The organism is Pseudomonas sp. NFACC14 (assembly GCF_900106885.1).
GTDB lineage: Bacteria > Pseudomonadota > Gammaproteobacteria > Pseudomonadales > Pseudomonadaceae > Aquipseudomonas > Aquipseudomonas fluorescens_AA.
In genome coordinates this window covers 1-57,671 of sequence record NZ_FNOA01000014.1, presented here as the reverse complement: position 1 = coordinate 57,671, position 57,671 = coordinate 1, and the positions used below count along the sequence as shown (strand labels likewise).

47 protein-coding genes, 1 tRNA gene and 1 pseudogene (1 of these 49 running past the window's edge) are annotated in these 57,671 nt (G+C 61.1%); 20 read left to right on the top strand and 29 right to left on the bottom strand.

The genetic code is table 11. The features are described 5' to 3' along the window. From BLU85_RS19980 to BLU85_RS19945, 8 genes are all read left to right on the top strand, one after another. Positions 1–60 carry the end of a pyrroloquinoline quinone biosynthesis protein PqqE gene (locus BLU85_RS19980; RefSeq protein WP_092202717.1) on the top strand. The gene continues 237 nt to the left of window position 1, outside the view, so 60 of the gene's 297 nt are visible here — the last part of the coding sequence; its start codon lies off the left edge, out of view; its stop codon occupies positions 58–60. Between the two features lie 276 nt (positions 61–336). Further along, on the top strand, positions 337–2,142 hold the full coding sequence (locus BLU85_RS19975; RefSeq protein ID WP_092202715.1) for a phenylacyl-CoA dehydrogenase: 1,806 nt from the start codon (positions 337–339) through the stop codon (positions 2,140–2,142). 479 nt (positions 2,143–2,621) lie between these two features. Continuing rightward, positions 2,622–3,113, top strand: coding sequence for a DUF1097 domain-containing protein (locus tag BLU85_RS19970; protein WP_092202713.1), 492 nt, complete (start codon positions 2,622–2,624; stop codon positions 3,111–3,113). 86 nt (positions 3,114–3,199) lie between these two features. Continuing rightward, on the top strand, positions 3,200–3,712 hold the full coding sequence (locus tag BLU85_RS19965; protein ID WP_256326592.1) for a DoxX family protein: 513 nt from the start codon (positions 3,200–3,202) through the stop codon (positions 3,710–3,712). 180 nt (positions 3,713–3,892) lie between these two features. After that, positions 3,893–5,179 (top strand): GGDEF domain-containing protein, encoded by a 1,287-nt coding sequence (locus BLU85_RS19960; protein ID WP_092202711.1) that lies wholly within the window; start codon positions 3,893–3,895, stop codon positions 5,177–5,179. Positions 5,180–5,270: 91 nt separating this feature from the next. Further along, complete coding sequence (locus tag BLU85_RS19955; protein ID WP_092202709.1) at positions 5,271–7,067, top strand: acyl-CoA dehydrogenase C-terminal domain-containing protein; 1,797 nt, start codon at positions 5,271–5,273, stop codon at positions 7,065–7,067. A gap of 245 nt (positions 7,068–7,312) precedes the next feature. Further along, positions 7,313–9,091 carry an acyl-CoA dehydrogenase C-terminal domain-containing protein gene (locus BLU85_RS19950; RefSeq protein ID WP_092202707.1) on the top strand — a complete coding sequence of 593 codons (1,779 nt, stop codon included), beginning with the start codon at positions 7,313–7,315 and terminating at the stop codon, positions 9,089–9,091. Positions 9,092–9,437: 346 nt separating this feature from the next. Then, on the top strand, positions 9,438–9,596 hold the full coding sequence (locus BLU85_RS19945; protein ID WP_003177654.1) for a YqaE/Pmp3 family membrane protein: 159 nt from the start codon (positions 9,438–9,440) through the stop codon (positions 9,594–9,596). A gap of 126 nt (positions 9,597–9,722) precedes the next feature. Here BLU85_RS19945 and BLU85_RS19940 read toward each other — a convergent pair whose 3' ends face one another. The 9 genes from BLU85_RS19940 to BLU85_RS19900 form a co-directional block, all read right to left on the bottom strand. Beyond that, a complete protein-coding gene (locus BLU85_RS19940; RefSeq protein ID WP_092202705.1) occupies positions 9,723–11,552 on the bottom strand; it encodes a S9 family peptidase in 1,830 nt (609 codons plus the stop codon). Continuing rightward, positions 11,518–12,687, bottom strand: coding sequence for a pyrroloquinoline quinone biosynthesis protein PqqE (gene pqqE, locus BLU85_RS19935; RefSeq protein ID WP_092202703.1), 1,170 nt, complete (start codon positions 12,685–12,687; stop codon positions 11,518–11,520). Before pqqE ends, BLU85_RS19940 begins: the two co-directional genes overlap by 35 nt. Then, the gene (gene pqqD, locus BLU85_RS19930; RefSeq protein WP_060740339.1) at positions 12,659–12,934 is read right to left on the bottom strand and encodes a pyrroloquinoline quinone biosynthesis peptide chaperone PqqD; all 276 of its coding nucleotides are present in this window, start codon (positions 12,932–12,934) and stop codon (positions 12,659–12,661) included. The genes pqqE and pqqD overlap by 29 nt, the downstream gene beginning before the upstream one ends. Next, positions 12,931–13,683 carry a pyrroloquinoline-quinone synthase PqqC gene (gene pqqC, locus BLU85_RS19925; RefSeq protein ID WP_092202701.1) on the bottom strand — a complete coding sequence of 251 codons (753 nt, stop codon included), beginning with the start codon at positions 13,681–13,683 and terminating at the stop codon, positions 12,931–12,933. The genes pqqD and pqqC overlap by 4 nt, the downstream gene beginning before the upstream one ends. A 192-nt stretch (positions 13,684–13,875) precedes the next feature. Further along, positions 13,876–14,787: a pyrroloquinoline quinone biosynthesis protein PqqB gene (gene pqqB / locus BLU85_RS19920; protein WP_092202698.1), complete on the bottom strand. Its 912-nt coding sequence runs from the start codon at positions 14,785–14,787 to the stop codon at positions 13,876–13,878. Positions 14,788–14,867: 80 nt separating this feature from the next. Further along, a complete protein-coding gene (gene pqqA / locus BLU85_RS19915; protein WP_003177660.1) occupies positions 14,868–14,942 on the bottom strand; it encodes a pyrroloquinoline quinone precursor peptide PqqA in 75 nt (24 codons plus the stop codon). 170 nt (positions 14,943–15,112) lie between these two features. Further along, positions 15,113–17,545, bottom strand: coding sequence for a pyrroloquinoline quinone biosynthesis protein PqqF (gene pqqF, locus BLU85_RS19910; protein ID WP_092202696.1), 2,433 nt, complete (start codon positions 17,543–17,545; stop codon positions 15,113–15,115). 62 nt (positions 17,546–17,607) lie between these two features. Continuing rightward, positions 17,608–18,402 carry a carbon-nitrogen hydrolase family protein gene (locus BLU85_RS19905; RefSeq protein ID WP_092202694.1) on the bottom strand — a complete coding sequence of 265 codons (795 nt, stop codon included), beginning with the start codon at positions 18,400–18,402 and terminating at the stop codon, positions 17,608–17,610. 12 nt (positions 18,403–18,414) lie between these two features. Further along, positions 18,415–20,097, bottom strand: a complete 1,683-nt coding sequence (locus tag BLU85_RS19900; RefSeq protein ID WP_092202692.1) for a flavin monoamine oxidase family protein — start codon at positions 20,095–20,097, stop codon at positions 18,415–18,417. Between the two features lie 359 nt (positions 20,098–20,456). Between BLU85_RS19900 and BLU85_RS19895 the strand changes: the two genes are divergently transcribed. Beyond that, positions 20,457–20,822 (top strand): type II toxin-antitoxin system RelE/ParE family toxin, encoded by a 366-nt coding sequence (locus BLU85_RS19895; RefSeq protein WP_092202690.1) that lies wholly within the window; start codon positions 20,457–20,459, stop codon positions 20,820–20,822. Then, positions 20,815–21,129 (top strand): XRE family transcriptional regulator, encoded by a 315-nt coding sequence (locus tag BLU85_RS19890; RefSeq protein WP_025215812.1) that lies wholly within the window; start codon positions 20,815–20,817, stop codon positions 21,127–21,129. The genes BLU85_RS19895 and BLU85_RS19890 overlap by 8 nt, the downstream gene beginning before the upstream one ends. A 126-nt stretch (positions 21,130–21,255) precedes the next feature. Here BLU85_RS19890 and BLU85_RS19885 read toward each other — a convergent pair whose 3' ends face one another. Further along, on the bottom strand, positions 21,256–21,717 hold the full coding sequence (locus BLU85_RS19885) for an Lrp/AsnC family transcriptional regulator (protein ID WP_092202688.1): 462 nt from the start codon (positions 21,715–21,717) through the stop codon (positions 21,256–21,258). A 35-nt stretch (positions 21,718–21,752) separates the two neighbouring features. Then, entirely contained in the window at positions 21,753–24,224 is a 2,472-nt protein-coding gene (locus BLU85_RS19880) for a hypothetical protein (protein ID WP_256326593.1), read from the bottom strand. A gap of 225 nt (positions 24,225–24,449) precedes the next feature. On the opposite strand from BLU85_RS19880, the gene BLU85_RS19875 reads away from it, so the two are divergent. Next, positions 24,450–24,701, top strand: coding sequence for a helix-turn-helix transcriptional regulator (locus BLU85_RS19875; protein WP_170847605.1), 252 nt, complete (start codon positions 24,450–24,452; stop codon positions 24,699–24,701). Positions 24,702–24,883: 182 nt separating this feature from the next. Here the strand turns inward: BLU85_RS19875 and BLU85_RS19870 are convergent. The 5 genes from BLU85_RS19870 to rpsU all read right to left on the bottom strand — a co-directional run bounded on the left by BLU85_RS19870 (position 24,884) and on the right by rpsU (position 33,413). Beyond that, positions 24,884–24,960: transfer RNA gene (locus tag BLU85_RS19870), tRNA-Ile, on the bottom strand. A 15-nt stretch (positions 24,961–24,975) separates the two neighbouring features. Further along, a complete protein-coding gene (locus tag BLU85_RS19865; protein WP_092202686.1) occupies positions 24,976–28,719 on the bottom strand; it encodes a bifunctional diguanylate cyclase/phosphodiesterase in 3,744 nt (1,247 codons plus the stop codon). A gap of 126 nt (positions 28,720–28,845) precedes the next feature. Next, positions 28,846–30,693 carry an RNA polymerase sigma factor RpoD gene (gene rpoD / locus BLU85_RS19860; RefSeq protein ID WP_060740348.1) on the bottom strand — a complete coding sequence of 616 codons (1,848 nt, stop codon included), beginning with the start codon at positions 30,691–30,693 and terminating at the stop codon, positions 28,846–28,848. 67 nt (positions 30,694–30,760) lie between these two features. Then, the gene (gene dnaG, locus BLU85_RS19855; protein WP_092202684.1) at positions 30,761–32,719 is read right to left on the bottom strand and encodes a DNA primase; all 1,959 of its coding nucleotides are present in this window, start codon (positions 32,717–32,719) and stop codon (positions 30,761–30,763) included. Positions 32,720–33,197: 478 nt separating this feature from the next. Next, a complete protein-coding gene (rpsU, locus tag BLU85_RS19850) occupies positions 33,198–33,413 on the bottom strand; it encodes a 30S ribosomal protein S21 (protein ID WP_002551877.1) in 216 nt (71 codons plus the stop codon). 199 nt (positions 33,414–33,612) lie between these two features. On the opposite strand from rpsU, the gene tsaD reads away from it, so the two are divergent. Then, positions 33,613–34,638, top strand: coding sequence for a tRNA (adenosine(37)-N6)-threonylcarbamoyltransferase complex transferase subunit TsaD (gene tsaD, locus BLU85_RS19845; RefSeq protein WP_092202682.1), 1,026 nt, complete (start codon positions 33,613–33,615; stop codon positions 34,636–34,638). A gap of 8 nt (positions 34,639–34,646) precedes the next feature. Here tsaD and plsY read toward each other — a convergent pair whose 3' ends face one another. Next, complete coding sequence (plsY, locus tag BLU85_RS19840; protein WP_060740351.1) at positions 34,647–35,216, bottom strand: glycerol-3-phosphate 1-O-acyltransferase PlsY; 570 nt, start codon at positions 35,214–35,216, stop codon at positions 34,647–34,649. Between the two features lie 74 nt (positions 35,217–35,290). Here plsY and folB point away from each other — a divergent pair, with 74 nt between their 5' ends. Both folB and folK read left to right on the top strand, forming a co-directional pair. Continuing rightward, positions 35,291–35,644 carry a dihydroneopterin aldolase gene (gene folB / locus BLU85_RS19835; protein WP_039590767.1) on the top strand — a complete coding sequence of 118 codons (354 nt, stop codon included), beginning with the start codon at positions 35,291–35,293 and terminating at the stop codon, positions 35,642–35,644. Continuing rightward, positions 35,635–36,153: a 2-amino-4-hydroxy-6-hydroxymethyldihydropteridine diphosphokinase gene (gene folK, locus BLU85_RS19830; protein WP_092202680.1), complete on the top strand. Its 519-nt coding sequence runs from the start codon at positions 35,635–35,637 to the stop codon at positions 36,151–36,153. The genes folB and folK overlap by 10 nt, the downstream gene beginning before the upstream one ends. A 150-nt stretch (positions 36,154–36,303) precedes the next feature. Here the strand turns inward: folK and BLU85_RS19825 are convergent, their stop codons facing one another. The 11 genes from BLU85_RS19825 to BLU85_RS19775 all read right to left on the bottom strand — a co-directional run bounded on the left by BLU85_RS19825 (position 36,304) and on the right by BLU85_RS19775 (position 50,417). Beyond that, on the bottom strand, positions 36,304–37,530 hold the full coding sequence (locus tag BLU85_RS19825; RefSeq protein ID WP_092202678.1) for a multifunctional CCA addition/repair protein: 1,227 nt from the start codon (positions 37,528–37,530) through the stop codon (positions 36,304–36,306). Positions 37,531–37,593: 63 nt separating this feature from the next. Further along, entirely contained in the window at positions 37,594–39,159 is a 1,566-nt protein-coding gene (locus BLU85_RS19820; RefSeq protein WP_092202675.1) for a SpoVR family protein, read from the bottom strand. Next, positions 39,156–40,427 (bottom strand): YeaH/YhbH family protein, encoded by a 1,272-nt coding sequence (locus tag BLU85_RS19815; RefSeq protein WP_003206179.1) that lies wholly within the window; start codon positions 40,425–40,427, stop codon positions 39,156–39,158. Before BLU85_RS19815 ends, BLU85_RS19820 begins: the two co-directional genes overlap by 4 nt. Before the next feature lie 113 nt (positions 40,428–40,540). Beyond that, positions 40,541–42,463 carry a PrkA family serine protein kinase gene (locus BLU85_RS19810; RefSeq protein WP_053125937.1) on the bottom strand — a complete coding sequence of 641 codons (1,923 nt, stop codon included), beginning with the start codon at positions 42,461–42,463 and terminating at the stop codon, positions 40,541–40,543. Positions 42,464–42,762: 299 nt separating this feature from the next. Beyond that, on the bottom strand, positions 42,763–43,092 hold the full coding sequence (gene glpE / locus BLU85_RS19805) for a thiosulfate sulfurtransferase GlpE (RefSeq protein ID WP_092202673.1): 330 nt from the start codon (positions 43,090–43,092) through the stop codon (positions 42,763–42,765). 32 nt (positions 43,093–43,124) lie between these two features. Continuing rightward, positions 43,125–44,000, bottom strand: coding sequence for a symmetrical bis(5'-nucleosyl)-tetraphosphatase (locus BLU85_RS19800; RefSeq protein WP_092202671.1), 876 nt, complete (start codon positions 43,998–44,000; stop codon positions 43,125–43,127). After that, positions 44,000–44,380, bottom strand: a complete 381-nt coding sequence (apaG, locus tag BLU85_RS19795; RefSeq protein ID WP_053125932.1) for a Co2+/Mg2+ efflux protein ApaG — start codon at positions 44,378–44,380, stop codon at positions 44,000–44,002. The genes BLU85_RS19800 and apaG overlap by 1 nt, the downstream gene beginning before the upstream one ends. 116 nt (positions 44,381–44,496) lie before the next feature. After that, positions 44,497–45,315 (bottom strand): 16S rRNA (adenine(1518)-N(6)/adenine(1519)-N(6))-dimethyltransferase RsmA, encoded by an 819-nt coding sequence (gene rsmA, locus BLU85_RS19790; RefSeq protein ID WP_092202669.1) that lies wholly within the window; start codon positions 45,313–45,315, stop codon positions 44,497–44,499. After that, positions 45,312–46,301, bottom strand: coding sequence for a 4-hydroxythreonine-4-phosphate dehydrogenase PdxA (pdxA, locus tag BLU85_RS19785; protein WP_092202667.1), 990 nt, complete (start codon positions 46,299–46,301; stop codon positions 45,312–45,314). The genes rsmA and pdxA overlap by 4 nt, the downstream gene beginning before the upstream one ends. Beyond that, positions 46,298–47,614: a peptidylprolyl isomerase SurA gene (gene surA / locus BLU85_RS19780; RefSeq protein WP_139197104.1), complete on the bottom strand. Its 1,317-nt coding sequence runs from the start codon at positions 47,612–47,614 to the stop codon at positions 46,298–46,300. Before surA ends, pdxA begins: the two co-directional genes overlap by 4 nt. Continuing rightward, positions 47,595–50,417: an LPS-assembly protein LptD gene (locus tag BLU85_RS19775; RefSeq protein WP_092202663.1), complete on the bottom strand. Its 2,823-nt coding sequence runs from the start codon at positions 50,415–50,417 to the stop codon at positions 47,595–47,597. The genes surA and BLU85_RS19775 overlap by 20 nt, the downstream gene beginning before the upstream one ends. Before the next feature lie 130 nt (positions 50,418–50,547). Between BLU85_RS19775 and BLU85_RS19770 the strand changes: the two genes are divergently transcribed. Genes BLU85_RS19770 through BLU85_RS19760 form a run of 3 tightly spaced genes read left to right on the top strand, consistent with a single transcriptional unit; the run spans position 50,548 to position 53,010 of the window. Continuing rightward, on the top strand, positions 50,548–51,573 hold the full coding sequence (locus BLU85_RS19770; RefSeq protein WP_092202661.1) for an aminoglycoside phosphotransferase family protein: 1,026 nt from the start codon (positions 50,548–50,550) through the stop codon (positions 51,571–51,573). Further along, complete coding sequence (murU, locus tag BLU85_RS19765) at positions 51,570–52,241, top strand: N-acetylmuramate alpha-1-phosphate uridylyltransferase MurU (RefSeq protein WP_092202659.1); 672 nt, start codon at positions 51,570–51,572, stop codon at positions 52,239–52,241. The genes BLU85_RS19770 and murU overlap by 4 nt, the downstream gene beginning before the upstream one ends. Position 52,242: 1 nt before the next feature. Further along, complete coding sequence (locus BLU85_RS19760) at positions 52,243–53,010, top strand: TerB family tellurite resistance protein (RefSeq protein ID WP_092202657.1); 768 nt, start codon at positions 52,243–52,245, stop codon at positions 53,008–53,010. Positions 53,011–53,041: 31 nt separating this feature from the next. Here BLU85_RS19760 and BLU85_RS19755 read toward each other — a convergent pair whose 3' ends face one another. Continuing rightward, on the bottom strand, positions 53,042–54,034 hold the full coding sequence (locus BLU85_RS19755) for an alpha/beta hydrolase family protein (protein ID WP_092202655.1): 993 nt from the start codon (positions 54,032–54,034) through the stop codon (positions 53,042–53,044). A gap of 74 nt (positions 54,035–54,108) precedes the next feature. On the opposite strand from BLU85_RS19755, the gene BLU85_RS19750 reads away from it, so the two are divergent. The 3 genes and pseudogenes from BLU85_RS19750 to BLU85_RS31450 all read left to right on the top strand — a co-directional run. Continuing rightward, on the top strand, positions 54,109–56,505 hold the full coding sequence (locus BLU85_RS19750; RefSeq protein WP_092202653.1) for a PAS domain-containing sensor histidine kinase: 2,397 nt from the start codon (positions 54,109–54,111) through the stop codon (positions 56,503–56,505). A gap of 114 nt (positions 56,506–56,619) precedes the next feature. Further along, positions 56,620–57,249 carry a response regulator gene (locus tag BLU85_RS19745; protein WP_003177702.1) on the top strand — a complete coding sequence of 210 codons (630 nt, stop codon included), beginning with the start codon at positions 56,620–56,622 and terminating at the stop codon, positions 57,247–57,249. 304 nt (positions 57,250–57,553) lie between these two features. Further along, positions 57,554–57,671, top strand: a pseudogene (locus tag BLU85_RS31450) (IS110 family transposase); the annotation flags it as partial.

Sequence of the window (57,671 nt, the reverse complement as noted above, 5' to 3'; positions counted from 1 at the left end):
GTCAACGTCGCCAAGGCATCCGACGAAATGCTCGGGACATTGATCGATACCTTTGCCTGATCCTGCTCTTCAGATTTGCCAAGACGCCGCGATTATTCGCGGCGTTTTTGTCTCTAACGTCTTATTGCTCAACTAATCTTTTCCTACGCGCATCGCGGATTCTTCAGGGCGATGGGTTTCCTGTGTCCGACATTTTTCTCAGGCTGATGACGAACGGCAAAAGATCGGCGCTTGACAAGATTTGGGCGTAAACGTATGTTTCAAACAACTGTTTGACCGCCACAACAAATCCACGCGGTCGTTCATTCCCGGTTACATCAGCAGAGGTTTATCGCTATGCCTGACTACAAGGCCCCCTTGCGTGATATTCGCTTCGTTCGTGACGAACTGCTTGGCTACGAAGCGCATTATCAGAGCCTTCCGGCTTGCCAGGATGCAACTCCGGACATGGTTGACGCCATTCTCGAAGAAGGCGCCAAGTTTTGTGAGCAGGTGCTGGCTCCGCTGAACCGTGTGGGCGACATCGAAGGTTGCACTTGGAGCGAGTCCGGCGTGAAAACCCCGACCGGTTTCAAGGAAGCCTACAAGCAATTCGTCGAAGGCGGCTGGCCGAGCCTGGCCCACGACGTCGAGCATGGCGGTCAAGGCCTGCCGGAATCCCTGGGCCTGGCGGTCAGCGAGATGGTCGGTGAAGCCAACTGGTCGTGGGGCATGTACCCGGGCCTTTCCCATGGCGCGATGAACACGATTTCCGAGCACGGTACGCCCGAGCAGCAAGAGGCCTACCTGACCAAGCTGGTTTCCGGCGAATGGACCGGCACCATGTGCTTGACCGAACCGCACTGTGGCACCGACCTGGGCATGCTGCGCACCAAGGCCGAGCCTCAGGCCGACGGTTCCTACAAGGTTTCCGGTACGAAGATCTTCATTTCGGCCGGTGAGCACGACATGGCCGACAACATCGTCCACATCGTGCTGGCACGCCTGCCGGATGCACCGGCTGGCACCAAGGGCATTTCGCTGTTCATCGTTCCAAAATTCCTGCCTAACGCCGACGGCTCCATCGGCCAGCGCAACGCGGTGAGCTGTGGTTCCCTGGAACACAAGATGGGCATTCACGGCAACGCCACTTGCGTGATGAACTTCGACGCGGCCACCGGTTACCTGATCGGCCCGGCGAACAAAGGCCTGAACTGCATGTTCACCTTCATGAACACCGCACGCCTGGGCACTGCGCTGCAAGGCCTGGCCCATGCCGAGATCGGCTTCCAGGGCGGCCTGAAATACGCTCGCGACCGCCTGCAAATGCGTTCCCTGACGGGGCCGAAAGCGCCAGACAAGGCCGCCGACCCGATCATCGTGCACCCTGACGTGCGTCGCATGCTGCTGACCATGAAGGCCTTCGCCGAAGGTAACCGGGCAATGGTGTACTTCACCGCCAAGCAGGTCGACATCGTCAAGTACGGCGTGGACGAAGAAGAGAAGAAGAAAGCCGATGCGCTGCTGGCGTTCATGACGCCGATCGCCAAGGCTTTCATGACCGAAGTCGGTTTCGAATCGGCCAACCATGGCGTGCAGATCTACGGCGGCCACGGCTTCATCGCCGAGTGGGGCATGGAGCAGAACGTTCGCGACAGTCGTATCTCGATGTTGTACGAAGGCACCACCGGCATCCAGGCCCTCGACCTGCTGGGCCGTAAAGTGCTGATGACCCAGGGCGAGGCACTCAAGGGCTTCACCAAGATCGTCCACAAGTTCTGCCAGAGCAACGAAGGCAACGAAGCGGTCAAGGAGTTCGTCGAACCCCTGGCTGCGCTGAACAAGGAATGGGGCGAGCTGACCATGAAGGTCGGCATGGCGGCCATGAAGGATCGTGAAGAAGTGGGCGCGGCATCGGTGGACTACCTGATGTACTCCGGTTACGCCTGCCTGGCCTATTTCTGGGCCGACATGGCGCGCCTGGCGGCGGAAAAACTCGCGGCCGGCACCACCGAAGAAGCCTTCTACACCGCCAAGCTGCAGACCGCGCGCTTCTACTTCCAGCGCATCCTGCCGCGTACCCGTACTCACGTGGCAACCATGCTGTCGGGCGCGAACAACCTGATGGACATGAAAGAAGAAGACTTCGCGCTGGGTTACTAAGCCTTACGCGATTCTTTGAAAAAAGCCGCTGCTTCTTCGGGAGCAGCGGTTTTTTTTCGCCGCCGACAAACGCGCGCCTCAAGCACCAGCAGGCTTCAAGTCGCCGAATTTCTCACTGTGGAAATCCAGCCGCGTCTTCAAATTCCATCACCTGTCCCTGCAACGCGTCGAAACGGTCCATAGCGGCCCATTTGTTGTGGTTTTTGGAATAGATAAGTCAATTTCATCCCGTTTATTCACAGGCGGTCAATCGACATCATGGGGTTGTGGGCTGACAACCTTCGCCCCATGTGGGCTCGGCCGGTGCCGATCCCGTGAAACCAGCTTCATCGCACGTACCGGAAAGGAATTGACCATGAAAGTGAACATCACTCTTGCGGCCTGGTGCCTGATCGCCGCTGGCGATCGCTTCCCGCATCGTATTGCCCTGTCTGGCCTCTTGACGTCACGGTGGGTACCTGCGACCCGGGAGGTGAGTCATGGCCAATAATGCATTTTTCACTCATCTGAAGGTGGTGGTGGGTGAGTCGGTCATTGCCTCATCAGCCGCCACCCTGAGCGTGATGGCGCTGGAGGTTCCGGTGTGGGCCATGTTTGTCGGGTGGATTTCATTCTTTACCCGCGGGCTCAACCTCAAGCAAGGGGCGATCAACCTGGCCTGCGTGTTGATTGGCATCGTTCTGGGGATCGGTGCGGCCCATGCCATGGCTGCCCTGACGCCTGTTCTGGGCGGCTATGCCATCAGTGCAGTGGTGTTCGCCATCACGGTCATTGCGCTGTCTTTGGCCAAGGCGCCGGTGTTCAACAACCTGCTCGGTTTCTTCCTGGGGCTGGTGGCGTATTTCGCATCGCACCAACCCCCGTCGCTCACAACCTTCGGGATGCTGGCCCTGGCCGGGACGCTGGGAGCGACAGCGGCCCTGCTGGCGCATTCGCTGCAAAAGCGGGTTCGCCAGGGCGCTGGTCATTGACGCGAGAGGTCCAGCATCTCGCCAGCAAGTGCCGGCCGCGTTAGCGGGGTGGCCCGAAAACCTCATTCATAAAAAGGACTACCGAGATGGACACGTCACGAAGTAAATCCGGGATGACCTCCATGGGAACCACTGCCTCTCGAGAGCGCCTGCTGTTTCCGGCGCTGGATGGGCTTTACACCCGTGCGGAACCGGTTTTGTATGCAGTGCTGCGCTTTGCGTTCGGCGCTGTCATGTTCACCCACGGCCTTCCAAAAGCCCTGGGGATATCCCACGGTTCCATGGCGGACCCCATGGCGGGCTCCATCAACCTGATCCAGAACGTCATGGGCTTGCCGTTCGCCGCGCAATGGGCGGTTCTGGTCATGCTTCTTGAAACGATCGGCGCGGTCATGCTGGCTGTCGGGCTTTGGGCGCGCCCGGTCGCGTTCATGATGGCGGTGCAAATGGTGGCTATCAGCTACGCGCTTGGCCCCACTTGGCCGTGGATCGATCGCGGCATTGAATTTCCCGTATTGATGGGATTTCTTGCGCTCTATATTGCCGTTCGCGGTAGCGGCCACTTTGCGGTGGATCGCAAGCTCAGGTTTTCCATCTGAGCAGGCGCAGTTGTTTGCATGAAAATTCTGTAACAACAATTGCTCCGACAAGGCCTTAAGAAAACCTCCCGCCCTGCCGTTACAGCGATGGCAGTGTGACATCTGTCACATCTCGCGTGCCTTACTGTTCCAGTTGCAGGCACAATGCCATCTTTGATCAGCCGGGTCGGAGCTTTACCCTTGCCGCGTTCTTCCGCTGTACGTTTGAGCCATTTCCTACCGTCGTTGCTGTTGTTGGTGGCGGGGCTTGCGGCTGCCTACGTCAAGGATCTCAACGTTTTCTTCACTTCGCTGTTCAACGTGCTCCCGACGCTGGTGTTGCTGCTGGGCGGTGCGTATTGCGCGGTCTATCGTCGCCAGCGTGAACTGTTTCTGATGGTCACGGTGTATATCGCCTACTTTCTCCTGGACACCCAGACCGACTTTTATCGCGATAACGGCAAGGTGCGCGAAGACGCGGCGGTGGTGTTCCATCTCGTCTGCCTGTTGTTGCCGCTGCTGTTCGGGCTGTTCGCGGCGTGGCAGGAGCGCACCCACCTGTTCCAGGACATGGTGGCGCGGTTCGCAGTGTTGCTGGTCTTTGGCAGTGTGGCGCTGGCCTTGGAGCAGAGTTTTCCCCAGGCCTTGTTGTTGTGGCTCTCGGAGATCCGCTGGCCGGCGTTGCACGGTACCTGGATGAGCCTGATCCAATTGTCCTACCCGATGTTCGCCGCCGCGTTCCTGCTGTTGGCCTGGCAATACTGGCGCAATCCCCGGCCACTGCACGCCGCACAACTGGTGGGGTTGCTGGGGTTGTTCTGGATGCTGCCCAAGACCTTTATCCTGCCGTTCACCCTGAACATCATGTGCAGCCAGGTGATGTTGATGATCGCCGCGGCGGTTGCCCACGAGGCCTATCAAATGGCCTTCCGTGACGAACTCACCGGCCTGCCGGGCCGGCGGGCACTGAACGAACGCATGCAGCGCCTGGGGCGCAACTATGTGTTGGCGATGAGTGACGTGGACCATTTCAAGAAATTCAACGACACCCACGGCCACGACGTGGGCGACCAGGTGCTGCGCCTGGTCGCCAGTAAGTTGTCGAAGATCGGCGGTGGCGGTAGGGCATATCGCTACGGCGGTGAGGAATTTGCCCTGGTGTTCGCAGGCAAGACCATCGACGAGTGCATGCCCCATCTGGAGGTCATCCGCCAGTCCATCGAGACGTATGCCATCCAGCTGCGCAACCCCGATAGCCGTCCCCAGGACGACCAGCAAGGCCGCCAGCGTCGCTCCGGCGCGGGTGCTTCCAGCGTATCGGTGACGGTCAGCATCGGCGTCGCGGAGCGCCTTGAGCAACGCACGCCCGAAGAAGTGCTCAAGTCCGCCGACCAGGCGCTGTATAACGCCAAGGGCGCGGGGCGTAACTGTGTGGTTGCCTTCGGCCAGAACCGCCGCGGCGCGGTGCGCATGGAAGCCGCGGGTTGAGTGATGACGGCGCATTCAGCGTCTGGACTGTGATTGTGGGTCGGGGTGGCCGGCAGTAGGTTGAAACGATCTGCTACCGGAGAAAACCACCATGCCCGAGTACAAAGCCCCCCTGCGCGACATGCGCTTTCTGATCGATCACGTCTTCGATTTCCATGGCCGTTATGCCGAGCTGGGCGCCAGCGATGCCAGCCCGGACATGGTCAGCGCGATCCTCGAGGAAGGCGCCAGATTCTGTGAAAACGTGCTGGCGCCGCTCAATCGCTCCGGTGATGAAGAAGGCTGCCATTTCGACAACGGCGTAGTCACCACGCCTACAGGCTTCAAGCAGGCTTTCGCACAGTACGTGGAAGGCGGCTGGCACGGCTTGGCGGCAGATCCGGTTTATGGTGGCCAAGGCTTGCCCAGCTCCCTGGGCCTGGTCATCAGCGAGATGATCGGTTCCAGCAACACGTCCTGGGGCATGTACCCGGGCCTGACCCACGGTGCCATGTCGGCCATTCATGCCCACGGCACTGAAGAGCAGAAACAGACCTACCTGAGCAAACTCACCGCCGGCCAGTGGACCGGCACCATGTGCCTGACCGAAGCCCACTGCGGCACCGACCTGGGCATCATCAAGACCCGCGCCGTGCCCCAGGCCGACGGCAGTTACGCGATCTCCGGCAGCAAGATTTTCATCTCCGCCGGCGAACACGACATGAGCGATAACATCATCCACCTGGTGCTGGCCAAGCTGCCCGACGCCCCCGCCGGGACCAAAGGCATCTCGTTGTTCATCGTGCCCAAGTTCCTGCCCGACGCCACGGGTGAGGCCGGGGCGCGCAATGACGTTTCCTGTGGCTCGATCGAACACAAGATGGGCATCAAGGCCTCGGCCACTTGCGTGTTGAATTTCGATGGGGCCAAGGGGTTTCTGATCGGCGAGCCGAACAAGGGCCTCAACTGCATGTTCACCATGATGAACCACGCCCGGCTTGGCACCGGCATGCAGGGCCTGTGCCTGGGTGAGGCGAGCTTCCAGGGCGCGATCAAATACGCCAACGACCGTCTGCAGATGCGCGCGCTGACCGGCCCCAAGGCGCCGGAAAAAGTCGCCGACCCGATCATCGTCCATCCCGATGTGCGCAGGATGTTGCTGACCATGAAGGCCTTCAACGAAGGCAACCGGGCACTGACCTATTTCACCGCGCAACTGCTCGATACCGCCCACCTGAGCCCGGACGAAACCGCGCGCCAGGAGGCCGAGGACCTGCTGGCGTTTCTCACGCCGATCTGCAAGGCTTTCATGACCGACACCGGGCTGGAAGTCACCAACCACGGCATGCAAGTGTTTGGCGGTCACGGCTTCATCCGCGAGTGGGGCATGGAGCAGTTGGTGCGCGACTGCCGCATCGCGCCGATCTACGAGGGCACCAACGGTATCCAGGCCCTGGATCTGCTGGGGCGCAAGGTGCTGGGTAGCCAGGGTAAGTTGTTGCGTGGTTTCACCAAGATTGTCCATAAGTTCTGCGCTGCCAACGCGCAACATCCGCAGCTCAAGGCGTACGTCGCGCAACTCGATGGGCTCAATCAGCAATGGGGTGAACTGACCACCCGGGTCGGCATGGCGGCCATGAAGAATCCAGATGAAGTGGGTGCCGCCTCGGTGGACTACCTGATGTACAGCGGCTACATCATCCTGGCCTACCTGTGGTTGCGCATGGCCTTGGTGGCCCAGGCGCAACTCGACAGCGGCAATGGTGACGGCGATTTCTGCCAGGCCAAACTGGCGACCTGCGAGTTCTACTTCAAGCGGTTGCTGCCACGTACGACCGCCCATCGGGCTGCCATCGAGGCGGGGAGCGAGTGTTTGATGACGCTGCCGGCAGCGTTGTTTGCCCTCTGACTGAACCTTGGCGAGGGAGCTTGCTCCCGCTGGGCTGCGTAGCAAGCGCTCTTTTTGTGAGTGCTGCGCACTCAAGCGGGAGCAAGCGCCCTCGCCGCGATTAATCTTCAAATCCCGCTTGTGACCAAAAATAATAAAACGGTCATGGGTTGACCCTATGTGTCGCAAAAGTTGTTGAGGTACACTCAGGTCATTGCGAAACCGTCTTTTACGAACCCAACTGTTTAGATCCTGCGAGGTTTGCCATGGCTGACTACAAAGCGCCCCTGCGCGATATGCGCTTCGTCCTCAATGAAGTGTTCGAGGTCGCGAAGCTCTGGGCCCAATTGCCGGTACTGGCCGACACCGTGGACGCTGAAACGGTCGAAGCGATCCTCGAAGAAGCCGGCAAAGTCACCAGCAAAAGCATTGCCCCCCTAAGCCGTGCCGCTGATGAAGAAGGTTGCCACTGGGCCGACGGCGCCGTCACCACGCCGGCAGGTTTCCCACAGGCCTACAAGACTTACGCTGAAGGCGGTTGGGTCGGTGTCGGCGGTGATCCGGTGTACGGCGGCATGGGCATGCCCAAGGCCGTTTCGGCCCAGGTCGAGGAAATGGTCAACTCCGCCAGCCTGTCCTTCGGCCTGTACCCGATGCTGACCGCCGGCGCCTGCCTGTCGATCAATGCCCATGCCAGCGAAGAACTGAAGGCGGCGTACCTGCCGAACATGTACGCCGGCGTCTGGGCCGGTTCCATGTGCCTGACCGAACCTCACGCCGGTACGGACCTGGGGATCATCCGCACCAAGGCCGAACCTCAGGCCGACGGTTCCTACAAGGTCAGTGGCACGAAGATTTTCATCACCGGTGGCGAGCACGACCTCACCGAGAACATCATTCACCTGGTGCTGGCGAAACTGCCAGACGCACCGGCGGGCCCCAAGGGTATCTCGCTGTTCCTGGTGCCCAAGTTCATGGTCAATGCCGACGGCAGCCTGGGCGCGCGCAACGCGGCCAACTGCGGGTCGATCGAACACAAGATGGGCATCCAGGCGTCCGCCACCTGCGTAATGAACTTCGATGAAGCCGTGGGCTACCTGGTGGGCGAGCCGAACAAAGGCCTGGCGGCGATGTTCACCATGATGAACTACGAGCGTCTGGGGGTTGGTATCCAAGGCCTGGCCTCCGGCGAGCGTTCCTACCAGAACGCCGTCGAATATGCCCGTGACCGCTTGCAAAGCCGTTCGCCCACTGGTGCGCAGAACAAGGACAAGGTCGCTGACCCGATCATCGTCCACCCCGACGTGCGTCGGATGCTACTGACCATGAAGGCTTCGAACGAGGGTGGCCGGGCATTTTCCACCTACGTGGCGATGCAACTGGACACCGCCAAGTTCAGCGAAGACCCGCTCACCCGCAAGCGCGCCGAAGACCTGGTGGCATTGCTGACCCCAGTGGCCAAGGCGTTCCTGACCGACCTGGGCCTGGAAACCACGGTCCATGGCCAGCAGGTGTTCGGCGGCCATGGTTACATTCGTGAATGGGGCCAGGAGCAACTGGTGCGTGACGTGCGCATCACCCAGATCTACGAAGGTACCAACGGTATCCAGGCGCTGGACCTGGTAGGGCGCAAGATCGTCGGCAGTGGCGGCGCGTTCTACCGGTTGTTCGCCGATGAAATCCGCCATTTCACCGCCACCGCGAGCAGCGACCTGGCGGAGTTCACCAAGCCACTGAACGACGCGGTCGGTACGCTGGATGAGTTGACCGATTGGTTGCTGGAGCGGGCGAAGCACAACCCGAACGAAATCGGCGCCGCGTCGGTGGAGTACCTCCAGGCGTTCGGCTACACCGCTTACGCTTACATGTGGGCGTTGATGGCCAAGGCGGCCTTTGGCAAAGAGAACCAGGATGATTTCTACGCGAGCAAACTGGGCACGGCGCGGTTCTATTTCGCTCGCCTGCTGCCGCGTATTCATTCCCTGAGTGCTTCGGTGAAAGCTGGCAGCGAGTCGCTGTTCCTGCTGGAGCCCGGGCAGTTCTAAAAACTGACAGTGTGTAAGCAAAAGCTTACACACTGTGCTGGCGTTTTCCCTCTATCGGCAGATTGGATCCAGGGCTAATCTACTTCACATGGACGCCGCGCAGGACGCGCAAAAGTAACAACATGGACACGTAGGATTCTGCCAGGACGGCGGAGTGAAATGGATGTCAGGGAAACAGTCTGCAAAGCCCCGCTTCGGCGGGGTTTTCTTTTGCCTGCGTTTTTTGTTCCTTGGCAGCGTGCCTACACTGAGGCTGCTTCTGGTTGCGTTTCACTGAACCCTGACGAGCGGCTTGGGGTCAATGAGCTATGTGGCAATTTGGCCATCGTCGATCAGGGAGTCATCCATGGATTTCATTCGCATTATTATCGCCATCCTGCTGCCGCCACTGGGGGTATTCCTGCAAGTCGGTTTCGGCGGGGCGTTCTGGCTGAATATCCTGCTGACGCTGTTGGGTTACATCCCTGGCATCGTGCATGCGGTGTACATCATCGCCAAACGCTGAATTCATCGGTCATGAAGTCCCGTGTGGGAGCGAGCTTGCTCGCGATAACGGTGTGTCAGTCCACGGAAATATCGACTGGACCACTGCTATCGCGAGCAAGCTCGCTCCCACAGTGTGTTTGGCTTCCTATAGATCGCCCTCCATCACCTTGCGATAGAACAACCACTCATGCTCCAGCGCATGCGCCTGGTTCGCGGCCTTGCGAAAGCCATGGCGCTCATCCGGGTAGTAGTGTGCCTCGACGGCCACGCCGTTGGCCTGTAAGGCACTGACCATGTCGCGGGTCTGCTGCGGGACCACCACGGCGTCCAGTTCACCCTGGAAAAAGATCACTGGCACACGGATGTTCCCGGCGTGCAGCAATGGGGTGCGGGCGCGGTAGCGTTCGACGTCCTGTTGCGGATCGCCGATCAGCCAGTCCAGGTAATCACCTTCGAACTTGTGCGTGGCCCGGCCGAGGGCGACAGGGTCGCTCACGCCATAGAGGCTGGCGCCGGCACGGAAGACGTCATGGAACGCCAAGGCGCAGAGGGTCGTGTAGCCACCGGCACTGCCACCCCGGATGAACGCATGACGGCCGTCGATCAGGCCTTGTTCATCCAGGTAGGCAACCACCGCGCAGGCATCCTCGACATCCACCACGCCCCAGTTCAAATGCAATGCCTGCCGATAGGCCCGGCCATAGCCGCTGCTGCCGCGGTAATTGAGATCGGCAACGGCAAAGCCACGCTGGGTCCAATACTGGATACGCGGATCGAACAGGGGATAACAGGCCGAGGTGGGGCCGCCGTGAATGAACACCACCAGGGGCGGCTTCGTCTGTACATGCATGGCCGGGTAAAAGAACCCGTGGGCCTCGCCTGACCCGGATGGATAACGCAGGGTTCGAGGACGGCTGATCTGTTCGGCGGGCAATGGCGCGACGCCGCCGGCCAGCACCGCGACTTCATGGCCATGCCGCTCGATGGCAACGACCGCCGACGGGCCGGTCGGCGAGGCGGCAATGGCATAGATGAACCGCTCATCCAGCGCCAGGCTGCGAAAGCGGGTATAGGTGCCGGTAAAGTCCTCGCTGGGGTCGTCACCACGGCACAGGCCCAGGCGCCCGAAACCCGCTTCGGTCCAACTCGCCAGGTACGTGTGTTCATCCAGCGGCAGCCAGGTACAGCCACCCAGTTGCCATGGCGCCGGGGCGTGATCGGCTTCGGTGGCGGGCAGTGGTTCCAGGCCTTGGGTCGACTCCTTCCAGGGCTGCCAATAACCACCGCGATCACTCAGGCAATAAAGGCGACCGGCCGCGTCGAAGCGCGGTTGCTGAATGGACTCTTGCTGACCGTCGCCAGCCACACAGCGTGGTTCGCCCCAACCCGAAGCATTGCGTTCGGCCAACATCAACCGCGTGGCTGTCCAGGGTTGATGCGGGCGGCTCCACTCAACCCAGGCGAGCCGCTGGCCGTCCGGGCTCAGGGTCGGCGAAGCGTAGAAATCGGCGCCTTCAGCCAGTAGATGCCGTTGATGATCCGCCAACCCGATCGACACCAGGCGATGCTGGTTGGCTTGTTCTTCCACCGCCAACACCTGGCCGCCGGCGAAGCCAAGGTCCCCGTAGCGGCACTCACCGGAGGTCAGCGCCACGGGCTGCTCGTCGCTCAGCGACTGGTGGTACAGCTGCTGGTCGGTCTCATTGACGAACAGCACGCCGTCATGGCTCAGGCAGAACGATCCGCCGCCGTATTCATAGACCCGACTGCGCGCGCTGAAGCCGTCCGGTGTCAAACAGCGAGCCTCGGCTTCTTGCCAATGCCAGATCCGGCAGGCGCCGTCCGCGGGGCGGTATTCATTCCAGAACAAGCCCAAGGGCCCGACCTGCAGTTCGGCGAAGTCAGTGCCGGCGGCAACGGCCTGGGCGGCGCTGAAAGGCTCAGCCTTTGGCGATGAGGCGCGAGTTTCGTTCATTGCGAAAGGCCAACTGTTCAATGGTTTGCGTGGCGTGCTCGGCGTCTTCACGCGCCTGGAGAATCACCCCGTGGTGTTCGGACTTGCTGCACACCGGGTCGGCGTTGCTGGCATCCCCCGTGAGCATGAACGCCTGGCAGCGACAGCCGCCGAAGTCCTTTTCCTTTTCATCGCAGGAACGGCATGGCTCGGGCATCCAGTCATAGCCGCGAAAGCGGTTGAAGCCAAACGAGTCGTACCAGATGTGCTGCATGCTGTGGTCGCGTACATTGGGAAACTGCACCGGCAACTGGCGGGCACCGTGACAGGGCAATGCCGTGCCGTCCGGCGTGACGGTGAGGAAAATGCTGCCCCAGCCGTTCATGCAGCCCTTGGGCCGTTCTTCATAGTAGTCCGGTGTGACAAAGATCAACTTGCACGGATTGCCTTCCGCTTCCAGTTTGGCGCGATATTCATTGGTGATGCGCTCGGCGCGTACCAGTTGCTCCCGGGTAGGCAGCAGGCCGACGCGGTTCAATTGCGCCCAGCCGTAGAACTGGCAGGTGGCGAGTTCGACGAAGTCGGCCTCCAGGGCGATACACAGCTCGATGATACGGTCGATCTTGTCGATGTTGTGCCGGTGGGTCACGAAGTTCAGCACCATCGGATAGCCGTGGGCCTTCACCGCCCGGGCCATTTCCAGTTTTTGCGCGAAGGCTTTCTTCGAGCCGGCCAGGAGGTTGTTCACCTGCTCGTCGCTGGCCTGGAAACTGATCTGGATATGGTCCAGCCCGGCCTTCTTGAAGTCGCTGATTTTCTGTTCGGTCAAACCGATGCCGGAGGTGATCAGGTTGGTATAGAAACCCAGCCTGCGCGCCTCGCCGATCAGCTCGGCCAGGTCCTGGCGCACCAGTGGCTCGCCACCGGAAAAACCCAACTGCGCGGCGCCCATTTCCCGGGCTTCGCGAAAGACCTTGCACCACTGCTCGGTGCTCAGCTCCTTGCCCTGCTCGGCGAAGTCCAACGGGTTGGAGCAGTACGGGCATTGCAACGGGCACCGATAGGTCAGCTCCGCCAGCAGCCACAGCGGCAGGCCGACTTCCGGCCTGGGCGGCAGGGCAAGGGTGTCAGGCAAGTTCGATCCAGTGCTGTGCACGGGCGACCTCCATGAATTGCTCGATGTCGTCACCAAGTTCCGGCACGTCGGGAAACTGCTTGGCCAACTCGTCGATGATGGCCGCGACATCCCGTTCGCCGTCGATCAGGCCGCCGATCAGCGCAGCGCTGTCGTTCAACTTGATCATGCCTTCAGGATAGAGCAGCACGTGGCCTTTCTGGGCCGGTTCGTACTGGAAACGATAGCCGGGGCGCCAGCGCGGGGTTTGGCTGCGGTCGAAACTCATAAGGTAATTCCTTTGTGCCAAACCCGTTGGTCGGTCACGCTGTGATAGGGCGGGCGGTTCAATTCGTAGGCCATGCTCATGGCGTCGAGCATGCTCCAGAGAATGTCCAGCTTGAACTGGAGAATCTCCAACATGCGTTCCTGCCCTGCGCGAGTGGTGTAGTGCTGCAAGGTGATCGCCAAGCCATGCTCCACATCACGCCGGGCCTGGCCCAGGCGGGTGCGGAAGTACTCATAGCCGGCCGGGTCGATCCACGGGTAATGCTGGGGCCAACTGTCCAGGCGCGACTGGTGGATCTGCGGGGCGAACAGTTCGGTCAGCGAGCTGCTGGCGGCCTCTTGCCAACTGGCCCGGCGGGCGAAGTTGACGTAGGCGTCCACCGCGAAGCGTACCCCTGGCAATACCAGTTCCTGGGAACGCAGCTGGTCGGGGTCCAAGCCCACCGCCTGGCCCAGCCGCAGCCAGGCTTCGATGCCGCCGTCTTCGCCGGGCGCGCCGTCATGGTCGAGCAGGCGCTGGATCCACTCGCGACGGATTTCCCGGTCCGGGCAGTTGGCCAGGATCGCGGCGTCCTTGAGCGGGATGTTCACTTGATAGTAGAAACGGTTCGCGACCCAGCCCTGGATCTGCTCGCGAGTGGCACGGCCTTCATACATCGCCACGTGATAGGGGTGATGGATATGGTAATACGCGCCTTTGGCACGCAGGGCCGCTTCGAACTCGGCGGGGGACAGGAGGGTGTCAGTCATTTCGGTCTCCGGGGAATAACCGTTGGGTTCTGTGGCGTCAGGGCTGGCCCCATCGCGAGCAAGCTCGCTCCCATACGGGTTGTGCTGTGAATCAGATATCCGGACTACTGTGGGAGCGAGCTTGCTCGCGATAGCGTCCTACCAGTCGGCACGGATACACCGCAAGCACACCCCACATTGGTTCCGACCTTCCTACAACTCAATACTCATTCCGTCGTAGGCCACTTCAATCTTTCGACGTACAAGCTCGGCCCGTTCGGGCGAATCTTCATCCAGGATCGGGTTGGTGTTGTTGATATGGATAAGGACCTTGCGCTGTTCGGGCAGTTGCTCCAGCACTTCCAGCATACCGCCGGGGCCGTTCTGGGCCAGGTGGCCCATTTCCCGGCCGGTGCGGGTGCCAACGCCACGGCGCTGCATTTCATCGTCGTCCCACATCGTGCCGTCCACCAGCAAGCAATCGCTGCCGGCCATGATCGCCAACAATGACTCGTCGACCTTGCCCAGGCCCGGGGCATAGAACAGCTTGCCGCCCGTGCGCAGGTCTTCGACGATCAGCCCGATGTTGTCGCCCGGGTGCGGGTCGAAGCGATGGGGCGAGTAGGGCGGTGCGGCGCTGCGCAGGGGCAGCGGGGTGAAGCGCAGGTTCGGGCAGGCAGCAATGGTGAAGCTCTGGTCGAGCTCGATGCGATTCCAGCTCAGCCCACCGTTCCAGTGGGTCAGCATGTTGAACAGTGGAAAGCCCGTGCTCAGGTCTTCATGAACCATGTCGGTGCACCAGACTTGATGCGGGCAACCTTCGCGCAGGCTGAGCAGGCCGGTGGTGTGGTCGATCTGGCTGTCCATCAGGATGATCGCGCCAATGCCGGTGTCGCGCAGGGCCCGGCCAGGCTGCATCGGGGCGAAGCCCTGGAGCTGGGCGCGAATGTCCGGGGAGGCGTTGCACAGCACCCAGTTCACGCCGTCATCGGACAGGGCGATGGACGACTGGGTCCGCGCCTGGGCCCGCAGGCTGCCGTTGCGAAAACCTGCGCAGTTGGCGCAGTTGCAGTTCCACTGGGGGAAACCGCCACCGGCGGCGGAACCTAGAATCTGGACGAACATGGCTGCTCCATCTGCAAACCGAAATAAAAACGCCTCGGCTGGCCGAGGCGTAGTGCTGCGTGCTTAATCGCCTGCAGCAATCAGCGGCTGGCGAAGTACATGGTGACTTCGAAACCGATACGCAGGTCGATATATGCGGGTTTGGACCAGGACATGGGAATACTCCTTTGGTGGGTGGGCTTTGGTTCGATGGAACGGTGAAGACTTATACATATAGTCCACCTCCGTTCGGAGATGTTCAGATGCGTAGGCACCTATGTTACTAAATCTGACAAATTCGTTCGCCGCGATTCTCGAAGAAAGCTCGTTACAGCACCTGCAATGATCATTGCGCCGCTTGCCAGTGTCCTGGCGGGCAGGCGCCGTTGCTCAGGCAATGCCATCCCCCTTGCGCATCGAGCAAGCCCTGGGCGGCAGCCTCGAGCCGGACGCGATCCAGGCACAGGATGGCAGCAGACAACTGCTCAAGATAATCCGACGGGCGGGCGGCCAGCTTGCCCTGCCAGAGCAATTCGGCGGCTTGGGCGAAGGGCAGGGCACTGCTCTGGAGTTGGGCGGCGAGTGCCTGCTGCTGACGGGCAAGGGACGCGTCATCAAGCTGCTGGATCAGCGCCGGTAACCCGGCCAGGAATCGCTCGAGGTGGGCGATCAGTTCCGCCACCGAGAGGCTGGGCGATTGGACGCCGAACAACACCCCTGTTTGCCCATCGACCTGCTTCAAGCCGCTGAACACCGCATAACCCACCTGCAACTCGACGCGCAGGCGCTGGTAGAACGGCGTCTGGCACAACTGTGCCAGCCACCGCCAGGCGGCTTCGTCGGCCAGCGCCGAGGTGGCGGTCGGGCAAAACAGCAACACGGCCGATTCTTCACCGTGGGTCTGGAGCCTATGCCAGACGCGTTGCCCGTGCGGCGCCGTCGCCAGGCTGACGTCCTCGCCGGCAATGCCCGGCACACGGGCCAACGCCGGGCCAAGCGCCCCTTGGGTGGCGGCCGACAGACCGATGGACAGCCCGCCCCAGCGGGCCGTTGTCCAAACGCTTCGATCGCTGTCGGGCATTGGCAACGTTGATGTTTGCCGGCAATGATCCGGCAGCGCCTTCAACAGCTGTCGAATCGGCATCGACGGTGTTTCGTCACCGGCCTGGGCCATTGGCAGTGGTTGGGCAAGCTTCGCCAGAACGTGTTCGAGCACCAACGGCATCGGTGGCTGCAAGCCGACCAGTTTCAACAGCCATTGCTGGGTGGACGCTTCGAAACTGACGTCCACGCCGGCCTGCCGAGCCTCTTCGCGTACATCCTGCAGGTGCCGGTCGAGCCTGGATTGAACGTCGGGCGGCGCCTGGGTCGTCAGTTGCCAGCGCAGGTACACCGCGCCTTCACGACCGTTGTCTGGCAGCGCCTGGCTGAATTGCATGGGCGAGCGTTCCCGCCGGCCTCGGGAGCGATCCTGGGCGAAGGTTCGCAAGCCGCGGTGGGCGCTGGTCTGGCCGCGTATCAGCCCGGCGCGAGGCGCTTCGCTTGGTGTTTGCAGGAACGGATTGGGCGCGGGCAGTTGCCAGGGTTCCACGACGTTATCGGCGGGGTGCAGTTGCCTGAGGATTTCTCTGAGCCTCACGAGGTCGTTTGCCAGCAGTGGCGTGTCACGTCCTTCACAATCCCAGCGGGCCAACTGCAGGGCCGAACCTGTCTCCTGCCGTCGCTGCAACAATGCGGTGAACTCCTGGCGCAACGGCGCCCAGTCATCCTGGGCGGCAAAGAATCCCAACCAGTCGTGCAGCAACGGCTGGATTTGCGCCGCTGCCTGAGCGTTGCCGTGCTTGAATTCGATGTGCAGCAGCCCTTGTCCGGCAAACTCATACAGCGCAGTGGCCTTGAGGCTGTCCGCCAGGCCGCGCTGACGCAACGTGGCGAGCAGGCCGCCCGGTTTGCTGGAGTTCAGCCACGTACAGAGAAAGTCCAGGGCTTGAGGGGAGGCGGCGGGCAACGCTTCGAAGGCGAACAACAGGTCGAGACAACCTTCCTGGGCCTGTTGATAATGCGTCTGGGCCGATGCCATCAGCCTTGGCGGCGACGATCCAGCGACCGCTTCACCGGCCGATACATGGCTGCCGAACCGTTGCGCCAGCGCTTTCAAGGCGTCGATGCTTTGTGGGCCGACCAGGCTCAACGTCATCTGGCCGCTCTGGTAAAAGCGGCGGTAGAAGTCGTGCAATGCGCTCTGGAATTCGGCGTGTTCCACGGCGAGGCTGTCGCGATTGCCGGCGTGAAAACCCCGCAGTGGATGGGACGCTGATACGCCGTCATACAAGGCAAGCTGCCGTTGGGCGGCCGCATCCTGGGACCAGGCGATGAACTCCGCGTGCAACACTTCCCGTTCCCGCAACTGCTCGGCTTCATCCAGGCGTGGCTGGGCGAGCATGTCCCACAGCCGCTCCAACCCATCTGCGAAGGTGGCGGGAGGGAGTTCGAAGAAAAAATCCGTGGTGCGTTCACTGGTGCGCGCATTGACCTGACCGCCGTGCCGCTGCACGTAGGCCATCAGATTCTCTCCGGCGGGAAACCGTTCGGTACCGAGGAAGAACAGATGTTCGAGCAAGTGCGCCATGCCCGGCCAGGCCAGGGGGGCGTCATGGCTACCAGCGGCGACGCGCAGTACCGCGGCGCTGCGCTTGAGGTCCGGGACATGACGCAATGTCACCCGCAAGCCGTTGGCCAGGGTTTCGGTGTGGGGGCGGAGGGAATCGGGGACCGGCATGGGCGCTTCCAGAACAAGGATGCGCCCATGCTAGCGGATCAGGGCCCTTTCTCAATCCTCAATCAGTGTTTGTGCAGGTCGTCGTAAAGCTCGGGGCGGCGATCGTGCAGGTAGTTGTAGGCCGCGCGGGAGTTGTCCAGCAGTTGTCGATCCAGTTCACCGACGATCAAGGCCTCGTCCAGCCCCGCCAGCGCCGGGCGACTGCCATTCGGTGCGGCGATGCTGCTTTGGCCGCAATACTGCAATTCGGCTTCATGGCCGCAGTAATTGGCGTACGCCACGAAACACTGGTTCTCGATGGCCCGGGCGCGCACGGTGACGTCGGCGATGAACTCGTAGGGTTGCATGTTGGCGGTTGGCACCAGGATCAGCTCGGCACCGGCCAGGGCCAGGCGTCGGGCGTTTTCCGGGAATTCCAGGTCGTAGCAGATCAGCAGGCCGAGCTTCCAGCCGTTGAGTTCGACGATGGGCAGCGCTGAGTCGCCGGCGCTGAACATGGCGTGATCAAGGTCGCCGAACAGGTGGCTCTTGCGGTAGTTGGCCAGGCGCTCGCCCTGGGCGTCGATCAGTTGCACCGCGTTGTAGATCTGCCCGTCTTCGTCACGTTCCGGGTAGCCATAGACAATCGCCAGGTTGGCTGCCTTGGCGATGCGGCCGATCTGCTGCGCCCATTCGCCGTTGTAGACCTCGGCCAGCACATTCACCGCATCGACGCCGATGTTGTAGCCGGTCATGAACATCTCCGGCAGCACCAGCACATCGGCGCCCCTGGCTTCCAGCGCCACCTGGTGCAAGCGGTGCAGGTTGCCGGCCGGATCCAGTGGCAGCGGTGGGCATTGGTAAAGGGCTACGCGCATCGAAAACTCCTTTTATTCAGGCAGGGCGATCGGACCGATCTCGTGGAACACATCACCTGGACCCGGGTTCTCGGCGTGAGTTTCACCGCCGAAGTGCTTCATGATGCCCCACACGGCATTGAGTGAGGTCTGTACTGCGCCTTCGACCCAGGCGGGTGTCCATGAGACGTCATCGCCGGCGATAAAGATCCCGCGTTGTTCGGCCGGCATGTCGTCTTGCATGAAATGGGCGTACATGCGCTGGTTGTAGCGATAGTGGCCAGGCAGGGCGCCCTTGAAGGCACCGAGGAAGTGCGGGTCGGCTTCCCAGGATACGGTGATCGGATCGCCGATGATCCGTGCGGCGATGTCCACCTTGGGGTAGATCTTCTTCAGGGCATCGAGGGCCAGCTTTACGCGTTTTTCCACCGGATGCGGGAGCATTTTCAGCGCATCGCTCATCCAGGAATACGACAGGCAAATCACCCCTGGCTTGTCATCGCCGTTGTCAAACAGGTAGGTGCCACGGGTCAGGCGGTCGGTCAGGGTCATGCTCATCAGGTCGCGCCCGGTTTCCGGGTCCTTGTCCTTCCAGAACGGTCGGTCGACCATCACGAAGGTCTTCGACGATTGCATGTAGCGGGTGCGGTCCAGGGCCATCCACATTTTTTGCGAGAACAGCGCTTCTTCACACTCGATCTGGGTGGTCAACAACCAGCTCTGGCACGTGACCAGCACGGCGGCGTACTCGCGGGTGTTTTCCCACACGTCCGTCACGCTGAACCGGCCATCGGCGGCACGGGCAATGCGCTTCACGCCACTGCGTGGGGCACCCAGGTGCAGCGAATTCAGGCTGGTGCCTTCGGGCCAGTGCGCACAGCGTTCGGGCACGTGATTCCAGATGCCGTGGGGCACCTGCTCGACGCCGCCGACCACCAGGTGCTGATGGTCGTCGCAGTTGGTCATCACGACGCGGAAGATTTCCAGCATCGAATTGGGGAAGTCCGAGTCCCAGCCGCCCGTGCCGAAACCGACCTGGCCGAACACTTCGCGGTGCTGGAACGAGAGCTTGGCGAACGCCTTGGACGTGGCGACGAAGTCGTAGAAAGTGCGGTCGTCCCACAGCGGCACCAAGGTGTTCCACAATTCCTTGAGGCGTGGCACGTCGCGGTCGCGGATCGCCTGCTGGATGTCGCCGAAGCGCGAACCATCCTCCAGCGCATCGGCCCAGGCGTCGGCGACTTCCTGGAACAGTGCGGGAAGGTCCGCCAGTTTCTGTGCGTAATAGGTCTGGCCTTCCAGGTCGATGACCGTGCTGCCGGACGCCGGGGTCAGCGGGTTGGGAAAGGGTTTGGTTTCCAGGCCCAGTTTGTCGACGTAATGGTAGAACGCGGTGGATGACACTGGAAAACGCATGCCGCCCAGCTCGGCAATCACCCCTTCGGCGCCGTTGAACGCCTGTGAGCGCAGGCGTCCGCCCATTTTCGACGCCTCATAGACCACGGGCTTGAGCCCCAGCTTCATCAGCTCGTACGCCGCCACCAGGCCGGCGATCCCGGCACCGACAATCGCCACTTCCGTACCGTGGTTGTGGGCGGGAATGCTGCCCAGGCCCGCCGGGTGCTCGATCCAGTCGTCAAAGGCGAAAGGAAAGTCCGGCCCGAAAATGGTGATGGGCTTCTTACCGTCTGCTGGGTGGCGATTGCTCTTGTTCATGGCGGACCTTGATGGACGACTCGACGCGGTGCTCGCGTCTGAGTATAGGAAAGATGCCAGCCATTCTAGGGAGGGTAGAACACGTTAATAAGACACAATATGTCGTCGTTTTGAGTGTAATTCAGTCATTGTGATATTTCATGCAGTCATAATGACGAACACCGTTCCATGTGGGAGCGAGCTTGCTCGCGATAGCGCCGGTTCAGTCAGCACTTTCATGGACTGACAGACCGCTATCGCGAGCAAGCTCCCACAGACACTCTCCTTAACAATTGCTTGTGCGATCAACAGGAGCAGATACCCGCCCAAACTCCTATGATTATTCCCTTGAGGTTATATAGCCTGGGTGGCATATTTGAATGAAATGGGACGTTGAATATACCGACGAATTTGAGATGTGGTGGGACCGTCTCTGTGAGTCAGAGCAAGACTCTGTACAGGCCTCGGTAATGCTGCTCGGCGACACCGGGCCGTATCTGGGCTTTCCTCACACCAGTGATATCAAGGGTTCGCGTCATGGCAACCTTCGTGAGTTACGAGTGCAACACGCAGGTAGGCCTTATCGTGTGCTCTATGCGTTTGATCCCCGCCGCTGCGCCATCCTGCTGATCGGGGGAGACAAAACCGGCCAGGGCCGTTGGTATCAGGAATATGTGCCTTTGGCCGAACGCCTCTATGACGAGCATTTGGAAGTATTGAAGAGAGAGAGCTTTGACAATGGCTAAGAAATTTTCCGACTTGATGGCGCGTCGGTCGCCTGACTCCCAGGCTCGTGCACAGGCTTTGTACCAGACGTTGCGTGCAGAAATGCCGTTGCACGAGTTGCGCCAGGCGCAGGAGTTGAGCCAGGAGGCCTTGGCCAAGGCACTGCATATCAACCAGGCGGCAGTCTCGAAAATGGAGCGCCGGACGGATATGTACATCAGCACGTTGCGAAATTACATCCGGGCCATGGGGGGGGAATTGGAGATTATCGCGACCTTTCCAGAGGGGCAGGTCAGGATCGAAAATTTCTCCCATCCAACACCGTAACTGGCGATATTCCCTGTGGGAGCGAGCTTGCTCGCGATAGCGTCGGTTTAGTCAGCACTTTCATGGACTGACAGACCGCTATCGCGAGCAAGCTCGCTCCCACATGGTAAGTCGCATGTATAAGCGCTAGACCGGCTGCCCTCGATCGATCTTGCTGCTGAGGATGATCGAGGTGGTGGTCTTCTCCACGCCGTCCACGTTGCCGATCTGGTCCAGCAACTGGTCCAGTTGTTCCGGTGAATCGGTGCGCAGCCAGGCGACGTAGTCGAACTCACCGCTGACCGCGCACAGTTGCTGGACTTGGGCCATGGCGCTCAAGCGTCGCAGCACGTCCTTGCCGGAGCGCGGCTGGACCTTGATGCCAACGTAAGCCTGCAAGCCGCCGTCAATCACCCGTTGGCCCAGGCGCACGCCATATCCGGTAATCACCTTGGTCTTTTCCAGGCGCGCCAAGCGCGAAGTGACGGTTGTCCGGGCGATACCCAACTGCCGGGCCAGCATGGCGACGCTTTCCCGGGCATTGATTTGCAGGGCCGCGATCAGTTGGCGGTCGATTTCGTCGAGGAGGGGAGGGCGGGTGTCAGGCAAGGTAGGCTCCGGCGTGGGCATCGGTGGCGAGCATGTTACAGGCTCTCGCGTTCGAAATAGCCAATGGCGGGTAAGGCCAGCGCTCGCCAGGCGGGGGCCAGGTGCACTTGTGAAGACCTGAGCCAGAAACCGTCCTGGCACACCAGCTGTTCAGCGGGCGCTTGCAGCAAAAGGGTCAGAGGCAATGACTGTACCGAACCTGGGTCGTCATTGTCCTCAGCTTCCCAATCGCGCTCAAAACAGCGCACGCGCACTTGATCGTCGTCGAAACCTTCAAACAGGGGGCGGTTACCCAGCCATTGCGGATGCACTCGCAACGTGTGCGCCTGGACATCCAGCAACAGCAATTGCCAGCCTCGATAGCTGCCACACAGTTCAGTCACGTCGGTAGCCATGCAGGTCAGGGCCAGATAGCGACCCTCCGCCGACCAGATCATCGAGGGTGCCAGGTCGGTCAACGCGCAGCCTGATGCTGTCAGCAGGTGGCCGCCAAGCCGAGGCGTCCGCGCCCGCATCCAGCTGTCGGCATATTCCGTCTCGCTGCCGAACAACCAGGCGGCATCCCGTTGGTTGGGGGCGGGCAGGATGAAGTCTCCTTCGGCGTTGGCGACTTGCGGGCGATCCACCAAGCGCCAGGGACGCATTCTGTGCAGTTGCGAATCGCTCACCTGCAGTTCCACGGTGTCGTAGAACAGCCGGGATCGCTCGTCGGGCCGAAAGAATGAAGGGGTGCCACCGACCTGTGGCGCGGGGATGTCGAAGCGTTGCAGCGCGCTGCTCTCCAGGTCTTGATCGAGCCGGCCGGCCACCACCGCTAGGCTCAGCCGGCCCGCGCGGAAATCGAGCAGGCGGGCGACCCACATCGCGGGCCCCTGCAGCAGCTGTCGCGCCTTCAGATTGGCAACCACCCCGTGGGTCGCGACCGTCGTGGCACCGTCGAAGGGCAGCAGGGCCAGGTAACGCCCGCAATCGGAAACCCGATGATCCAACAACCAGCGGCCAGGCAATTGCCAGTCGCCGATCTGACAGCGATAACCGCCCAGCCCATCGGGATTATCGCCAAGCCAGGTCAACCGTGCGCGCACACCGTCCTGCATCGGCTGCGTTTCGATGAATGAATCGCCGCGCTGGCCTTGGCTGTTCAGCGGCATCGCGATGGTCATGCGGGTCAGCGCAAATTCGCCCACCTGCACGCGACCCTGGGCGTCGTGACCGACCTGTGTCTCGGTATCGCCGTGGATGCTGTCCAAGCGGTAGCCATAACGCCCGGAACCCGGTCGCGGGTAGTCAAGGTACGAGCCGATCTGCACATGGCTTGCGTCGAGACCCAGCAACTCGTGCCAATAGAAGGACGGTTCTGCTTCGCTCTTCACCCAAGGCGAGGGCAGGGCGCGCCAGCCCAGGTCGAGCTGCCACAGCCAATACTGGTCGCCGTCCGCATGAGGGGACTGTTCCTGGGCCAGACACACCAGGGCGCGTTGATCGCTGCTCCATACCAACGGCGCATCGGCCGCCATCAACAGGCCGGCCGGTTGCCCGTCGACGCTGATGGCGTAGCGCGGTGAAGCCAGCGGTTCCAGCGGCTGGGCCAGGTCGCGAAAAGTCGCGGGCAAGGCAATGTCGCCCCGCAGGCAGTGCTGGCCGTCTGCGGAGCGCCGCTCGAAGGTATGTTGAACCTGCTCGGGATGCCAGTCGGAGTCCAGCCAGAGGTCGGCGAAGGGGACCAAGTGGGTAACGCTGGCCGTCTGGAACAGCTCATCCAGTCGGATTTCGCGAACGCTGTCGTCCACCAGTGGGCTATGGCGCCCGCTCAACACGCCGAGATCAAAAGCGTCCAACTCCCAGAGTTCGCTGTCGGCACAGCGGTACACCTGGCGCTGTTGACGGTCGAGGACGACCAGCCCCCAGTTCTGCCGGGACGGTACGGTCGCCGCAAAATAGCGCCCGTCGCGGGAGAACAGTGACGAAGAACCAAGGCCTTGCAGGAGCACGCCGTCGGGGAACAGATAGTCGCAATAAGTGGGACCGCCCATGGCGATTTCACTGTGGTTGAACACCCGGATCGGTTCGCCTTCAGGCGTCAGTTGCGGCTCGTTTCCACCCCAGGCACTGGCGCCTTTGCCGGAAACGGGCGCCAAGCCCAGGCGCCGCTCCCAAGTGCTGACGCACGCCAGTCCGCCGCCGATGCTGGCGATAGCCGCCAGGATGCCCCACCACTCAGGCAAGGCCCGACCCACACTGAAACCCAGGCCGAACACGGCGCCGACGATCAACCTGCCACAGACTCGCCCGGCCGACAGAAAACCGAATCGTGCGGCAAGCCCCATCAGCAGGCCGAAGAACAACACCGCCAATAAAGCCAATGGAGGCGGCAATATCGTGACGAAAAAAGCCGGCACCAGCAGGATGCCGAGTTGCCAGAACAGTTCAAGAAACAGTCGGGAGAGGCTGGGGCTGGCGATGATGGGAATCTCGCTTGAGGGGGTTGAACGGGCCTCGCCCGTCATTAATTCCCCAGAGTATTACTTCCAGGTGAGTCGAGGAACAAGGAAAGGGAGCGGCCAGTGGCCAAAGTTGCTATCGCGGTCAAACAACGGCGAGCTTTTGAAGTCGATTCGGGACGGATGTTCCGGTGAAAGGTGAGCACGTTGGCTTCGAGGGCATATCTGCTTTGATTCTTTTGAAGGTTAGGTATACGTTACATATAATCTTTTTTGTCTTGTATACATAACATGGATTATTCCCTCATCATCGTGCGTCTGGGCGAGCAGGTTCGCAAGCGCCGCCTCAATCGCGGCCTGACCCAGGCCAATCTCGCTACCTTGGCAGGCGTTACTCGGCAGAAGGTCATTGCCATCGAAAAGGGTGACCCGTCGGTTGGGATGCTTGCCTATGCACGAGTCCTGGGGGCCCTGGATTGTGAGTTCGCCGTGGTACCGGCTGCGATGCCTACGCTTGAGGAAATCCAGGGAGTGTTCGACTGATGACGACCAGTTGCAAGCACTGGAACAAGTGCTGCCCCGCTCGACTGAATATTGTGAACAGGCGCCGAATGTGGTCGCAGCCATCAGGCAGTGTGCAGAGCCGTTTATGAAGACCTTCGCCTAGGGCGCAAGAGTCAGCAGGCTCAAGAACGCAAAAGCCGCGCAATGCGCGGCTTTTCATATGGTGGGCCCACACGGACTCGAACCGTGGACCAAAGGATTATGAGTCCTCTGCTCTAACCAACTGAGCTATAGGCCCTCAGTAGGCCGCGGATTATAGCGACGGTTTCTCGGCTGTGCTATCCGAAAAATCCGATACGCTCACACGAAGAAACGTTGCGGCAAACTCGTCGGCGCACAGGGGCAGGCTGACGATGTAGCCCTGGATCTGTTCGCAACCTTCTTCGGCCAGGAATTGCTGTTGGGCCAGGGTTTCGACGCCCTCGGCGATGATGCTGAACTGCATGCTGCGGCCCAGGGCGATGATTGCCCGCACGATGGCCACGTCGTGTGGGTCGTCGGGCAGGCCACGGACGAAGGATTGGTCGATCTTGAGGATGTCCAGTGGCAGGCGCTTGAGGTAGCTCAGGGAGGAATAGCCCGTGCCAAAATCGTCGATTGCCAGTTGTACGCCGAGGTTCTTCAACTGGTGCAGCACCGTCAGGGCCTCTTCGGCCTGGCTCATGATGAAGTTCTCGGTAATTTCCAGTTGCAATAAACCGGGCCGGAGCTGGTGTTCGCGCAGCAGTTGTTCGATGCGCCCCAGCAGGTTGGGCTGGCGCAGTTGGGCGCCGGCCAGGTTGACCGACAGGGGGCCGAGGCTTTCGTAGGTGCTGTTCCATTCGCACAGTTGCCGGCAGGCGCGATCCAGTACCCAGTCGCCAATTTGCAGGATCATGCCGTTTTCTTCCGCCAACGGGATGAAGTGTTCGGGGGGGACGTCGCCAAATGTCGGGTGATACCAGCGAATCAGCGCCTCGGCGCCCACCAGGCGATTGTCGGCGAGGCTGATTTTCGGTTGGAAGGAAAGTGACAACTCGTTGCGTTCAATCGCTCGCCGCAGTTCGTGTTCCAGGGCCACGCGCTCGCTGGCCTGGGCGGTGAGGTCGCGGGTATAGCTTTCCACCCGGTTACGCCCCTTGGCCTTGGAGCGGTACATCGCCGCGTCGGCATTCTTGACCAGCGTGGCGACGTCGCAGCCATCCTGGGGGTAGAGGCTGGTGCCGATACTGGCGCTGATGAAGAACTCATGCTCGCCGGCCTGGAACGGTGCGGTAAAGCAGTTCAACAGCTTCTGGGCGATATGCTCGGCATCGCTGGGCTGTTGCAGGCCCGGCAGCAGGATAATGAACTCGTCGCCGCCCAGGCGCGCCACGGTGTCGATGTCGCGCAGCTGCTCGCGCAAGCGCACGGCAATGCCCTTGAGCAGCAGGTCGCCGACCGGGTGCCCGAGGCTGTCATTGATGTGCTTGAAGCGGTCCAGGTCCAGAAACAGCACGGCACCCTGGCCGCCGTTTTCCTGCTGGCCGTTGAGAGCCGCCAGCAGGCGGCTTTCGAACAGCGTGCGATTGGGCAGGCCCGTCAGCGGGTCGTGGTGAGCCTGGTAATCGAGCCGGGCCTGGGCGTGCTTGAGGCTGGAGATATCGGCGAAGACCGCGACGAAATGAGTGATCTGTCGGTCGCGGTTGCGCACCGCGCTGATGGTCAGCCAACTGGGATACAGTTCGCCGTTCTTGCGCCGGTTGGATATCTCTCCCTGCCAGTGTCCCTCGGCCGTCAACTGGTGCCACATCGCCGCGTAAAACGCGCTGTCATGCAGGCCGGAAGCCAACAACCGAGGCGTATGGCCCAAGGCCTCGGTTTCGCTGTAGCCGGTGATCTCGGTGAAGGCCCGGTTCACGGCGCTGATGTGCTGTTGCGTATCGGTGATCAGCACGCCTTCGGCAGTGCTTTCGAAAACGGTGGCGGCCTGTTGCAGTTTTTCCTGCATCAGGTGGCGTTCGGTGATATCCCGGGCGATGGTCAGCATGCAGTCTTCGTTGCCGATGGGCAGTGGGCGACTGGACACTTCGCAGAGTCGTATCTGCCCGTCGTTGCGACGGATATGGCAGCTGAAATCCCTGACGAAGCCGTCCCGTTTCAGCAGGTCGAGCATCTGCTTGCGCTCGTTGAGATTGACCCAGATACCCAGGTCCAGCGTGGAGCGGTCTACCGACAGGGCGCTGTTGAAACCGGTAATGCGGCTGAACCCCTCGTTGACCTCAATCAGCAAGCCGTCGCTTTGCCGTGATAGCAGCAGGCCGTCGGGCGAGGCGTGGAACGCTTTGGCGAACTTCTCTTCGGATGTCTGCAATTGCTGCTGGGTTTCCTTGAGCTGGCTGATGTCCCGCACCACCACGACCAGGGCTGGCGTCGTGTCGAGGTCGAAGGGTTCAGCGGAGATCAGCCCGGTGAATACCTGGCCGTTGCTGCGGCGAAAGGGCATTTCCAGGTTGCGAATGCTGCCGGCCTGCAAGCGCTGCAACAGGCTCGGCCCCACGCCTTGGATGCCCCAGATATTCAGTTCGGTTGCGTTGTGCCCCACCACTTCTGCGGCACTCAGGCCGATCTGCTCTTCGAACGCCTTGTTGACCTCCAGCAGGCAACCGTCCAACAGCCGTGCAATCACCAGGATGTCCGGGCACTGGCGGAACACCGAGGCAAATTTCTGCTCCGAAAGGCGCAGCGCTTCCTCGGTGCGCTTGGCTTCGCTGATATCGATCATCAATCCACGTATCAGCGGCTCGTGCCCGTGTTCGATCAGGCTGACAATGTCACGTACCCACAGGCAGCGACCATCGGCTGTGATAACCCGGTAATCGATGCAGTGATCGCGACCCGCCAGCAGTTCATTGTCGCAGTAGGTCTGGGCGCGGATCAGGTCGGCCGGATGAATGATGGTGCGCCAGAAGCCTGGGACCAGCCAATGGGAGAGGGGATAACCCAGCAGGTCTTCGGCATGAGGCGACACGTAGCTGTAAGTGAAATCGCTGACCCTTGCCTCCCAGGCAATGGCCGACAGGCTCTCCACCAGCCCACGGTAATGGTATTCGCTGCTGCGCAGCTCCTGCTCGAGCTCGACGCGGCGAGCGATTTCCGAGCTGAGCCGGCGATTGATGCGAATCACCACTGCCAGTATGCCGACCAGGATCAGTAGCGTAGGCAGGCCGTAAAACAGTAAGTCTGACCAGATCTGGCGATAGTCGTGCATATTGCCGATCCACTTCTGCTGGATCTCGGCGACTTCGGCAGGGTTCATATCCGCCAGGACTTTGTCCAGGATGCCCACCAATACCTTGTTGTCCCGAGGGACGGCCATTGCCAGTTGATAGCGATAAGGCGTTTCCCCGCTGACATAAAGACCTTCGAGCTTGAGTTGGCGCAGGCTCCAGACACTGGAAGCCAGATCGCCCACCACCGCGTCCACTTCATCGGTTGCCAATGCTTGCAGGGCTGAACTGACGTTGGGCAGCGCCACCAGGTTCAGGTCGGGGTGATGGTTGCGCAGCAATTCATGAGGCGCGTAGTTCTCCACCACGGCGATTTTCAGCCCATACAGCTCCTTGAGGCTATGGGGTTGGGCGCCACCCTGATGGGCCAGGATGACAATGGGGAAATCCAGGTAGGGACGGGTAAATGCCAGGTAATTCTGGCGCTCCGGAGTGGACATGATGCCAGGCAACAGGTCGATCTTGCCCTGTACGACCTGCTCCAGCACGGCAGTCCAGCTGGCCGGCTCGATGGGCGTGAGCCTGACGGCCAGCCGTTCACGGATGATCTCGATGTAGTCGGCGGCCAGCCCCTGATAGTGACCTTGATCGTCGCGAAACTCAAACGGCGGCCATGAGGCGTCGACACCCAGGCGCAGGTCGGGGTGGTCCTTGAGCCAGCGGAGCTCCTCATCGGTGAGCGTCAACGCGCCAGCTGTTGCGGTCCAGGTGATCAATGACAGCAAAAGCGCGGCCGTCAGTCTGGGCATCACTGTCTCGTCATGGCTTGGGGAGGATGTTTCGAGTGTAGACGGGCAACAGGGGGTGGGGAGCGTAACGAAGGGGATTTTATCGGCATATGACAAAACCCCCGGCAGGGCCGGGGGTTTTGAAGGTCACTCGTCGAGGAAGGAGCGCAGATGCTCGCTTCGCGTCGGGTGGCGCAGTTTGCGCAACGCCTTGGCTTCGATCTGGCGAATCCGCTCACGGGTTACATCGAACTGCTTACCGACTTCCTCAAGGGTGTGGTCGGTATTCATGTCGATGCCGAAGCGCATGCGCAGTACCTTGGCTTCACGGGCAGTGAGGCCGGAGAGTACTTCGCGAGTCGCCTCCTTGAGACTCTCGACAGTGGCGACATCGATCGGAGACTGCATGGTGGAGTCTTCGATGAAGTCCCCCAGATGGGAGTCTTCGTCATCGCCGATCGGGGTTTCCATGGAGATCGGCTCTTTGGCGATCTTCAATACCTTGCGGATCTTGTCCTCAGGCATTTCCATGCGTTCGCCCAACTCTTCCGGCGTCGGTTCGCGACCCATTTCCTGCAGCATCTGCCGGGAAATGCGGTTGAGCTTGTTGATCGTCTCGATCATGTGCACCGGGATACGGATGGTGCGGGCCTGGTCGGCGATCGAGCGAGTGATCGCCTGACGGATCCACCAGGTGGCATAAGTCGAGAACTTGTAGCCGCGACGATATTCGAACTTGTCCACCGCCTTCATCAGGCCGATGTTGCCTTCCTGGATCAGGTCGAGGAACTGCAGGCCGCGGTTGGTGTACTTCTTGGCGATGGAGATCACCAGACGCAAGTTCGCTTCGACCATCTCTTTTTTCGCGCGACGGGCCTTGGCCTCGCCGATCGACATGCGACGGTTGATGTCCTTGATCTCGGCGATGCTCAGGCCAGTCTCGGCCTCCAGCGCACTGAGCTTCTGCTGGCAACGAATGATGTCCGGCTGCAGGCGGGCAATGGCTTCAGCGTATTTGCTCTTGCCCTTGGCCAGTGCATCGGTCCAGCTTTCGTCGACTTCGTTGCCCGGGAACTGGCGCAGGAAATCAGCGCGTGGCATGCGGGCATCACGCACGCAAAGCTGCATGATCGCGCGCTCTTGCTGACGCAAGCGATCCAGGGCACTGCGAACACGCTCGACCAGGCCTTCGAATTGCTTCGGCACCAGTTTGATCGGCATGAACAACTCGGCCAGCGCCAACAGCTCGGCAATCGCCTGCTTATTGTTGCGGCCGTGCTTCTTCAGCGCCTTGCGGGTGATTTCCATCTGGTCGGCCACGGCGCCGAAACGCTGTGCGGCGATGACCGGATCCGGACCGCTTTCGGCTTCTTCCTCGTCGTCGCTCGCTTCGGCGTCGTCGTCATCGGTGTCATCGTCGGCCTTGACGGCTTTCGCATCGATCGGCGGCGGCACTTCGGCGGCAGGCGGCGCAATGCCGTCGTCCGGGTCGATATAGCCGCTCAGGACGTCGGACAGGCGGCCACCTTCGGTGGTGACGCGGGTGTACTCGGAGAGAATATGGTCAACCGTGCCAGGGAAGTGCGCGATTGCGCCCATCACTTCACGGATGCCTTCTTCAATACGCTTGGCGATTTCGATTTCGCCTTCACGTGTGAGGAGCTCTACCGTACCCATTTCACGCATGTACATGCGCACGGGGTCCGTGGTGCGACCAATGTCGGTCTCGACCGCTGCCAACGCTGCGGCCGCTTCTTCAGCGGCCGCCTCGTCGGTATCGGCGTCGGCCAGCATAAGGGCATCCTTATCTGGAGCAACCTCGAATACGTTGATCCCCATGTCATTGATCATGCGGATGATGTCTTCCACCTGTTCCGGATCTGAAATATCCTCCGGCAGGTGGTCGTTGACCTCCGCGTAAGTCAGGTAGCCCTGCTCACGACCCAATAGGATCAACTCTTTGATACGAGACTGCTGTTGCGCTTTTCCGGACATAACACCCTATCCACTGAAGGTCTTGGCGGGCAAAAAACAAGCCGAGGATTATACCTGAGCTGTGACCTCACGCGCCAGTTGAGGTCGGGTTTGATGCGCAAACATTGCGGCTGAGTAAGTCGCGCAATTGGTTTTTCTCTTCGCTGGTCAACTCGCTCTGGCGAGCTTTTCGCAGAAGTTGTTCCAGATTTCGCTCGCGTTGGCGGGCGGACAAGCTAGTAATGGTGTCGAAAAACTGTTGTTCAAGGTTGTCTCCATCAATCAGCCATTCCTTCTCGGCCAAGGCCTTCAAGAGGCGTCCCTGCTCGGTACCGTGCCACCGTGCGATCAACTGGAAAGAGTTTAGCTTGGGGTTCTTCTGCACGGCTTCAAGGAGAGCGACCAGCAATTGCGTATTGCTGTGGTCCTCGGCGGCGAAGTGCCCTGCGTCCTCTACTTTTTCCGCCAGTTGCGGGTGATGCAGCAAGGTGCGCAAGGCGGCCAGTGTCGGGGGTTCGACGGCGGCCGGCACGCGCGGGGCACGTGGCTGGTCGCGATCGCCGCGCTTGCCGTTCTTGTCCCAGGGTTTCTTGTCCCATTTCTTGCCGCCGCTGCCGGGTTTTTTCGGCGTCCATTCCTGCTGGGGGGCGTAATCCTGCTGGGGTTGATGATAGTCGGCGAAATCCGGCATCGCGTCGTAATCGATGCCCGGGTCATACGCCGGCGGCGCCTCCTGGGGGGCGCTGTGCACCAGTTGATTGACCGCTTCGCTATTGAGCCCGGTGATTTCGGTCAGGCGCTGACGCATGAGCGTGCGCAGATTGGCGCCGGGCACCTTGTCGATCAGCGGCGCCGCGAGGGTGGCCATGTGGGCCTTGCCTTCGAGGGAGCGTGGATCGGCTTCTTCGGTCAACTGCTGGAAAAAATAGTCGGCCAGCGGTTGTGCGTGCTGGTTGATCCGCGCGCGGAACGCGTCGGTGCCTTCGGAGCGCACCAGGGTGTCCGGGTCCTCGCCCTCGGGCAGGAACAGGAAGCGTGCCCGCCGGCCGTCCTGCAGGCACGGCAAGGTAGCCTCCAGTGCGCGCCAGGCGGCGTTGCGACCGGCCTGGTCGCCGTCGAAGCAGAACAGCACATTGGGCACGACGCGAAACAGGCGCTTCATGTGCTCTTCGCTGGTGGCTGTGCCCAGGGTCGCGACGGCGTTGCGCAGGCCTTGCTGGGCCAGGGCTATCACGTCCATGTAGCCCTCGACGACGATGATTTCGTCGAGGTTGCGGTTGTTCTTGCGCGCTTCGTACAGGCCGTAGAGTTCCTGGCCCTTATGGAATACCGGGGTTTCCGGGGAGTTCAGGTACTTCGGCTTGTCATCGCCCAGCACCCGGCCACCAAAGGCGATGATCCGCCCGCGCGTGTCGCGGATCGGAAACATGACCCTGTCGCGAAAGCGGTCGTAGCGCTTGCCGGTTTCGGCGTTTTCGATCAGCAGGCCTGCGTCGATCATGGCACGCTGCTGCAGCGTATCGCTGCTTAGATGCTTGTACAGGTTGTCCCAGCCGGGCGGGGCGAAGCCGAGGCCGAAATCCCGGGCGATTTCGCCAGTCAGGCCGCGGCCCTTGAGATAATCCACCGCGGCCTTGCGCGCCGGATGGCTCTTGAGGGCCTGGCGATAGAAATCGGCCGCCGCTGTCAGCAGTGGGTAGAGCGGTGAGTCGGTCGGTTGGCGCGGCTTGTGCGGTCGACCGCTTTCCTCGCGGGGAATTTCCATGCCGGCGGCTTTGGCCAGTTCTTCGACGGCCTGGGGGAAGTCCAGGTTGTCGTGGTCCATGAGGAAGCCGAGGGCATTGCCGCCCGCGCCGCAACCGAAGCAATAATAGAACTGCTTGTCGGGGCTGACGCTGAAAGAGGGCGTTTTCTCTTTGTGAAACGGACAGCAGGCCGTGTAGTTCTTGCCTGCTTTCTTCATTTGCAGGCGAGAGCTGACCACGTCGACGATGTCGGTGCGGTTCAGGAGGTCGTCAATAAAGCTCTGGGGAATCAGCCCGGCCATGGCGTTCTCATCATCACTGCGCGAAATATGGACCCGAAATCGGCAGGCGTAACCGGGTCTGGGTTTGAGACACGCTGAATCGGTGGCTCGACCGGGTCGTCTGCATCATCGCTGTCGGGAAGTGTATCTGCCGATAATCCACTGACGTTAATAACTATCAGTATTCGACTGTTTGAATGTGTTGCGCTGAGTCCGGTAACGGCCGGTCAGGCCACGGATAGCTCATGAAGCGGGCACGCAGGCGGGTGCCTTGGGCTGATCGTCGTTAGAGGAATCAGGGTGTGCTCGTCGGTAGCCTTGGAAGGCTCGTCAGGAAAGACGTGCACCGCTGGCAAAAGAGCCAGGTCTGACGCGGTGAAGCGGTTGTCTTGGTCGCGTCTGCGGCTTTGACGGTGAAGCATCAAGCGTTATTCCGCAAATGCCATAAGCCCGGCTTGAAGGCCGGGCTTGGCAGAAGCTTGCTACGGACGTCTGTGTATTAGTACAGGCGTACGGCGCGGCGCTGTTCGCGCTGAACTTTCTTGGCGTGACGCTTAACAGCGGCTGCTGCCTTGCGCTTACGCTCAGAAGTCGGCTTCTCGTAGAATTCGCGGCTACGAACTTCAGCCAGAACACCGGCTTTTTCGCAGGAGCGCTTGAAACGACGCAGAGCTACGTCGAAGGGTTCGTTCTCTTTTACTTTGACGGCTGGCATCCAGAGCTACCTTCATTCATTACCGGGGTCAACATCCTCGCGGCAAAAGAGCACTTGAAGACGTCGGTTTTTAAGGGTTGCGGATGTTAACCCCTCAACGCTCGGAATGCAAAGCCTCTGATCGAAAACCGCTGGTCGGGGCACAACGCGGCGACTATTATGCGCGCCTTCGAATTCAGCCTCTACAAGGCGCAAACCCATGCTAGTACTGGGATTAGAAACCTCCTGCGACGAAACCGGTGTCGCACTTTACGACAGTGAGCGCGGCCTGCTGGCCGATGCGCTGTTCAGCCAGATCGACCTGCACCGCGCCTACGGCGGGGTGGTGCCTGAACTTGCCTCCCGCGATCACGTCAAGCGCATGCTGCCCTTGATCCGCCAGGTCCTGGCCGAAGCCGGCTGCATGCCGACCGAGATCGACGGCATCGCCTACACCGCCGGCCCGGGGCTGGTGGGCGCGTTGCTGGTTGGCGCTTCCTGTGCCCAGGCGCTGGCCTTTGCCTGGGGGATTCCGGCCCTGGGTGTGCATCACATGGAAGGCCATTTATTGGCACCGATGCTGGAGTCGCAACCGCCCCAATTCCCGTTGGTCGCTTTGTTGGTATCGGGCGGCCATACACAGCTCATCCGGGTCGACGGCATCGGCCAATACGAGCTGCTTGGCGAAACCCTCGACGATGCCGCCGGTGAAGCATTCGACAAGACGGCGAAAATGATGGGGCTCAATTATCCCGGTGGGCCGGAAATTTCCCGGCTTGCAAGCCAAGGGGCCGATGGACGCTTCGTGTTCCCGCGGCCGATGTGCGACCGTCCCGGCCTGGATTTCAGTTTCAGTGGGCTGAAGACCTTCGCCCTGAACACCTGGCAGCAGTGCGTCAGCGCCGGGGACGACAGTGAGCAAGCCCGTTGCGACATCTCGCTGGCGTTCCAGCAGGCCGTGGTGGAGACTTTGACCATCAAGTGCAAGCGTGCCCTGAAGCAGGCCGGGCTCAAGCGCCTGGTGATCGCCGGGGGCGTGAGTGCGAACAAGGCCTTGCGCACATCGCTGGAGAAAATGCTCGGTGACATGAAGGGCGACGTTTACTACGCCCGGCCGGAGTTCTGCACAGATAACGGCGCGATGATTGCCTTTGCCGGCTGCCAGCGTTTACAGGCGGGCCAGCAGGAAAGCCTGGCAATCAGCGTGCAGGCGCGCTGGCCCATGGAGCAGTTGGCCCCCCTGTGAAACGGCCTTTAAAAATGCCGTTCGCGCCCGGCGAACAGGTCGCGTAGATTGCCCCGGTGGCGCCAGACGATCAGTGCGACCAGCACGGTCATTGGCAGCAAGGCCGCCGGCTCCTGCCAGGCCAGCAATGGCAGGGTCAACGGTGTGGCGATCAGCGCGGCCAGGGAGCTGGTGCGGGTCAGGTAGAACGTCAGCAGCCAGGCACAGACAGCCAGCAGGGCGGCGGGCGGATACAGGCCCAGCAGCATGCCGGCGGCGGTGGCGACGCCCTTGCCGCCACGGAAGCGGAAGTACAGAGGGAACAGGTGGCCGATGACGGCGCAAACCCCGATCCAGGCCTGTTGCTGCAACGAGAGCCCTGCAAGGCTGGCGATCAATACCGGGACAAGGCCTTTGCAGAGGTCGCCCAGCAGGGTCAGGATGGCGAGCTTGCGTCCGGCCAGGCGCAGCATGTTGGTGGCGCCGGCATTGCCTGAGCCACTCATTCGCGGATCCGGGCGACCGGTCAGGCGGCTGAGCAAAATGGCGAAGGACAGCGAGCCGAGCAGGTAGGCGAGAATCGCCAGTAACCAAAACATGCTAACTATTCCGGGCGAGGACGCCCTGATTCTAACGGGGCATCGCGCCCTTGTCGTGCTGCGGAGAAGAGTGCTTGGACAGAGTGTTTATCGAGGGCCTGGAAGTCGACACGGTAATCGGTGCCTACGACTGGGAGCGAGGTATCCGGCAGTGCCTGCGGCTTGACCTGAGCTTCGCCTGGGACAATCGCCCGGCGGCCGCGGGTGATGACCTGACCCTGGCGCTCGACTATGCCAGCGTGTCGTCGCGCATCCAGGCGTTTGCCGAGCAGGCGCAGTTCCAGTTGGTCGAGACCTTCGCCGAGCGACTGGCCCAGGAGCTGATGGATGAGTTCAAGATCACCTGGCTGCGTCTGAAAGTGACCAAGCCTGGCGCCGTACCGGCGGCCAGCGGCGTTGGCGTGGAGATCGAGCGCGGATGTCGCTGACTCAGGTTTTTCTCGGGCTCGGCAGCAATATCGAGCGCGAAACCCATTTGCGCGCCGGTCTTGAGGCCTTGGCCGGCTTCCTCGTGGACATGCGCTGTTCGGCCGTGTTCGAGAGCCAGCCAGTGGGGATCAAGAGCGGGCCGTTCTTCAATTTTGTCGTCTCGGCCTTCACGGACCTGCCGCTGATGGAGTTGGATCGTCGCCTCAAGTTCATCGAGGCGGACAACGGTCGTTATGCGCCAGACCGCAAGGGACTGCCACTGGATATCGACGTGTTGTTGTATGGCGAACAGGTCGGCAACTTCGATGGGCTGATCCTGCCGCGTGCGGAAATCCTCAAGAACGCCTTCGTCCTGTGGCCTTTGTCGTTGATCGCGCCGGATCGGATTCACCCGGGCGTGGGCAAGCGCTTTGCCACGTTGTGGGAAGAAGCGCAGATCGACCAGGTGCTGGCGCCGGTGGCTTTCGAGTGGCGCGGCCAGCAGCTTACGCCATCGAATCTGCGCTGAAGCGCCTGCCGCTATCGCGAGCAGGCTCGCTCCCACAGAGGATTTCAGTCGAACACAAGACATGTGTCCACTGAGAGTCACTGTGGGAGCGAGCTTGCTCGCGATGACGGCGGAACATCCAGCAAAAATGCAAACTGACACGACCTCCCGTCAGCTCGCCGCTTCCTTATAGGCTTTCAACGCCTTGAGCCGCTCACGCTTGATCGCCTCACCCAGCTGCGGCCCCTTGAAGCCTTTCTCCAGCAAAGGCTGCACCGCCACCGCGCGGGCCGCTGCTGCGGCGCCACGCAGATAGTCAGCCTGTGGATAACTTCGCTGCTCAAGCCCCTTGCGCCCCCGAGCGTCCATCTCGCAGGCCGCGATGAATTCCTCGAAGCGCTGGGGCCGACGGTACACATCAAAACTTTGTAGCAGCTCAAGCAGAGTAGATGCCTTCAGTTCAAGCGCGCGATGACCATGTGTGTGGTATTGGCCCACCAATAGCGCCAGTTCCTGACAGTCGCGCGGCGCCTTGAAGCGCTCGCTGACGGCTTTGATCAGCTTCAAGCCCGTGTGCTCATGAGCGATGTGTCGCGGCCATTCGTGCTGGGGCGTCAGGCCTTTACCCAAGTCATGGAGCAGGCAGGCCCAGCGGACCGTTAGCGGCTGTTGATGCCGTGCTGCCTGTTCCAGCACGCTCAGGGTATGGACACCGGTATCGATTTCCGGGTGATGGGCTTCAGGTTGTGGCACGCCGAACAGCGCGTCGACTTCGGGCATCAAGACCCTGAGGGCTGTGCAGTCGCGTAAGACCTGAATAAATACCTGTGGTTGCTTTTCCATCAGCGCGCGGGAAATTTCTTTCCAACTGCGCTCGGCCGTCAACGCCTCCAGTTCGCCGGACTCGCTGAGCTGGCGCATCAGTTCAAGGGTTTCGCCCGCCACCTTGAAACCCAGCGGCGCATAACGGGCGGCAAAGCGGGCAACCCGCAGGACTCTGAGCGGATCTTCGGCGAAAGCGGGGGAAACGTGACGCAGCACCCGGGCTTCCAAATCGCGCTGGCCGTGGTACGGATCGGTCAGGTTGCCAAGTTCATCTTCAGCCATGGCGTTGATGGTCAAGTCCCTGCGGACCAGGTCTTCTTCCAGGGTGACTTCAGGGCTGGCATGGAACACGAAGCCGCCATAGCCGCGGCCGCTCTTGCGCTCGGTGCGGGCGAGGGCGTATTCCTCGCCGGTCTTCGGGTCGAGGAATACCGGAAAGTCGGCCCCCACGGGGCGAAAACCCTTGGCGAGCATTTCCTCGGCGGTGGCTCCCACCACGACCCAATCGACGTCGGTGACGGGAATGCCCAGCAGGCGATCGCGTACGGCGCCGCCAACTTTATAGATCTGCATAAAAAACCTCCGTTGGTCCGACAGGATAACCTTTGCGTCAGACGTCCGGAGGCGAAAACGGGATCAAAGATGAATGACGGCCAGGTCCAGGCGGCCATAATCGCCTTCGGCTTGTTCGCCTTTGGGAGGGACATGGTGGGTTTTCATCACTTGGTCGCCTTGCAGGGTTTCCAGGTGGATGTCGAAGCCCCAAAGGCGATGCAGGTGCTTGAGCACTTCATCGGTGGAGTCCCCCAGTGGTTTGCGGTTGTGCGCCTGGTGCCGCAGTGTCAGCGAGCGGTCTCCGCGGCGGTCGATGCTGTAGATCTGTACATTGGGCTCGCGATTACCCAGGTTGTACTGCGCCGCCAGGGTTTCGCGGATGATGCGATAGCCGCTCTCATCGTGAATGGCAGGTACCACCAGGTCATCTTTCTGGTCGTCATCCAGGATGCTGAACAGTTTCAGGTCGCGAATCACCTTGGGCGAAAGGTACTGCAGGATGAAGCTTTCGTCCTTGAAGCTGCTCATGGCGAATTTAATGGCGGACAACCAGTCCGAACCGGCGATTTCCGGGAACCAGCGACGATCTTCCTCGGTGGGGTTTTCGCACATGCGCCGAATGTCGCGGTACATGGCGAAACCCAGTGCGTAAGGATTGATGCCGCTGTAGTACGGGCTGTCGAAGCCAGGTTGGAACACCACGCTGGTGTGTGACGTCAGGAACTCCATCATGAAGCCGTCGGTGACCAGGCCTTCGTCGTACAGGTTGTTCATCAGCGTGTAGTGCCAGAACGTGGCCCAGCCTTCGTTCATTACCTGGGTTTGGCGCTGTGGATAGAAGTACTGGGCGATCTTGCGCACGATGCGCACGATTTCCCGCTGCCACGGTTCCAGCAGCGGCGCATGTTTTTCAATGAAATAGAGAATGTTCTCCTGGGGCTCGGCAGGGAAGCGGGCATTGTCTTTTTCGTTGTACTTGTCCGCGCCCTTGGGAATGGTGCGCCAAAGATCGTTGATCTGCTTTTGCAGGTGTTCTTCGCGGTCCTTCTGGCGCCGGCGTTCTTCTTCGGCGGAAATCGGATACGGTCGTTTGTAGCGGTCCACGCCGTAGTTCATCAGGGCATGGCAGGAGTCCAGCAGGTCCTCCACCGCGTCGATACCGTGGCGCTCCTCGCATTGCATGATGTACTGCTTGGCGAACACCAGGTAATCGATGATCGAACTGGCATCGGTCCATGTGCGGAACAGGTAGTTGCCCTTGAAGAAGCTGTTGTGCCCGTAGCAGGCATGCGCCACCACCAGGGCCTGCATGCAGATGGTGTTTTCCTCCATCAGGTAGGCGATGCAGGGGTCGGAATTGATCACGATCTCATAGGCCAGCCCCATCTGGCCGCGGCTGTAGGATTTCTCGGTGCTGAGGAAGTGCTTGCCGTAGGACCAGTGGTGATAGCCCAGCGGCATGCCGACCGACGCGTAGGCGTCCATCATTTGCTCGGCGGTGATCACCTCGATCTGGTTCGGGTAGGTGTCGAGGGCATAACGGTCCGCGATACGGCTGATTTCGCGGTCGTAGGCCTTGATCAGCTCGAATGTCCATTCGGAGCCGGTGGAAATGGGCTGGCGTTTCTGCTCTTTTTTGGCGGTCATGTCACTAACCTGCGCTGGAAGAGTTCACGGAAGACCGGGTAGATATCCCCGGCCGAGACCAGTTGCTGTTGGGCGAATGTGTCGGAAAATGCTTCGGCAATCCGTTCGTATTCGTACCACAACGCCTGGTGTTCCCGTGGAGTAATTTCCACATAGGTGTAGTACTGGACGAACGGCATGATCTGGTTGATCAGGATGTCACGGCAGATCGGTGAATCGTCGTTCCAGTTGTCACCGTCCGACGCCTGGGCCGCATAGATGTTCCATTCGTTGGCGGGGTAGCGTTCGGCCATGATTTCCTGCATCAGCTTCAAGGCACTGGAGACAATGGTGCCGCCGGTTTCCCTGGAGTAGAAGAACTCCTCCTCGTCCACTTCCCGGGCGCTGGTGTGGTGGCGGATGAACACCACATCGATCTTGTCGTAGTTCCGTTTCAGGAACAGGTACAGCAGGATGAAGAAGCGCTTGGCGATGTCCTTGGTGGCCTGGGTCATGGAGCCGGAAACGTCCATCAGGCAAAACATCACCGCCTTGGAGCTGGGGTTTGGCTGTTTCACCAGCAGGTTGTACTTGAGGTCGAACGTATCGAGGAACGGAACGCGGTGGATGCGTGCGCTGAGTTTCTCGATTTCCGCTTCCAGGTCCTGAATGTCGCCGAAGTTGTCGGGTTCTTCGCGTTTCAGGCGAGCCAGTTCTTCCTTGGCTTCGCGCAATTTGGCCCGGCTGCTGCCCGATAGCGCGATGCGCCGGGCGTGGGCCGAACGAAGGGTGCGGATGATGTTGATGCGTGACGGGTTGCCTTCATTGCTGATACCGGCACGCACGGTCTTGAAGGTGTCGGTCCCGGTCAGGTTGCGCTTGACCAGGTTCGGCAGCTCCAGGTCCTCGAACATGAACTCCAGGAATTCCTCCTGGGTGATCTGGAAGACAAACTCATCCATGCCTTCGCCGGAGTTGCCGGCCTTGCCAGGGCCCTTGCCGCCACCGCCGCCCTGGGGCCGGGGGATGTGCTCGCCACTGGTGAATTCCTTGTTACCAGGGTGTACGACGGTCTGTTTTCCGCCGCGACCATGGTGAAGCACCGGCTCGTCGATGTCGCGGCCGGGGATGCTGATCTGTTCGCCGTGTTCCATATCGGTAATGGAACGCCGGCTGACCGCCTCTTCGACGGCCTTCTTGATGTGGTCACGGTAACGCCGCAGAAACCGCTGGCGGTTCACCGTGCTCTTGTTCTTGCCATTAAGGCGTCGGTCGATCACATAGCTCATAGGCCCCTCCAGGGGAGCTTCAAGTCGTAAGCCTCAAGCCGTAAGGGGCGTGGCGCCGAGCCCTGGGCTCGACGCCGCTCCCTTGCAGTTTGTAGCTAGAAGCTTGCCGCTGCTTACTGCGATTTCCGGACCCGCAGGTACCACTCGGAAAGCAGTCGTACCTGTTTGTCGGTGTAGCCACGTTCGACCATGCGTGTGACAAAATCGTTGTGTTTTTGCTGGTCCTCCTTGCTGGCCTTGGCGTTGAAGCTGATGACGGGCAGCAGGTCTTCGGTGTTGGAGAACATTTTCTTCTCGATGACCACCCGCAGCTTTTCATAGCTGAGCCAGGTTGGGTTCTTGCCGTTGTTGTTGGCCCGGGCGCGCAGTACGAAGTTGACGATTTCGTTGCGGAAATCCTTCGGATTGCTGATGCCCGCCGGTTTCTCGATTTTTTCCAGTTCCTCGTTGAGGGCCACGCGATTGAGTATTTCGCCGGTTTCCGGGTCGCGGTATTCCTGGTCCTGGATCCAGAAGTCTGCGTACAGCACGTAGCGGTCGAAGATGTTCTGGCCGTATTCGCTGTAGGACTCCAGGTACGCCGTCTGGATTTCCTTGCCGATGAACTCGATGTAGCGCGGGGCCAGGTATTCCTTGAGGAAGCGCAGGTAGCGCTCGCGGGTTTCGGCCTGGAACTGTTCCTGTTCGATCTGCTGTTCCAGCACATACAGCAGGTGAACCGGGTTGGCGGCAATTTCGTGGGGGTCGAAGTTGAAGACCTTGGACAGGATCTTGAACGCGAAGCGTGTGGACAGCCCGTTCATCCCTTCATCGACGCCGGCGTTGTCGCGGTATTCCTGGATCGACTTGGCCTTCGGATCGGTGTCCTTGAGGTTCTCACCGTCGTACACACGCATCTTCGAATAGATATTGGAGTTTTCCGGCTCCTTGAGACGCGACAGCACCGTGAACTGGGCCAGCATCTTCAGGGTGTCGGGGGCGCAATGAGCCTTGGACAGCGAGCTGTTGAACAGCAGCTTGTCGTAGATCTTCACCTCGTCGGTCACTCGCAGGCAGTACGGCACCTTGACGATATAGATCCGGTCGATGAAGGCTTCGTTGTTCTTGTTGTTGCGGAAGGTATGCCATTCCGACTCGTTGGAGTGCGCCAGCAGGATGCCGGTGAACGGAATAGCCCCCAGGCCCTCGGTGCTGTTGTAGTTGCCTTCCTGGGTGGCGGTCAGCAGCGGGTGCAGCACCTTGATAGGTGCCTTGAACATTTCGACGAACTCCATCAGGCCCTGGTTGGCCCGGCACAGCGCGCCCGAGTAACTGTAGGCGTCGGCGTCGTTCTGTGGGAATTCTTCCAGCTTGCGGATATCGACCTTGCCCACCAGGGCCGAGATGTCCTGGTTGTTTTCGTCCCCCGGCTCGGTCTTGGCTACCGCGATCTGGTTGAGGATCGAGGGGTAGAGCTTGACCACCCGGAACTGGCTGATATCACCGCCGAACTCGGCCAGGCGCTTGGTCGCCCATGGCGACATGATGGTATTGAGGTAGCGGCGTGGAATACCGAAGTCTTCCTCGAGGATCGCGCCGTCCTCCGTGGCATTGAACAGCCCCAGGGGCGATTCGAACACCGGCGAGCCCTTGATGGCATAGAAGGGCACTTTCTCAATCAGTTGCTTGAGTTTTTCGGCCAGGGACGATTTACCGCCACCCACGGGGCCGAGCAGATAAAGGATTTGTTTCTTCTCTTCCAGGCCTTGGGCGGCATGGCGGAAATAGGACACGATCTGTTCGATGCATTCTTCCATCCCGTGGAAGTCCGCAAAGGCCGGATAGCGGCGAATCACCTTGTTGGAGAAGATGCGCGAGAGCCTCGAGTTGGTCGAGGTATCCAGCAGCTCCGGTTCTCCGATGGCCAGCAACAGACGCTCCGCAGCTGACACATAGGCACTGCGGTCCTGCTTGCAGAGTTCGAGGTATTCCTGCAGCGAGTATTCCTCTTGCCGCGTGGACTCGAAACGTTGCTGGAAGTGGCTAAAAATGCTCATGACGTCACCTCGCTCGATACGTGGAGCCGGTGTCGGATCAATCAGTCGATGCTGGACAGCCGCTGGGAACCCAGTTGCCGTTTACCCCCCAGAATGCTTTCAAGAATGCAGGCTCCTGAAAGCTGACTCCCGATGACCCGCGCGCCGGTGTACCGGCTCTCCCCTGTTTTGGATGGCCTGAGGCTAAGGATAGTTCGGAATCGCGGAGGTAAAGGTGGAATACGTAATTAGTTGTGGCAGACCGTTCGTCTGCCATCGCTCAAGCCCACGGTTCACGCGGGCTTGGCCGGGATAAAAAATTATTCGGCGGCGCCTTGCGCTGTTTCTGCAGGATACGTCACGCGCCACAACTCAAAACCACCGTCCAGGCTGTAGACATCGGTGAAGCCCTGGCTGATCAGATAGGCGGCTGCGCTCTGGCTGGAGTTGCCGTGATAGCAGACCACGACGGTCGGCGCATCGAGGTCGGCGGCACGGATGAAGTCGGCGATGGAATGGTTATCCAGGTGCTTGGCGCCACTGATGTGCAGAGCCGCAAACGTGGCTGGGTCGCGAACGTCGACGACGACCGCGCCTTGCTCGCGCAGGGCATGGGCTTGTTCGGGTGGGATGCGTTTGAATTCGGTCATGAGGGACTCCTGTAGCTTGAGCGCAACGCCGGTCAAACGGCGGTGCCGGCCGGCAATGGTGCAGCGGTCGGGTGATGGATTCTGGCGTGGCCCTGTTCGTCGCAATCGCAACGCAGACGCTCGCCCGTGTCGACGTTCATCAGCGTCATGGCGCTGCCCCACACGCAGCCGGTATCGAGGGCGAAGACGCCGGGTTCGTCGCATTGACCTCCCAGTGCCGCCCAGTGCCCGAAAATGATTTTCAGGTGACGGGTCTTGCGCTCGCTGTGCTTGAACCAGGGGGCATAGCCGGGGGGGGCGGTCTCGATGCCTTCCTTGCCCTTGAGGTCGAGCTTGCCGTCGCGGGTGCAGAAACGCATGCGTGTGAAATAATTGGTGATGACGCGAAGGCGAGCGCTGCCGGTGAGGTCGTTGTCCCACTTGACCGGCTCGTTGCCGTACATGCCATCCAGGTAGGGCGCGAACAGATTGTCGTCGCGCAGGGCCTGTTCCACCTCGCCGGCGCACTTGAGCGCTTTGCGCAGGGACCACTGGGGCGGGATGCCGGCATGGACCAGCGCCAGGTTGCGTGCCTCGTCGTAGTGTATGAGCTTTTGCTGGCGCAGCCACTCCAGCAGTTCAACGCAATCGGGGGCGTCGAGGATTTCCCTCAAGGTGTCGGATTTTTTCAGGCGCTCGATGTTCTGCCAGGCGGCCAACAGGTGCAGGTCGTGGTTGCCGAGCACGCACACCAGCGACTGGCGGATGCCGTAGAGAAAACGCAATGTCTCAAGGGATTGCGGGCCACGGTTGACCAGGTCACCCACCAGCCACAGCGTGTCTTCCCGGGGATCGAAGGCGACGCGTTCCAATAGGCATTTGAGCGGATCGAGGCAGCCTTGCAGATCGCCGACCGCATACGTGGCCATTAGTGCAGCGCTCCGGGCACGGCCAGGCGAAAGGGCTTGATGACAGCGTCGAAGCGCGTGCCGTCCTCGGCCAGCATCTGGTAGGTACCCTGCATGGTGCCGACCTTGGTGGTCATCACGGTCCCGCTGCTGTAGCTGTGGCTTTTACCGGCGTCGATCAACGGCTGCTGGCCGACAACGCCTTCACCACGCACTTCTTCGACATGGCCGTCGCCATCGGTGATGACCCAGTGCCGCGACAGCAGCCTGGCCGGCAAGGAGCCGTTGTTGCGCACGGTAATGCTGTAGGCGAAGGCGAAGCGGTCATGCTCGGGTTGCGACTGTTCTGCCAGAAAACGGGTGGTGACGCTGACGTCGACCTGGTAACGAGGATCAGACATGCAAATAAGGCCTTAAAAACGAAGCGGGACGCGGGCGCGACTCAGGAGATCAGTCTAGGCCAAGTATCGGGTAGTAGACCAGACTGGCGTACTGCCCGATAGCGCTTGTCACCCGTTCAGTTGGCGTCGGCTTGCGGGGCGACCTGTTCGCTGAGCTTGTCGGCCAGGCGTACGAAAGCCGCCAGGTCCAGTTGCTCGGGGCGCAGGCTGCCGTCGACGCCGGCGGCTTCGATTTCAGCGCTGCTGAGCAACAGTTTCAAGGTGTTGCGCAAGGTTTTGCGGCGTTGGTTGAACGCTTCGCGCACCACCCGCTCCAGCAGGCGATGATCCTTGGCCGGGTGCGGCAGGACGGCATGAGGTACCAGGCGGACGATGGCCGAATCGACTTTCGGCGGCGGGTTGAATGCACCCGGACCGACGTTGAACAGGTGTTCGACCCGGCAATGGTACTGGACCATGATCGACAGGCGACCCCAATCGCCACCGCCAGGGCCGGCGGCGAGGCGCTCGACCACTTCCTTCTGCAGCATGAAGTGCATGTCGCGGATCAGGCTGGCGTTGCTCAGCAGATGGAAGATCAGCGGTGTGGAGATGTTGTACGGCAGGTTTCCCACCACCCGCAGGCTGTTCGGCGCGGCATTCAGGCTATTGAAGTCGAACTTCAGCGCGTCGCCCTGGTGCAGGTTGAAATTGCTCTTGCCGGCGAACTGCTGGTTAAGGATCGGGACCAGGTCCTTGTCCAGTTCCACCACGTCCAGTTGCGCGCCGCTGTCGAGCAGGCCCTCGGTCAGGGCGCCCTGGCCCGGCCCGATTTCCAGCAGGCGGTCATCGGGCTTGGCCCGGATAGAGCGCAGGATACGATCGATCACGCCAGCGTCATGCAGGAAGTTCTGGCCGAAGCGCTTGCGCGCGCGGTGTTGGTATTGCTCGGTCATAAATGGGTCTCGGCCATCTGGTAGGCGGTTTCCAGGGCGACTTGCAGGCTGCCGGTATCGATCTTGCCGCTGCCGGCCAGGTCCAGGGCGGTGCCATGGTCCACGGAGGTACGGATGATCGGCAGGCCCAACGTCACGTTGACTGCCGCGCCGAAGCCTTTGTACTTCAGCACGGGCAGGCCCTGGTCGTGGTACATCGCCAGCACCGCATCGCAGTGCTCCAGATATTTGGGGGTAAACAGAGTGTCGGCAGGCAGCGGGCCACGCAGGTCCATGCCCTCGCTGCGCAAGCGCTCCAAAGTGGGTTCGATGATGTCGATTTCTTCACGGCCCAGATGCCCGCCTTCGCCGGCATGGGGATTGAGCCCGCAGACCAGGATGCGTGGCCGGGCGATGCCGAATTTTTCCTGGAGATCGGCGTGCAGGATGCGCGTGACCCGCTCCAGGCGTTCCGGGGTGATGGCGTCGGCGATGTCCCGCAAGGGCAGGTGAGTGGTCACCAGCGCCACACGCAGGCCGCGGGTGGCGAGCATCATCACCACTTGCGTGGTATGGGTCAGGTCCGCCAGGAATTCGGTATGTCCGGAAAAGGCAATCCCGGATTCATTGATCACGCCCTTGTGCACCGGTGCGGTGATCATGCCGGCGAACGCCCCGTCCAGGCAGCCTTGGCCGGCGCGGGTCAGGGTTTGCAGGACGAACGCGGCGTTGGCCTTGTCCAGCTGCCCGGTGACGACCGGGGCGCCCAAGGGCGTATCCCAGACATACAGGCTGTTGGCGGGTGCCGGGGCATCCGGCCAGGCCTGCGGCGTCACCGGCAACAGGTCGACGGCCACCCCCAGTTGCGCGGCCCGTTCAAGGAGCAGGTCGCGACTGGTGATGGCAATCAGAGGATACGGCTGGGGGTGCGAGGCGAGCAGCAGGCACAGGTCGGGACCGATGCCGGCTGGTTCGCCGGGTGTCAGCGCGAAACGCTTGGGTTTCACTGCGCTGCCTGGTCTGCACCAGGAAGTTTGATTTCAACGTAGGCTTCGTCGCGAATCTGACGCAGCCAGGTTTGCAGCTCTTCGTCATATTTGCGATTGCGCAGTACGGTCATTGCCTGCTGTTCGCGCGCCTGGGTGGTGCTGTCGGTGGCGCGACGGCCAAGGACTTCCAGTACGTGCCAGCCATAGGGGCTCTTGAACGGCTTGGACAGTTGGCCTTGCGGGGTACTGGCCATGACCTGGCGGAACTCGGGAACCAGTGCATTCGGGTCAACCCAGTTCAGATCGCCGCCGTTGAGGGCCGACCCCGGGTCTTCGGAGAAACTCTTCGCCAGTTCGGCGAAGTCTTCGCCCGCTTCGATGCGGTCGTAGAGTTTTTCCGCCAGGCGCTTGGTCTCGGCTTCGCTGCGAATCTCGCTTGGCTTGATCAGGATGTGGCGAACATGCACTTCGTCACGGACCTGGGTTCCGCCACCGCGCTTTTCCAGCACTTTCAGGATAATGAAGCCGCCTGGGGTACGTGCTGGCTGGGTGATGTCGCCCACGGCCATGGCACTCAGTTCACGGTCGAACGGAGGCGGCAGTTGAGCGGGCTTGCGCCAGCCCATGTCGCCGCCTTCCAGGGCGTTGTCGCTGCCCGATTTGGCGATGGCCATCTGGCTGAAATCAGCGCCTTGCTTGAGCTGCTGGTAGACATCCATTGCCTGGCGATAAGCGCTCTGGATGGCTTCGGAGTTGGCGCTTTCCGGGGTAGGAATCAGGATGTTCGCCAGGTGCAGCTCTTCGGAAAGCTGCATCTTGCCCAGGTCGGAGGCGAGGAAATTCTTCACTTCCTGCTCCGATACCTGGATACGTTCGGCGACACGGCGCTGGCGCACACGGCTGATGACCATTTCGCGACGGATCTGATCGCGGGCGTCCTCGTAGGAGAGGCCGTCGCGAGCCAGGGCGGCGCGGAACTGGTCGATGCTCATGTTGTTGCGCTGGGCAATGGTGCCGACGGCCTGGTTCAGCTCTTCATCGGTGATGCGAATGCCGGAACGCTCGCCGATCTGCAGTTGCAGGTTTTCGACGATCAGGCGTTCGAGCACTTGCTGGTCCAGTACGCCTGGTGGCGGCAGGCCTCCACCGCGCTTGGCGATGGTTTGCTGAACTTCGTGGACGCGCTGGTCCAGCTGGCTCTGCATGACCACGTCGTTGTCGACGATGGCCACGACCTTGTCGATGGACTGTACCGCGGCGTTGGCCGCGGTACCCAGGAACAGCGCGCCCAGCATCAGCGGGCGCAGACAATCAGAAAGCTTGTTCTTCACGTTCACGATAACCTTGGATGCCTTTGTCGAGGAAACTCTCTACCTTGGCGCCGGTGAGGCCGCCGAGTCCCTTCAGAACAATTTGTAGGAAGACGCCGTGGTCGCCTTTTTCGTTTTCCGGGGCGGCTTGACTGAACTCTTCATAGTCGACCCAGTAACGGTTGATCAGGCGCAGTTTCCAGCAGCAGTTGTCGTATTCGAAACCACCGAAGGCTTCCAGGGTACGGTTGCGGTTGTAGTCATACTGCCAGCGGCTGATGGCGTTCCACTGCGGCACGATCGGCCAGATGACCGAGAAGTCGTGCTGCTTGATCTTGTAGTAGTCCTTCACGTAGCCAGGGGTGCCCGGAGTGCCGTAGTCGCCGCCGCCCACTTGCCACGTACCCGTGTTCTGGTCGTAACGGACCAGGTCGTTGCGATAGCGATAACCGGCGTTGATGACCTTGTTCGGGTTGTCTTCCGGCTGGTAGTGGAACATCGCACTGCCCGAGCGCGGGCTGTGGGTGTCCGGGTCCCAGTTGTAGTCGGCCGTGGTACGCCAGTCGCGGTTCCAGCGGTATTCGTATTCCAGGGCGTAAGGAGAGACGCTGGAGTGCGCATCTTCACGCGTCTTGTAGTCGATACCCGGCAGTTGGACTTCGCGGTCCTTGAAGTAGAAGGCCTGGCCGACGCTGATGCGCTGGCGTTCGAAGCCGTCTTCCTGAATCCAGCGGTTGGTCACGCCCAGGGACAACTTGTTTTCGTCGCCGACACGGTCGGAGCCGCTGAAGCGGTTATCCCGGAACAGCGAGGAATAGTTGAAGGTGCTTTCGCTGGTATCGAAGACAGGAATGTCGCTCTGGTCTTTCTCCGGTACGTAGAGGTAGTACAGGCGTGGCTCCAGCGTCTGGCGATAATTCTTGCCGAACCACTGGGTATCGCGGTCGAAGTACAGGCCGCTGTCGATGCTTGCGATTGGTACGCCACGGCTCTGGTTGCGGCTATAGGTACCGTTCAGGCGGTCCTGTTCAGCCGTTTGTGCGGCGACATCGGCCTTGCCCCGATTATCCAGGTCGAGATCATACTGAGTGTACTGATACTTGAGCGACGGCTTGATAAAACCATAGCTCGTACTCATTGGCAGGCTCATGACAGGGGCCAGATTCATCCGGTCGCCGGTGGCACGGGCCAGGCCGCGGACGTTGGTGTCTAGGAACGGGGTTCCGATAGTCCCATCAGCATTTGTAGGCCCGCCGTTTTCATCCTTGTAACGACCGGTTCTCAAATCACGATCGAACCGCACGAACTCAGTGTTATAGGCGAAATCCAAGCCACCCGGATGCTGCGGCAACGCACCGTTGAAGGTGATCTGTGGCAAGCGGTCATAAGGCGTGATGTTCGAGATCGTGGCCATCTGATAGGCCTGGACGTTCAAGCGCGCCGTATACGTGTCGCCGCGATAGCTGACCGCACCCTGCTGGTTCACATAGTCCCTGGACTCGACACCGATCTGGTCGCTCTGCAAGTCCTGGAAGTAGTAAGGGTCGCTGATCTTGGTGTAGTCGACTTCCGTCGCTATGCGCGAATCCAGGCCGCCCTTGTGCTGCCAGTTGTACATGTAGCGGGTCTTGCTGTAGTCGGTCTGCTTGGCGCGTTCGTCTTCTTCGTCGTTGAGGTACGCGGCACCGAACTGACCTTCGCTGGACTTGGTCAGGTAGCGGAATTCGCCTTCCATCAACAGGCCACGCTTGCCCATGTAGCGCGGGTACAACGTGGCGTCGTAGTTCGGCGCCAGGTTGAAGTAGTACGGAGTGACCAGCAGGAACCCGGTATCGCTGCCACTGCCGATGGTCGGCGGCAGGAAGCCGGACTGGCGACGGTCGTCGATCGGGAAGTAGATGTACGGCGTGTACAGGACCGGGAAGTCCTTGACCCGCAGCGTCACGTTGGTCGCGGTGCCGAAGCCGGTGGCCGGGTTCAGGGTGATGTTGTTGCCCTTGAGCGTCCAGGCGTTGCTGCCCGGTTCGCACGTGGTGTACGTGCCATCCTTGAGGCGGATGATCGCGTTCTCGGCACGCTTGGCGTACAGCGCGTTACCGCGGATGCGCGACTTGTGCATCACGTATTCGGCGTTGTCGACCTTGGCTTCGCCAGTGTCCAGCTGTACATCGGCGTGGTCGCCGACGATCAGCGCACCGTTGTCGCGAACCCGCACGTTGCCGCTCAGCTCGCCACGGTTCTCGGCCTGGTACAGGCTGGCCTCGTCGGCCTCGACCTGCATGCTGCCCTGGCGCATGACCACGTCGCCGGCCAGGGTCGCCACTTGCTGTTCCTGCTCATAGCGGGAAGCCTTGGCGCCGAGGAACGTCGGGGCATCGCTCTTGGCCGTCTTGTCGTTCATGCCGGGACGAGAAGGCTCGATATAGGCGCCGGCGCAGTAAGGACCGGTTTCAGCCAGTTGCGCCGGGGTGAGGTTCTCTCGTGGAACCCAATCCAGGTGGCTGTAGTCTGCACTGCGCGACTTCAGGCCGCGGCCCTTGGCTTCGGTAACGAGCATCGGCTTTTCGCCGGCTTCCTCGCCCGAACTGCTGTCGGCTGGCGCCGCGCCGCTGTCGGAAACCGCACTGCCTTCATGCACGGGCCGCGGCGGCAACGCGGCGGCCGGTGTCTTGGGTGCACAGTCCCAGGCACCCGAAGCGGAGACGGAGCAGTCATACTGCTGCGCCGCGACGACGAATGAAGAGGCCAGGGGTTGCAGGGCCAGCAGACTGCCGGTGACCAGCAACGGAAATTTTTTACGAAACGCGGGGGATTTCAATGCCATCTTATTAGTCCGGGCTTCCTGCGTGCCATCTGCCCGCGGTGTGGGCCGCACGCCTCTCGATGGTCTGAAAAAGATGCTGGATAATAAAGCATGACCCGCTTGACGGCTAGCGCCGTCGGAGACCCTTGCAATGCCCGACCAAGATGTACGCTTGCAACACCTGAAAGTTTGGCTCGATGAACAACTGCCGATCCTTTTCACTCAACAGGGCTGGGGCACCGTACCCCCGGCCACGTTGACCGCCGCCAGCAGTGACGCGAGTTTCCGGCGGTATTTCCGCTGGGAAGGCGAGGGCCGCAGTTTGATCGTGATGGACGCGCCACCGCCCCAGGAAAACTGCAAACCCTTCGTGGATATTGCTTTTTTACTGGCGAAATCCGGCATCAACGTGCCGAAAATTTATGCCGAAGACCTTGAGCGCGGCTTTCTTTTGCTCAATGACCTGGGCAAAAAGACCTACCTGGACGTGATCGACGGCGAAAATGCCGACGATTTATTCGGTGATGCCTTGCAAGCCTTGTTGGCTTTCCAGCAACTGCCGATGGTCGCGCCGTTGCCGAGCTACGATGTCGCGTTGCTGCGTCGGGAGCTGGAATTGTTTCCCGAGTGGTACGTCAAGCGCGAGCTGGGCATCGAATTCGATCCGGCCCAGCAGCAACTCTGGCAACAGGCCAGCGAACTGTTGATCGACAGCGCCCTGGCCCAGCCCAAAGTGCTGGTGCACCGCGACTACATGCCGCGCAATCTGATGCTCAGCGTACCGAACCCCGGTGTGCTGGACTTTCAGGATGCGGTCTATGGCCCGGTGACCTACGACGTGACCTGCCTGTTCAAGGATGCCTTCCTCAGTTGGCCCGAGGCGCGTGTGCGCGGTTGGCTGGAGCGTTACTGGCAGCAGGCTGGCGTCCTTGGCATTCCCGTACAGCCGGACTTCGAGGATTTCCTGCGGGCCAGCGACTTGATGGGCGTGCAGCGTCACCTCAAGGTCATCGGGATCTTCGCGCGCATCTGCCACCGTGATGGCAAACCACGTTACCTCGGCGATGTGCCGCGTTTCTTTGCCTATATAGAAGCGGTCATTGCCCGGCGTCCTGAACTGGCACCGCTCGATGAGCTGCTTGGCAGCCTGCGGCGGTCGGCCGGAGCAACGGCATGAAGGCGATGATCCTGGCGGCGGGCAAGGGTGAGCGCATGCGCCCCCTGACCCTCACCACGCCAAAGCCGCTGATTCGCGTGGGGGGCGTTCCCTTGATCGAATACCACTTGCGGGCGCTCGCCAAGGCCGGGTTCAGCGAGATCGTGATCAATCACGCCTGGCTCGGCCAGCAGATCGAGGATCACCTGGGGGACGGTTCGGGTTTTGGCGTGAGCATCCGGTTTTCACCCGAAGGCGAGCCGCTGGAGACCGGGGGAGGGATTTTCCGGGCCTTGCCGTTGCTGGGCGATGACGCGTTTGTGGTGGTCAATGGCGATATCTGGACCGACTACGATTTCAGCGCGTTGCGCAGGCCGCTCAAAGGGCTGGCGCACCTGGTACTTGTCGATAATCCAGAGCATCACCCGGACGGCGATTTCATCCTGGCCGACGGAAAGGTTCACGATGGGCGAACGCCTGCCGACAACCTGACCTATAGCGGCATCGCCGTCCTGCACCCGCGGTTGTTCGACGGTTGCACAGACGGTGCCTTCAAGCTCGCACCGCTGTTGCGCACGGCCATGGCCGAGGGGGGCGTGAGTGGCGAGCACCTGAAAGGGCATTGGGTCGATGTCGGCACCCATGAGCGTTTGGCGCAGGTCGAAACCTTGATAGAAGCGAGCGGTTGATATGTGGTGGCCAGGGACTCTGATTGGAGCCGGGGCGGGCTTTGCCATCGCCAGCATTCCGGGGGCCATGCTTGGCGCGTTGTTGGGGCAGGCGCTGGACCGGCGCCTGAACCTGCAGGGCTGGGCGCAAGTACGCGAGCGCCTGGGCGGCCGCCCGGCGTTGCGCAACGATGAATTGTTGTTCGTATTGCTCGGGCGCCTGGCCAAATGCGATGGGCGCGTGGTCGACGGCCACATCCAGCAGGCTCGCCAGGAGATGCGGGCGTTGGACTTGAGTGAATCGGCACAGCGCCGGGCGATCGCGGCGTTCAACCGGGGCAAGTCCGGAAACGATCGGTTGCGCGGTTACATGCGTCGCCTGGCCGTCCAGCCCCATGCGGCTGAAGGGGTATTGCGCGCCTGTTGGCGGATGGTCTGGGCCGATGGGCGTGCCGGGCTCGCCGAGCGGGAGCTGGTGGCCCAATGGGGTCGCTGGTTGGGCTGGACGCCGCAACAGGTCCAGGCGCTGGCGGCTGATTACGAACCGCAGAAACTGTCGCGGCCCAACGCCGGCGTGACCTATCAGGAGGCCTTGCGCTTGCTGGGGGTTTCGGCCACCAGCGAACCGTCGCAGATCAAGCGTGCCTACCGGCGACTGCTCAGCCGTCATCACCCGGACAAGATTGCCGGCAGCGGGGCGACGCCCTTGCAGGTGCGTGAAGCCACCGACAAAACCCGAGAGCTGCATAACGCCTATCGGTTGATTCGCGAGCGACGGGATTTTCGCTAGCTTCCGGGGGAGAAGGGGCCAGCAGTCAGCCTCACTCCCCCGGCTTCTGCGGATTCAACCAACCCCGGACCCGACGGAACAACTGCTCCTGCTCCGCCGACGGGTTCGGCAGGGCCTTGAGGGATACCTGGCTGAAGGTCGAACCTTTCAAGCGTTTGCTCGCCTGCAGGCGCTCCAGCGCCGCGTTGCGATCCAGCGGTTTGTCCATGTAGAAAATATCGGCGGTCGCCAGTTTCAAGGTCGGGGTCAGTTCGGCCAGGCCGGGCTTGGCAGTGACCGGCGTCTGCGCAGCCACCATCACGAAGCGCTCGACTTGCGAGGGTTGCTTTTCACTCAAGTAACGCGCGGCCCAGTAGGCGCCGGTGCCATGGCCCAGTAGCACGATACGGCGTGCGCTTTGCTGTTCGGCGTAGGCCAGCGCCGCATCGATGCGGGCGAAGATGCGCTCGGCGTCGGCCTTGGCATGTTCTTCATCGGTTTGCGCAACGACCGGATCCACCGCATCGGCTTCGCCGCCGGCGACCTGTTCGATCGGCGCCGAAGTGGTCGCGTCCGGTGCCGCGGCAGCGGTGTCGGCCGGCTTGGTCTCGGGCGCGGTTTCCTCCACGCGAGGAGCAATGACATCGCTTTGCAGGTCCGGCAGGGTGATACTCAGGCTGCTCCATTCAACATCGGGCAACTTTTTGCGTAATGGGCCGACGACTTGAGGCCAGTCAGCGGTTTCGCCGGCACCGGGGATGATGATGACCGCGCCTCTGGGGTCACTGGTATTGGCCGGTTTCCACAGTGCCAGGAAAGTATCGCTGCCGGTCTGCAACTGCTGCTGTTCCTGGGGCGGGACTTTTCGTCCAAGTGCGGCCGCTTCTTCCTGGCTACGCTCGAGCAGAGGCTGGCGCTCGACAGGTTTTTCCCCGGCGGGTTGCTCGGCGGCGGGGGCCGTTTCGCTGGCCTGGACAGAAAAGGCACTTGGCAGGATCAGCGATAGGCACAATGCTGGCAACGCCAGGCGATAAACAGAGGGCATCGGATATTCCATGACCAGAAGTATTTCCGGCAGCCTAATGGGTTGGTCAGTATTTGTCAGTGCATGAGACTTCAATGATGCGTTTTTGCTGCCTGTGGGTTATCGGCTGTTTATGGCTTCCCTTGATGGCGTGGGCCGCGCCCGCGCCGTCGGCGCCAGGGGTGCAATTGAATGCAGAACAGCGCCAATGGCTGGTGCAACATCCGCAGTGGCGGGTCGGCCTGGTCTTGCAGGCGCCCTATGCGCAATACGACCGGCGCTTGCAGCGTTTGTCCGGCACCAATGTCGAGTTGATGCAATGGCTGGGCAAGGCGTTGAACGTCGAGCTGACCTGGCGCAACTTCCAGGACGTGGCGCAACTGGAAGCCGCGGTGCGTGCCGGCGAGGTGGACATCGCTCCGGGCCTGACCCAATCCCCGGGCGGGCTCAAGCTCTGGCAGTTTTCCGATCCCTACATGCGCGTGCCGCAATTGATCGTCGGCGCGCAAAAAGGCGCCGAGGGGGTGGAGTTGGAAAAGCTCGACGCCCAGGCCCGCGTCGCGGTGCGCATGCCCAGTGCCACGGCCGATTACCTGCGCAGCAACTACCCGACGCTGAACCTGCAAGGCGTGCCGATGGAGCGCGAGGCCCTGCAATTGCTGCTGACCCAGCAGGCCCGGTACGCGGTAGTCGACGAGGCGCAACTGGGTCGGTTGATGGTCGAGCCCGAATTCTCCGAGCTGGCGGTGGTAGGCGACATTGGCCTGCCGCAGTTGCTACGGGTCGCCACACGCCGGGACTGGCCGGAGCTGGCAGAAATCATCGACAGAGGTTTGCAGGCAATCCCGGCCAAGGAGCTGGAGCAACTGCACAGCCGTTGGCTCAAGCCAAAATACCCGCGCCTGACCGAGACCCCGGGTTTCTGGCAGAACCTGACCCTGTTGATCCTGGCCCTGCTGCTCAGCAGTGTCGCCATCGTGTTCTGGCAGCGCCGCCAGCAACGCGCACTGGAGCGCCGCCTGCGTGCTGCCCGAGAGGACATCGCCCAGCGTGCGGCCAGCGAAGAAGCCTTGCGCCTGACCCAGTTCTCCATCGATCAAAGCACGGTCGGCATCCTGTGGGTCAATTGGGACAGCCACGTGCGGTATGCCAACCGAGCGGCTGAAACCATGCTCGGCTACGCCTCGGGCGCCATCATCGAGCGGCCCTTGATCGACTTCGAGCCGGGCTTGCACATGGACCGCTGGTTGAACCTGTGGAAGCGCGCCCGGGCCAGTGAAGAGGGGCCGCTGAGCTTCGAAACCGAGTGCGTGCGAGCCGATGGCAGCATCCTGCCGACCGACGTTTCCCTGAGCTTCCTGCGTTTTCGCGACGCCGAATACCTGGTGGTCTACCTCAATGATGTGACCGAGCGTCGCCGTGCGCTGGCGGCGTTGCGCGAAAGCGAGGCGCGGCTGCAAGGCATCGCCGCCAATGTGCCGGGCCTGGTCTTTCGCCTGGAGCGGGCGCCGGTGACCGGCCAGATCGACTTTGCCTACATCAGCGAAGGCAGCGAAAGCCTGGTGGGTTATTCCCCTGCAACCCTGGCCCGCAGCGACACCGGGCTGCGCAGTCTGGTGCATCCGCAGGACAAGGCCGATTATCACCGCACCCAGGACCAGGCGCTGGATACCGACAGTGACTGGTCATGGCAGGGCCGCATCCTGACCCGCGAAGGCCAGGAGCGTTGGGCCGAGATCAAGGCGATCACTCGGCGTCTCGAAGATGGCGCCTATGTCTGGGACGGTATCGTCTGGGACATCACCGACAGCAAGCGCATCGAACTGGAATTGGCCCGTTCCCGGGAGCAGTTGCGCGAGTTGTCGGCGCACCTGGAAAGCGTACGGGAAGAGGAAAAAGCGCGTATTGCCCGTGAAGTCCACGATGAGCTGGGCCAGATGCTGACGGTGTTGAAGCTTGAAACTTCCATGTGTGAATTGGCCTACGCGCAACTCGACCCGGGCCTGCATGAGCGGCTTAACAGCATGAAGCGCCTGATTGCTCAGTTGTTCCAGCTGGTGCGGGATGTGGCGACGGCGTTGCGCCCGCCAATCCTGGATGCCGGCATCGCCTCGGCCATCGAATGGCAGGCCCGGCGCTTCGAGGCGCGAACGCAGATTCCTTGCCTGGTGCAGGTACCGGACAACCTGCCGCCCCTGAGTGACGCCAAGGCCATCGGCCTGTTCCGGATTCTCCAGGAGGCGTTGACCAACGTGATGCGCCATGCCCAGGCGCATACTGTGGAGTTGACGCTGGTTCAGCAAGGCGCTGATTTATGTCTGACCGTCAGCGACGACGGTGTAGGATTTATTGCCGATACGAGCCGACCAACGTCCTTTGGCCTGGTCGGCATGCGTGAACGGGTGCTGATCATGGGTGGACAGTTGACCCTGGAAAGCGAGCCGGGGGAGGGCACCACCCTGTCGGTGCGGGTGCCGTTGAATGAGGCCTGATGGTTTGGGTTGCCTGGGCTGACGCTATCGCGAGCAAGCTCGCTCCCACATCGATCAAGGTGTACCTGTGGGAGCGAGCTTGCTCGCGATGAGATCCTGAATCTGGAGAGCAATGTGATCCGTGTACTGGTAGCCGAAGACCACACCATCGTCCGCGAAGGTATCAAGCAGTTGATCGGCCTGGCCAAGGATCTGCTGGTGGTGGGGGAGGCGAGCAATGGCGAGCAGTTGCTCGAGACCCTGCGCCACGTGCCCTGCGAAGTGGTGCTGCTGGATATTTCCATGCCGGGCGTCAACGGCCTGGAGGCGATCCCGCGGATCCGGGCGTTGAACAATCCGCCAGCCATCCTGGTGCTGTCGATGCATGACGAGGCGCAAATGGCCGCCCGTGCCCTGAAGGTCGGCGCCGCAGGCTACGCAACCAAGGACAGCGACCCGGCCCTGCTGCTCATGGCGATTCGCAAGGTCGCGGCCGGCGGGCGCTACATCGACCCGGACCTGGCCGACCGCATGGTCTTCGAAGTCGGCCTGACTGACACGCGACCGCTGCACTCGCTGCTGTCCGAGCGTGAATTCTCGGTTTTCGAACGCCTGGCCCAGGGCGCCAACGTCAATGACATCGCCCAGCAACTGGCCCTGAGCAGCAAGACCATCAGCACCCACAAGGCGCGGCTGATGCAGAAACTCAACATCACCTCATTGGCGGAGTTGGTGAAATATGCGATGGAGCACAAGTTGCTCTGAGCTACAGCACGCCCTCTGTGGGAGCGAGCTTGCTCGCGATGGCGGCGGCACATTCAATATTGATGTTGGCTGACACTCCGCTATCGCGAGCAAGCTCGCTTGTATGGTAGGACTTGAAGGGAGGAGGAGGGACAAGGCTCGATTCTGACTGTTAGCCGCAGTACAGACCGTGGGAGATTTCGCCCCTCCTCCTTTCACCCAAGCGCCGATAAAGAATGCATCTGGCCTAAACCGACGATAGGAACAAGCCTGCGTCTCTGGGAGAACCCTTCAAGTGTTCAAACCTTAGCCCGGAGAATTTTCAATGGCAATGCCGGTTTCTGTCACAAAGCCGATGGTGGGCGTGGATGTCGCCAAGAACGAACTGGTGATCTATCACGCCGAACTTGATGTACTGGAAGCGATTCCCAACAACAAAGCGG

Coding starts and splice junctions, on each gene's coding strand:
- BLU85_RS19975 (WP_092202715.1), top strand. CDS start 337: ATGCCTGACTACAAGGCCCCCTTGCGTGATATTCGCTTCGTTCGTGAC.
- BLU85_RS19970 (WP_092202713.1), top strand. CDS start 2,622: ATGGCCAATAATGCATTTTTCACTCATCTGAAGGTGGTGGTGGGTGAG.
- BLU85_RS19965 (WP_256326592.1), top strand. CDS start 3,200: ATGGACACGTCACGAAGTAAATCCGGGATGACCTCCATGGGAACCACT.
- BLU85_RS19955 (WP_092202709.1), top strand. CDS start 5,271: ATGCCCGAGTACAAAGCCCCCCTGCGCGACATGCGCTTTCTGATCGAT.
- BLU85_RS19950 (WP_092202707.1), top strand. CDS start 7,313: ATGGCTGACTACAAAGCGCCCCTGCGCGATATGCGCTTCGTCCTCAAT.
- BLU85_RS19945 (WP_003177654.1), top strand. CDS start 9,438: ATGGATTTCATTCGCATTATTATCGCCATCCTGCTGCCGCCACTGGGG.
- BLU85_RS19940 (WP_092202705.1), bottom strand. CDS start 11,552: ATGAACGAAACTCGCGCCTCATCGCCAAAGGCTGAGCCTTTCAGCGCC.
- pqqD (WP_060740339.1), bottom strand. CDS start 12,934: ATGAGTTTCGACCGCAGCCAAACCCCGCGCTGGCGCCCCGGCTATCGT.
- pqqC (WP_092202701.1), bottom strand. CDS start 13,683: ATGACTGACACCCTCCTGTCCCCCGCCGAGTTCGAAGCGGCCCTGCGT.
- pqqB (WP_092202698.1), bottom strand. CDS start 14,787: ATGTTCGTCCAGATTCTAGGTTCCGCCGCCGGTGGCGGTTTCCCCCAG.
- pqqF (WP_092202696.1), bottom strand. CDS start 17,545: ATGCCGGTCCCCGATTCCCTCCGCCCCCACACCGAAACCCTGGCCAAC.
- BLU85_RS19905 (WP_092202694.1), bottom strand. CDS start 18,402: ATGCGCGTAGCCCTTTACCAATGCCCACCGCTGCCACTGGATCCGGCC.
- BLU85_RS19900 (WP_092202692.1), bottom strand. CDS start 20,097: ATGAACAAGAGCAATCGCCACCCAGCAGACGGTAAGAAGCCCATCACC.
- BLU85_RS19895 (WP_092202690.1), top strand. CDS start 20,457: ATGAAATGGGACGTTGAATATACCGACGAATTTGAGATGTGGTGGGAC.
- BLU85_RS19890 (WP_025215812.1), top strand. CDS start 20,815: ATGGCTAAGAAATTTTCCGACTTGATGGCGCGTCGGTCGCCTGACTCC.
- BLU85_RS19880 (WP_256326593.1), bottom strand. CDS start 24,224: ATGACGGGCGAGGCCCGTTCAACCCCCTCAAGCGAGATTCCCATCATC.
- BLU85_RS19875 (WP_170847605.1), top strand. CDS start 24,450: ATGGATTATTCCCTCATCATCGTGCGTCTGGGCGAGCAGGTTCGCAAG.
- BLU85_RS19865 (WP_092202686.1), bottom strand. CDS start 28,719: ATGCCCAGACTGACGGCCGCGCTTTTGCTGTCATTGATCACCTGGACC.
- rpoD (WP_060740348.1), bottom strand. CDS start 30,693: ATGTCCGGAAAAGCGCAACAGCAGTCTCGTATCAAAGAGTTGATCCTA.
- dnaG (WP_092202684.1), bottom strand. CDS start 32,719: ATGGCCGGGCTGATTCCCCAGAGCTTTATTGACGACCTCCTGAACCGC.
- rpsU (WP_002551877.1), bottom strand. CDS start 33,413: ATGCCAGCCGTCAAAGTAAAAGAGAACGAACCCTTCGACGTAGCTCTG.
- tsaD (WP_092202682.1), top strand. CDS start 33,613: ATGCTAGTACTGGGATTAGAAACCTCCTGCGACGAAACCGGTGTCGCA.
- plsY (WP_060740351.1), bottom strand. CDS start 35,216: ATGTTTTGGTTACTGGCGATTCTCGCCTACCTGCTCGGCTCGCTGTCC.
- folK (WP_092202680.1), top strand. CDS start 35,635: ATGTCGCTGACTCAGGTTTTTCTCGGGCTCGGCAGCAATATCGAGCGC.
- BLU85_RS19825 (WP_092202678.1), bottom strand. CDS start 37,530: ATGCAGATCTATAAAGTTGGCGGCGCCGTACGCGATCGCCTGCTGGGC.
- BLU85_RS19820 (WP_092202675.1), bottom strand. CDS start 39,159: ATGACCGCCAAAAAAGAGCAGAAACGCCAGCCCATTTCCACCGGCTCC.
- BLU85_RS19815 (WP_003206179.1), bottom strand. CDS start 40,427: ATGAGCTATGTGATCGACCGACGCCTTAATGGCAAGAACAAGAGCACG.
- BLU85_RS19810 (WP_053125937.1), bottom strand. CDS start 42,463: ATGAGCATTTTTAGCCACTTCCAGCAACGTTTCGAGTCCACGCGGCAA.
- glpE (WP_092202673.1), bottom strand. CDS start 43,092: ATGACCGAATTCAAACGCATCCCACCCGAACAAGCCCATGCCCTGCGC.
- BLU85_RS19800 (WP_092202671.1), bottom strand. CDS start 44,000: ATGGCCACGTATGCGGTCGGCGATCTGCAAGGCTGCCTCGATCCGCTC.
- apaG (WP_053125932.1), bottom strand. CDS start 44,380: ATGTCTGATCCTCGTTACCAGGTCGACGTCAGCGTCACCACCCGTTTT.
- rsmA (WP_092202669.1), bottom strand. CDS start 45,315: ATGACCGAGCAATACCAACACCGCGCGCGCAAGCGCTTCGGCCAGAAC.
- BLU85_RS19775 (WP_092202663.1), bottom strand. CDS start 50,417: ATGGCATTGAAATCCCCCGCGTTTCGTAAAAAATTTCCGTTGCTGGTC.
- BLU85_RS19770 (WP_092202661.1), top strand. CDS start 50,548: ATGCCCGACCAAGATGTACGCTTGCAACACCTGAAAGTTTGGCTCGAT.
- murU (WP_092202659.1), top strand. CDS start 51,570: ATGAAGGCGATGATCCTGGCGGCGGGCAAGGGTGAGCGCATGCGCCCC.
- BLU85_RS19760 (WP_092202657.1), top strand. CDS start 52,243: ATGTGGTGGCCAGGGACTCTGATTGGAGCCGGGGCGGGCTTTGCCATC.
- BLU85_RS19755 (WP_092202655.1), bottom strand. CDS start 54,034: ATGCCCTCTGTTTATCGCCTGGCGTTGCCAGCATTGTGCCTATCGCTG.
- BLU85_RS19750 (WP_092202653.1), top strand. CDS start 54,109: ATGATGCGTTTTTGCTGCCTGTGGGTTATCGGCTGTTTATGGCTTCCC.